Source organism: Ramlibacter sp. (assembly GCF_036676645.1).
In the GTDB taxonomy this organism is placed as follows: domain Bacteria; phylum Pseudomonadota; class Gammaproteobacteria; order Burkholderiales; family Burkholderiaceae_C; genus Ramlibacter.
The window spans coordinates 56,170-107,134 of the sequence record NZ_JAKFCM010000054.1; the positions used below are offsets into that span (position 1 = coordinate 56,170).

Sequence of the window (50,965 nt, forward strand, 5' to 3'; positions counted from 1 at the left end):
TTGATCTCGCTGGTGGAGATCATCTGGATGTTGATGCCTTCCTCGGACAGCGCGCGGAACATCTTGCTGGCCACGCCCACGTGGCTGCGCATGCCGATGCCCACGATGCTCACCTTGCAGATGCGCGTGTCCCCCTCCAGCCGGTCGGTGCCCAGCGTGGGCAGCACCTGGGTCTTGAGCAGGTCCATCGTGCGCGCATAGTCGTTGCGGTTCACGGTGAAGCTGAAGTCGGTCTTGCCGTCCTTGGAGATGTTCTGGATGATGACGTCGACCTCGATGTTGGCGCCGGCCACCGCGCCCAGGATGTTGTAGGCGATGCCCGGCTTGTCGGGCACGCCCAGGATCGACACCTTGGCTTCGTCGCGGTTGAAGGCGATGCCGGAAACGACGGCTTTTTCCATTTGTTCGTCTTCCTCGAATGTGATCAGGGTGCCGGACCTGGCCTCTTCCCCGATCGGGATGTCCCAGGGCGTGAAGCTCGACAGCACGCGCAGCGGGACCTTGTACTTGCCGGCGAACTCCACCGAGCGGATCTGCAGCACCTTGGAGCCGAGCGAGGCCATCTCCAGCATCTCCTCGAAGCTCACGCTGCGCAGCCGGCGCGCCTCGGGCACCACGCGCGGGTCGGTCGTGTAGACGCCGTCCACGTCGGTGTAGATCAGGCACTCGGCCGCCTTCAGCGAAGCCGCCACCGCCACCGCCGAGGTGTCGCTGCCGCCGCGGCCCAGCGTGGTGATGTTGCCGCCCGCGTCCACGCCCTGGAAACCGGTGATGATCACCACCTTGCCGGCGTCGAGGTCGGCGCGCACCCTCGTGTCGTCGATCGAATCGATGCGCGCCTTGGTGTACGCGCTGTCGGTGCGGATCGGCACCTGCCAGCCGGCGTAGCTCACGGCCTGCATGCCCTCGGCCTGCAGCGCGATCGACAGCAGGCCGACCGAGACCTGCTCGCCGGTGGAGCCGAGCATGTCCAGCTCGCGCCGGTACGCCTCGCCCGGCTGGGCCGGCGCCAGTTCCCTGGCCAGCCCGAGCAGCCGGTTGGTCTCGCCGCTCATGGCGCTGGGCACCACCACCATCTGGTGGCCGGCCCGGGCCCACTTGGCGACCCGCTTGGCGACGTTGCGGATGCGCTCGGTCGAGCCCATCGACGTGCCGCCGTACTTGTGAACGATCAATGCCATGGAAGGTGCGACGAAGAGGGGGCCGCGTCCGGATGCCTTGTGCGGTCGCCTCGGGGAAAACCGGGCATTCTAGCGGCCGCCGGGGTGCAGCCCAGCCGTGTCCGCGCCGGGCGCAGTGGCAAGGCTCACGCCGCGGCGAACCTCAGCACGGCGGCGTCGCGTACGACGAACCCCGGTCCCACCCTGAGGTGAAGCCGGTGCCCGCGCGTCCTGCAATCGGCCAGCTGGTCGAGCAGTTCCTCCATCTGCGCGGCGCTCGCCGCGGTGCCATGCGCGCTGCGCAGCCAATGGCGCAGCAGGTTGGCCTGGCGGCCGCGCGAGAGCGCCTGCACGCGGGCGATCACGGGCTCGCCGCCCATGGCCGCCAGGTCCGCTGCGGCCACTTCGTCGAGCAGCCGCTGCGCCTGCGCCGCATGGCGGGCCGATCGCGCGAAGGTGTCCCGGAACTGCGGAAAGGCCTGCTCCAGAGCCGGCAGCACCTGCAGGCGGATGCGGTTGCGCGTGTAGCCGGTGTCGGCATTGCTGGGATCCTCGATGAACCCCGCTCCCTGCCCGGCGAGCCAGTCGCGCAGGGCGGCACCCGGCACCTGCAGCCAGGGCCGCAGGAACGCCATGCCATGCCGCTCGAAGCGGGCGGCCATGGCCGACAGGCCGGGCAGTCCCGCTCCGCGCGACAGCGCCAGCAGCAGGGTCTCGGCCTGGTCGTCGGCGTGCTGGGCCAGCAGCACGCAGCCCAGCCCGCTTTCGCGTGCCGCGTCGGCCAGCGCCGCGTAGCGCGCACGCCTGGCCGCATCCTCGGGGCTTTCGCCGGCGCCATGGCGCGCATCGACCTGCCGCACGTGCAGGGGAATGCCGAGCGCGGCGCACGTGCACCGGCAGTGCTCGCTGAAGGCGTCGGCCGCCTGCTGCAATCCGTGGTGGACGTGAAGGGCCTGCACCTGCCCCGGCCAGCAGCGCGCGGCCGCCCGCAGCAAGGCCGACGAGTCGGCGCCGCCGCTGTAGGCCACGCCCAGCGGGAGCGGCGGATCCGCCGCCCGCAGCAGGGCCGTCAGGAAGTGATCCGCGCCCTCAGCGCGCTTCGGCCTTGGTGTCGGTGAAGCGGCCATAGCCTTGCAGCCGCTCGTAGCGCCGGTCCAGCAGCTCGCGCACCTTGAGGTCGGACACCTGCCGCCAGGCGTCGTTGAGCGCGCGCTTGAGGAAGGCCGCCATCTGCTTGTGGTCGCGGTGCGCGCCGCCGACCGGCTCGTTGACGATCTTGTCGATCAGGCCCATGGCCTTGAGCCGGTGGGCCGTGATGCCCATGGCGTCAGCGGCGTCCTGTGCCTTCTCGGACGTCTTCCACAGGATGGAGGCGCAGCCTTCCGGGCTGATCACGGAGTAGATCGAGTACTGCAGCATGAGCACCTGGTCGGCCACCGCGATGGCCAGCGCGCCGCCGGAGCCGCCCTCGCCGATCACGGTGCTGATGATCGGCACCTCCAGCTGGGCCATCTCGTAGATGTTGCGGCCGATCGCCTCGGACTGGCCGCGCTCCTCGGCGTCGATGCCGGGGAAGGCACCGGGCGTGTCGACGAAGGTGAACACCGGCAGGCCGAACTTCTGCGCCGTCTTCATCAGCCGCAGCGCCTTGCGGTAGCCCTCGGGCCGGCTCATGCCGAAGTTGCGCGCGGCGCGCTCCTTCGTGTCGCGGCCCTTCTGGTGCCCGATCACCATGCACGCGTGGCCGTTGAAGCGGGCCAGCCCGCCGACGATGGACTGGTCGTCGGCGAAGTGGCGGTCGCCGTGCAGCTCGATGAAGCCGGTGAAGATCTCGCCCACGTAATCGAGCGTGTAGGGCCGCTCGGGATGGCGGGCGATCTTGGTGATCTGCCAGGGCGTGAGCTGGCCGTAGATGTCCTTGGTCAGCTGCTGGCTCTTGCGCGAGAGCTGGTCGATCTCCGCGGAGATGTCGACTGCCGACTCGGTCTGCACGTAGCGCAGCTCGTCGATCTTGCTTTCCAGTTCGGCGATGGGTTGCTCGAAGTCCAGGAAGGTTCTCTTGGCCAAGGGCTGGCTCCTGTGTCTCTGCTGGTTGTGGCGCGTCAATAGGCGACGGGCAGCGGGTCGAGCGAGCGCCAAATATACCAAGTGGCCACGCTGCAATAGGGCTCCCAGGCCTGCGCCACCTCGCGCGCGTCGCTGCGGCTGACCGGGTCGCCGGAGAAGTAGTTGCGGCTGATGCCGTTGATCAGGCCGATGTCGTCCAGCGGCAGCACGTTGGGCCGCATCAGGTGGAAGATCAGGAACATCTCCGCCGTCCAGCGGCCGATGCCGCGGATGCCCACCAGCTCGGCGATGATGCCCTCGTCGTCCATCGCCCGCCAGGCGTCGACGTGGATGGCGCCGGAATCGAAATGCAGCGCCAGGTCGACCAGGTACTCGATCTTGCGCGCCGACAGGCCGGCCGCCTGCATGTCGTCGACCTTGAGCTTGAGCACGTTGGCCGCGCTCATGCGGCGCGGCAGCCGCGCGAAGCGGTCCCACACCGTCTGGGCGGCCTTCACCGAGATCTGCTGGCCGACGATGCTGCGCGCCAGGGTGGTGAAGGCGTCGCCGCGCGATTGCAGGCAGGCGTCGCCGAACTGCGGGATCAGCCGCTTCATCACCCGGTCCTTGCGCGACAGGTGCCGGCAGGCCTCGGCCCAGTAGGCCGGGCGCGCGGGTTCGACCGGGGAGCCGGTGGCATCGTTCAAGAGGCCGCCTCCCAGGTGGTGCCGGCCGGCGAGTCCTTCAGCACGATGCCCTGCTGCAGCAACTCGGCCCGGATGCGGTCGGCCTCGGCGAAGTCCTTCGCCTTCTTGGCGGCAGCGCGCTGCTCGATGCGCTGCCGGATCGTGGCTTCGTCCAGCGTCGCGCCGCTGCGCAGGAAGGCCTGCGGATCGCCCTGCAGCAGGCCGAGCGTGCCGCCCAGCGACCTGAGCAGCGCGGCGAGTCGCGCCGACTTGCCCCGGTTGACTTCGGCCGCCAGCTCGAACAGCACCGCCACCGCCTCCGGCGTGCCGAAGTCGTTGTCCATGGCCGCCTTGAAGCGCGCCGCATGCGGCTGCGACCAGTCGATGGCGGCCGCCGGGTCGGGCGTCACCGAGCCCAGCGCCGTGTACAGGCGCCTCAGCGCCCCGCGCGCGTCGTCCAGGTGCACGTCGCTGTAGTTCAGCGGGCTGCGGTAGTGCGCCCGCACGATGAAGAAGCGCACCGTCTCGGCGTCGAACTTCTTCAGCACGTCGCGGATGGTGAAGAAGTTGCCCAGCGACTTGGACATCTTCTCGTTGTCGATGTTGACGAAGCCGTTGTGCATCCAGACGCGGGCCAGCGGCTTGCCGTTGGCGCCCTCGCTCTGGGCGATCTCGTTCTCGTGGTGGGGGAAGGTCAGGTCGGCGCCGCCGCCGTGGATGTCGAACGTCTCGCCCAGCAGCGCGCACGACATGGCCGAGCACTCGATGTGCCAGCCGGGGCGGCCGGAGCCGTAGTCGCTGTCCCACTGCGCGTCGGGCGGCTCGCCGGGCTTGGCGGCCTTCCACAGCACGAAGTCCAGCGGATCCTCCTTGCCCTCGGCCACTGCCACGCGCTCGCCCGCATGCAGTTCGTCCAGCGACTTGCCCGACAGCTTGCCGTAGCCCGGGAAGCGCCGCACCGCGTAGTTGACGTCGCCGCCGCTGCGGTAGGCCAGCCCCTTGCCTTCCAGCGTGCGCACGATGCCCAGCATATGGGGCACGTAGTCGGTGGCGCGCGGATCGTGCGTGGGCCGCTCGATGCCCAGCGCGTCGAAGTCGCGGTACATCTCGTCGATCATGCGCGAGGTGAGCTGGCGCACCGGCTCGCCGTTGTCCAGCGCGCGGCGGATGATCTTGTCGTCGATGTCGGTGATGTTGCGCACGAAGGTCACGCGCAGGCCCGAGGCCCTGAGCCAGCGCTGCGCCACGTCGAAGGCCACGGCGGAACGCGCATGCCCCACGTGGCACAGGTCGTAGACGGTGATGCCGCAGACGTACATCCGCACATGGCCCGCCTCCAGGGGAGCGAAGTCCTCCAGGGCACGCGTGAGCGTGTTGTAGATGCGCAGGCTCATGGAATGTTCGGGAAACCTGCGCCGCGGGGCGCTGCGCGAGGTCGGTGTCGCTACTCGATCGGCCGGTTCCTGCCGTCGAGGTGGCCGGTACAATCGGCCCGCAGTATATAGGCCCTTGCGCGGGACCTCGGTCCGCGCCTCACCGAACGCTCCCATGCCGCATGCCCGCCTTTCCGTTCCGCGCTCGCTGCGCCTGCTGGCCCTGGTGGCCGCGCTCGCGGCGCCCGCGCTGGCGCTCGCCGACGACTACGCCGACGTCAACCAGCTGCTGCGCAACGGCCGGCATTCCGACGCCCTGGCCAGGGCCGACCAGTACCTCGCGGCCAAGCCGCGCGATCCGCAGATGCGCTTCCTGCGCGGCGTGATCCTCACCGAATCGGGCAAGGCACAGGACGCGATCGCCACCTTCGTCAAGCTGACCGAGGACTACCCCGAGCTGCCGGAGCCGTACAACAACCTGGCGGTGCTGTATGCGAGCCAGAGCCAGTTCGACAAGGCGCGCGCGGCGCTGGAAATGGCGATTCGCACCAATCCCAGCTATGCCACCGCGCACGAGAATCTCGGCGACGTGTACGCCAAGCTGGCCAGCCAGGCCTACAGCAAGGCGCTGCAGCTGGATGCCGGCAACACCGCGGTGCAGCCCAAGCTGGCGCTGATCCGCGAACTGTTCGCGCCGGGTGCGCGCGACGGCAAGCCCACCGCGCCAGCGGCGGCGACACCCGCCGCGGCTCCGACGGTGGTCGCCAAGGCCCCTGCCCCGGCGGTGGCGACCGCGCCGGCCCGGGCAGCTGCACCCGCCCCCGCAGGCGTGCCGGCGCCGGCGACCGCGGCAAAGGCACCGCCCGCACCGGCCGCACCGGCCGCCAGCGCCGCTGCACTCGAGGTGGAGGACGCTGTGCAAGCCTGGGCCAGGGCCTGGTCGGCCAAGGACATGGCCGCCTACCTGGCGGCCTACGGCCAGGATTTCGACCCGCCCGGCAACCGGTCGCGAAAGGCCTGGGAAGAAGAGCGCCGCAGCCGCATCGTGCCGCGCTCGCGCATCTCCGTTCGCCTGTCCGATCTCGACGTCGACGTCAACGGCAGCAAGGCCACCGCCCGGTTCCGCCAGGCCTACAGCGCCGACGGCCTGAACATCAACGGCCGCAAGACGCTGGAGCTGCACAAGGTCGGCGAACGCTGGCTGATCGTGCGCGAGAGCGTGGGCTGAACACCGGCTGGCCGCCGCTGCCGGGCGAAGGGAAGTTGCAGTCTTGAACCTCCGCTCTCCGAACCAGGGGCCCTTTCCTGCCGCGCGCGCGGCAGCGCTGTGTGCGGCGCTGGCGCTCGCGCTGGCCGCACCCGCGGATGCCACCACGCGGCACAAGTCCAAGCCCAGGAAGCCCCGCAGCGTCGCCGCGAAGCCGGCGCCGCGCGATGGCCAGGCCGAGGCGCGCCTGCTCGACGTCTACCGCCTCGTCGGCCAGGGCCAGGCCCGGTTGGCGCTGGCGCGCGCCGAGGCGCTGGTGCGCGAGCACCCCCACTTCCAGCTCGCGCAGCTGGTCTACGGCGACCTGCTGGCGTCGCGCACCCGGCCGGTGCGCACCCTCGGCGACGTGCCCGAAGGCGCCGGTCCGCTGGGGGCCCAGCCGCTGGCGGAGCTGCGCGAGGAGTCGCGATTGCGCGTGCGCGCGCTGCTGGAGCGCCCTCCCGCGGGCACGGTGCCCTCGCAGTTCGTGCAGCTGTCGCGGACCAGCCGGCACGCGATCGCCATCGACACCTCGCTCGCGCGCCTGTATTTCTTCGAGAACACCGCCGGCGGCCTGAAGCTGCTGGGCGACTACTACGTCTCGGTCGGCAAGCAGGGCATCGAGAAGGCGGTCGAGGGCGACCTGCGAACGCCCCTGGGCGTGTACTACATCACCAGCAACCTGGACCCGAAGACGCTCAAGGACTTCTACGGCGCCGGCGCGCTGCCGATCAACTACCCCAATCCGTACGACGCGCGCCGCGGCAAGACCGGCAGCGGCATCTGGCTGCACGGCACCCCGCCCGGCCAGTTCTCGCGCGCGCCCAGGGCCAGCGACGGCTGCGTGGTGCTGGCCAATCCCGACCTCGAGCGCCTGCTGCGCACCGTGGAGATCCGCAGCACGCCGGTGGTGATCGCACCCTCGCTGCAGTGGGTGGCGCCGGCCACGCTGCAGGCCGATGCCCGGCCCTTCGCCGACGCACTGGCAGCCTGGCGCGCGGCCCGCTCGAGCGGCGACACCGAGCGCCTGCTGCCGTTCTACGCGGCCGACTTCTCCGCCGAGGGCAAGGGCCTGGCCGAATGGATCCCGCAGCTGCGCGCCGAACTCGGCCGCGTGCGCGGCCGCGGGGTGCAGCTCAAGGACGTGTCCTACCTGCGCTGGACCGACTCGGCCGAAACCATGGTGGTAACCTTTGGCGAAGTGCCCGAAGGCGCCCGCAGCGGCACCGTCAAGCGCCAGTACTGGATGCGCATGGGCCCGCACTGGAAGATCTTCTACGAAGGAGTGATCGGTTGATTCCTGCCCTGACCCGCCGCGCCGCCGCCGGCCTCGCCCTGCTGTCTGCGCTCGCCCCCGCCGCCTGGGCCCAGGCGGCGCCGCGCGTGAAGTTCACCACCTCGGCCGGCGAATTCGTGCTCGAGCTCCATCCGGACAAGGCTCCGAAGACGGTCGAGAACTTCCTGCAGTACGTTCGCGACGGCCACTACAACGGCACGATCTTCCACCGCGTGATCGACGGCTTCATGATCCAGGGCGGCGGCTTCACGCCCGACATGCAGCAGAAGCCGACCCGCACCGCCATCCCGCTGGAGACCCGCCCGGAGCTGAAGAACGACCGCGGCACCATCGCGATGGCCCGCACCGCCAATCCGAACTCCGCCACGGCGCAGTTCTTCATCAACGTCGTCGACAACAAGGGCCTGAATGCCCCCATGCCGGACGGCCACGGTTATGCGGTGTTCGGCAAGGTCGTCTCCGGCATGGACGTGGTCGACAAGATCAAGGGCGTGGCCACGGGCAGCCGTGGCGGCCACCAGAACGTGCCGGCCACGCCCGTGGTCATCCAGTCGGCCGCCGTGCTGAAGTAGGAACAAGGAGAAAGATCCCATGCCCAACCCCAAGGTCGACCTGCACGTTGCCGGACACGGCGTCATCACCCTCGAACTCGACGAGGCCAAGGCACCGAAGACGGTGGAGAACTTCCTCGCCTACGTGAAGAAGGGCCACTACGACGGCACCATCTTCCACCGCGTGATCGACGGCTTCATGGTCCAGGGCGGCGGCTTCGCGCCCGGCATGAGCCAGAAGCCCACCGACGCGCCGATCCAGAACGAGGCCAGCAACGGGCTCAGGAACGACCGCTACACGGTGGCGATGGCGCGCACCAACGACCCGCATTCGGCCAGCGCGCAGTTCTTCATCAATGTCGCCGACAACGACTTCCTCAACCATCGCGCGCCCAATCCGCAGGGCTGGGGCTACGCGGTGTTCGGCAAGGTGGTCGGCGGCACCGACGTGGTCGACCGCATCAAGGGCGTGAAGACCGGCCGCAAGGGCTTCCACGACGACGTGCCGCAGCAGGACGTCGTGATCGAGAAGGCCGTCGTCGCCTGACGACGGGCGGCATTGGCGCTGCCGACCTTCGCCGAGCTCACCGCCGACCCCGGCTGGCGCTGCGTCGATTTCATCTCCGACCTGCACCTGCAGCAGGACGAACCCGGCACCTTCGACGCCTGGCGCCGCTACCTGGCGTCCGGGCCGGCCGACGCGGTGTTCATCCTGGGCGACCTGTTCGAGGCCTGGCCGGGGGACGACATTTTGGACGAGCCGGGATTCGAGGCCGACTGCGCGGCGGTCCTGCGCGCGGCTTGCGCCCGACAACCGGTGTTCTTCCTGCACGGCAACCGCGATTTCCTGGTCGGCCAGGCCCTCGCCGCGGCCACCGGCGTGCGCCTGCTGGCCGATCCCACCGTCCTGGGCTTCGGCGGCCGGCGCTGGCTGGTCAGCCATGGCGACCTGCTCTGCGTGGACGACACCGAGTACCTGCGCTTTCGCGAGCAGGTGCGGGCGCCCCGCTGGCAGCGCGATTTCCTCGCGCGGCCGCTGGGCGAACGGCAGGCGGTCGCCCGGCAGCTGCGTGCGCAAAGCGAAGAGCGCAAGCGGTCCGGCGCACCCCATGCCGACGTGGATGCCGGCGAGGCGCGAGCCTGGCTGCGTGCGGCGCGGGCCGGCACGCTGGTCCATGGCCACACGCACAAGCCCGCGGACCACGACCTGGGTGACGGCCTGCAAAGGATCGTGCTGACGGACTGGGACCTCGCCGCGGCGCCGCCGCGCGCCGAAGCGCTTCGCCTGTCCTGCGGCGGCGCCTGGCGGCGCCTGCCCCTGGCCTGATGTTCGGCTGGTGGCGGCGCCGCCGCGCGGCGCCTCCCATCCCGGATCCCCTGTGGCGGCAGGTGCTCTCCGCCTACCCGTTCCTGGCTGCCCGGTCCACCGACGAGCGCACGCAATTGCGCGACCTCGCGGCGCAGTTCCTGCAAGCCAAGGAGTTCCATGGCGCCCAGGGGCTGCTCATCACCGACGAACTGGCCGTCGCCGTGGCCGCCCAGGCGGTGCTGCCCGTGCTGCACCTGGGCCTGCGCTGGTACGACGACTTCGTCGGCATCGTCGTGCATCCCGACCAGGTGGTGGCGCGCCGCAGCGCACAGGACGAGGCCGGCGTGGTCCACGAATGGGAGGAAGTCCTGGCCGGCGAAGCCATGGAGCGCGGCCCGGTCATGCTCAGCTGGCGCGACGTGCAGGATGCCGGCGCCTCAGCGGACCAGGGCTACAACGTCGTGATCCACGAATTCATCCACAAGATCGACATGCGCGACGGCGCGCCGGACGGCTGCCCGCCGCTGCCCGCGCAACGGCGGCGGCAGTGGCGTGCGGTCTTCGACGGCGAATACGGGCGCTTCCGCGAGAAGGTCGTCATCGCGGAGCGCTTCGGCGGCGAGCCGCCCTGGCTGGACCCGTACGGCGCCGAGAACCCCGGCGAGTTCTTCGCGGTGGCGGGCGAGGCCTACTTCGTCAACCGGACCCGGTTCGGGCAGGAGTTCCCGGCGCTGCTGGCGCTGTTCGACAGGTTTTTCCTCGGCCGGCCGTAAGCGCGACGGGTCCTTTCCGGGGCCAGGTGCAAGCGCTTCGCCCCGCTTGCCATTCCGGGGCCGGGCCCAAGCGCTTCGCCCCGCTTGTCGTTCCGGGGCCGGGCCCAAGCGCTTCGCCCGCTTGTCATCCCGGCGCAAAGCCGGGATCCATCTCCCACCGCCTGGACACAACACTGCGCGCACGCAGGGCACGGGTGATGGATTGCGGCTCAAGGCCGCAATGACATGGCCTGCAGGCTTTGTGCCTGCTTACCCGCGCAGCAGCACCTTCAGCACGTTCTGCAGCCGCCGCGCCGCGCCAGCCTCATGCGAACTCGCGAGCACGCGCGCCGCGTCCTCGCCCCAGGTCTGGGCCGGCGAGGGATCGTTGCGCCGGGTCAGCAGCTGCAGTTGCAACTGCCGCCGTGCCGCGACCTGCTCGGCCGGGGTCGGCGCCTCGGCCGCGATCTCCAGGCGCAGCAGAGCCTCGCCCGCTTCGCCCGCCGGCGCGGCTTGCAGGGCCTTGACCCAGGCGCCGCGGATCGCCGGGGTGACCGCCCGGCCCAGCTCGCTCTGGCTGGGGACTTGCTCGGCCGAGCGCTGCTCCCAGGCGGCCAGCAGTTGGGTCAGGGCCTCGCCGTGCGCCTGCGCGGCCAGTTTCCGCAGGGCCTGCTGGGCGTGCTCCAGCGCATCGCGCTGGGCGCGGAACGCGACGTCGCCCAGGCGCGGGCCGCGGTCGTCCGCCTGGCGGTCGCCGAAGCGTCCGCCCCGACCGCCTTCGCGGCCCGGCCGCTCGCTGCCGCGATCGCCGAAGCGGGCTGCGCCCGGACTCCCCGGCCGCCGGTCGCCGAACTTGCCGCCGCGGCCGGCGGGCTGGGGCTCCGCGCGCTTCATGCCCGGGCGGTCGTCGCCCCGCATGGCGATCACCGGCTTGGGCGCCGGCTTCGCGGGCGCTGCCGGCGACTCGGCGGGAGCCGCGGGCTCCCCGGCCGGCACCGCTTCGCCGGAGGCCGATTCGGCCGCCGTCGCGCTCTCGCCGGGACCCTCCGGCACCGGCGCGCCTGCGCCCTCGCCTTGCGGCGCGGCGGCGGCCTGCGCCCGGGCCTGGTCGGCCCGTGCCTGCGCCTGTCCCTTCAGTGCCGCATCCAGCGCCGCCATCGCGGACCGGATGCGATTGGCGTCGCCGCTCGCATTGGCCGCCTCCAGCGCCTTCGAGGACTCGAGCACCGCACGGTCACGTTCGCTCAGCGCGGCGGCGGCGCGCTCGCGTTCCTCGCTCTTGCGGTTGAAGGCCTCGTCGATCGGCCGGCGGAAGGCATCCCAGAGTTTCTGCTCGTGCTTGCGGTCCAGCGGCACGGCCTGGGCCTCGGCCTGCCAGCGCTGCTGCAAGGCCTTGACCGCATCGATGCGCAGTGGCGCTCCGGCGCCCAGCACCCTGGCCTCTTCGATCATGGCGTGGCGCCGCTCCACGCTCTGCTTCTGCGCGGCCGCCAGCGGCGCCTCGGCCGCCTGGATGGCCTGCTTCCATTGCGGCTGCAGTTCGGCGAAGGCCTTCTCGCCCAGGTGGCCGGCCTCGCGCCAGCGCGATTCGAACTGGTGGATGGCGCGGTTGAAGCCCTTCCAGTCGTCGCCTGCCGCCGCGGTGTTCTGCGCGGCCCAGGCCTGCACCTCCTGGATCAGCGCCATCCGCTGGGCACGGTTCTCGGCGGCCTCGGCCTTGATCTTGTCCAGCCAGGCTTCGACCACCTTGTAGGCCTCGTTGCAAGCCTCGTCGAAACGCTTCCACAACGCATGGTTGGGTGGGCCGCCCTGGTCGACCTGCTTCCATTGCTCGCGCAGCGCACGCAGCTGCTCCTGCATCTTGCGGCCGCCGTAGCGGGGCTTGCGCTGCAGCGCTTCGGCTGGGGCCGGCGTCGTCTGCCCGGCACTGCCGGCGGCGGACGCGGCCACCGGCGCGGCAGCGCCCTCCTCCGGTGCGGGCGATCCTTCTTCGCTCGCCGCAGCGCTTGCATCGGTAGCGGGCGCTCCCGATCCGGCGACCGGCGCCGGCGCCTTTGCGGGCGCCACGGGCTCGAACAAAGCCTCGGCCTTGGCGACCAGTTCCTGGCGCAGCTGGTCGGCGCGCCAACGCTGCCAGCCTTCCAGTTCGCCGGCCGAGGCCAGCAGCGCATGCGCCTGGTTCTCCAGCTTGTCGTCGAGCAGCCTGGCATGCTCCTTCAGCGCGGCCCGCAGGGCGGCCGCGGCGCCCGCGCTGCCCTTGCCGTGCCCCTGGGCGATTTCCTGTTCCAGCCGGGCGATCGCTGCGCCGACCGCTTCGGCGGCCTTGGCCCGGAGCTCCGGATCGACCTTGGGCTTGGCCGCAGCCGGCGCGGCCTCCACCGGAAGGCCGCGGGCCGCGCGCAGTTCGTCGGCCCAGACCGGCACCGGCGGCAGCGGTGCGGCGGGATCGACGTCGGCGGCCACGGCCTGCGCCAGCGCGCCCTGGAACGCATCCCAGACCACCTGCAACTGGGTGCGCGAGGCTTCCAGCAGGGGCGGGAAGCGCGCGTCCACGCTGGGCCAGTTGGCGTCGGCGACCAGGGCTTCGGCCTGGCCCTGCCAGTCGGGCACGTCGGCACGCAAGGCGTCGGCGGCCGCCTGGGCTTCGCGCCAGGGCTTGGTGGACAGGACCTCGATGCGCTGGGCCAGCAGGACAGCCGCCTCGCGTTGCACCTGCACCCGGTGCTGCAGGTCCTCGATTCCCTTGACCCGCTCGGCCAGCCGGGCCTTCAGGCCAGCCAGCGGCTCGCGGCTCAGGGGCGCGCCGGCCTTGGCCGCGTCGCGCTGCCAGGCCATCGCGTCGGCGATGTTCAGGCGCGGCTGCCCCAGCAGCGCTTCGGCCTTCTGGGACCACTCGGCCGCGATCGCCTCCTGGCCACGGGCCCGCTTGATCTCGTCGAGGCGCTCGCGCAGCACGCGGGCCGCACCCTTGTCGCGGGCGCTCAGTTCACGGAACACCTCCTGCATCTGCTCGGCGCTCGGGTCGCCGGCGAGCCACTCGCGCAGGCGCGCGGCGCGCTCGCCCGAGGTGGGCGCGGTAAAGGCACCACCGGTCAGCGCATCGAGCGCCTGGGTGTCGGAGGATCGGAGGCTGGCTTGGGTCACTTCGGTCGGACTGGAAAAAAACACGCCCTCGCATGCGCGGGGGCCGGCGCGTATTCTCGCCGCGATTCGCCCCGGCCCCTTGCGGGCGCGCAAACGAGAAAGCCCGGCAGCGGCCTGAAGCCATCTGCCGGGCTTGACGGCGGCGCAAGTCCGGCCGTCGGGGCGTGCCGCGGGAGGTCAATGGTCCCAGTCGGCACCGGGAGCAAGAGATTGCTCCCAGGATTGACCGGAACCTGCGCACGAAGCGGGGAAGTCCCGGTACAAGGGCCCGATTGCTCGGGTGCCTTCAAGTTAGGGGCCCGGCCCTCCGAAAGCAAGACCGCTTTCTCAATGGTCCGCTGCCCGTCGATTGCGCCTGCCACATTGACAGGGCCGCCGGCCCTGTCCGGAGAATCCGACGCGGGACACCGTTCACGTCCGACAAGGCTCGGCAGGACGAAGCGCGTAAATCAAGGATTCATATTGCAAGAATCGGAATAAAGATTAACTTTATCATTCTTGACTAGTTATTTGGACGACTTCTAGAATTCGCCACCCCCCGCCGCTGAGCTAGGGGAGAACCCGAACCGCTGCCGAACCCGGCGAAGTCGGAACTGCCGCTGAGGCCCTGAAAGGAGCCCGTGCATTCCGATGGCGTACCAATCCAAACGAGGAGACCGACGGACCCTGCTGCCGAACCGGCAGCCCGGCCCCGGCCCGCGCGTAGAAAGGAGTGCTATGACAGCGTCAGGAAAAGTGGCCCGCGCCACGCAGGCAAAAGCAGCCCGTGCCCTGCGGACCTTCGCCGCAGATGTGGCGCAAGGCTTTTTCGAGATCACCCACAACGGCCTCGCGCTGGTGGGCGTGGCCGTGGTCGTCGCCCTGGCCGCACTGACCGCCCGCCCCGACCTGCGGCAGGCCGGCGAGTCGCAACTCATGAGCTGGCTGCAGGAGCGGCAGATCGCTGCGCTGGGCATGGTGCCCGACCTGGACGCCATCGACCGCGCCACCGCGGCCAACCCCAAGGATCTTCCCAAGCAGCAGGCGGCGGTGGCCTATTGGCTCTCGCGCAAGTACCGCGTCGCACCGGAGCCGATCAGCGCCCTGGTGGCCGAGGCCTGGCAAGCCGGCAGCCGCGCCAAGCTCGACCCCACCCTGATCCTGGCGGTCATGGCGGTGGAGTCCGGATTCAACCCCTTCGCCCAGAGCTCGGTCGGCGCGCAGGGCCTGATGCAGGTGATGACCCGGGTGCACACCGACAAGTACGAGGTGTTCGGCGGCAAGCTGGCGGCCTTCGACCCGGTCACCAACCTGCGGGTGGGGGTCAAGGTGCTGCAGGAGTGCATCCAGCGCGCCGGATCGCTGCAGGCGGGCCTGAAGTTCTACGTGGGCGCCGCCCACCTGCCCGACGATGGCGGCTATGCCGACAAGGTGATGGCTGAGCACCTGCGCCTGCAGCAGGTCGCCGCCGGCCGCGCCGTGCCGGTGTTCACGCCGCCGCCCATCACGCCCCTCCGCACGCTGGCGCCCGCATTGGGCGCCCGGCCGGACCCGGCCGAAGCCGAAAAGGTGGCGGCCCTGTCGGGCCCCTGAGCCGGCGCTCGGCTACACTTTCCCCCGCACGCGACTGGCGATAGGCGCGGCGCCCGCTCCGGGCCGCCCGCGCTGACGTGGGCCACCACCGGGGAGCGTGCCGCGGGAAGGACATCTTGCGCCATGCAGCGACCTGCCATGGCGCCACAACCCGCGATCCGCCGTTCGCCTGGGCAGCCCTCGTGCATCACAGGGACCATGTCTGTAAGGACTGCCGCATGTACCACCGCAACATCCTCATCGAGCAAACCGACCCCGAGCTCTGGGCCGCGATCGTCGCCGAGAACCGCCGCCAGGAAGAGCACATCGAGCTGATCGCCAGCGAGAACTACGCCTCCCCGGCGGTGATGGCCGCGCAGGGCACCCAGCTGACCAACAAGTACGCCGAGGGCTACCCCGGCAAGCGCTACTACGGCGGCTGCGAGTACGTCGACGTCGCCGAGCAGCTGGCGATCGACCGCGCCAGACAGCTGTTCGGGGCCGAGGCGGCCAACGTGCAGGCGCACTCCGGCGCGCAGGCCAACGAGGCGGTGTTCCTGGCCTTCCTGAAGCCGGGCGACACCATCATGGGGATGAGCCTGGCCGAAGGCGGCCACCTCACCCACGGCATGGCGCTGAACATGAGCGGCAAGTGGTTCAACGTGGTGAGCTACGGCCTCGACGCGCAGGAGGCGATCGACTACGAGGCGATGGAGCGCAAGGCGCGCGAGGCCCGGCCCAAGCTGATCATCGCCGGTGCCTCGGCCTACTCGCTGCGCATCGACTTCGAGCGCTTCGCCCGCATCGCCCGGGAGATCGGCGCCGTCTTCATGGTGGACATGGCCCACTACGCCGGGCTGATCGCCGCCGGCATCTACCCCAACCCGGTCCCGCATGCCGACGTGGTGACCACCACCACCCACAAGAGCCTGCGCGGGCCGCGCGGCGGGCTGATTTTGATGAAGGCCGAGCACGAGAAGGCGATCAACAGCGCCATCTTCCCCGGCCTGCAGGGCGGCCCCCTGATGCACGTGATCGCGGCCAAGGCGGTCGCGCTCAAGGAAGCCCTGCAGCCCGAGTTCAAGGCCTACCAGGAACAGGTGGCGAAGAACGCACGCGTGGTGGCCGAGACGCTGGTCGAGCGGGGCCTGCGCATCGTCAGCGGCCGCACCGAGAGCCATGTGATGCTGGTGGACCTGCGCGCCAAGGGCATCACCGGCAAGCAAGCCGAGGCGGTGCTGGGCCAGGCCCACATGACCATCAACAAGAACGCCATCCCGAACGACCCGGAAAAGCCCATGGTCACCAGCGGCGTGCGCATCGGCACGCCGGCCATGACGACCCGCGGGTTCAAGGAGGATGAGGCTCGGCTGACCGCGAACCTGATCGCCGACGTGCTGGACAACCCGCGCGACCCCGCCAACATCGCGGCCGTGCGGGAGAAGGTGAACGCCCTCACCGGCCGCTTCCCGGTCTACCGCTGATCCGCGATGAGGTGCCCCTTCTGCGGCAACGTCGACACCCAGGTGGTGGAAACGCGCGTCTCGGAGGAAGGGGACTTCATCCGCCGGCGACGCCAGTGCGCCCACTGCGAGAAGCGCTTCACCACCTACGAGCGGCCGGAGGTGAGCTTTCCGGCCGTGGTCAAGAAGGACGGCCGCCGCATCGAGTACGACAGCGGCAAGCTGCGGGCCTCCATGAACCTGGCGCTGCGCAAGCGCCCGGTCAGCACCGAGCAGGTGGACGCCGCCGTCGAGCGCATCGAGGAAAAGCTGCTCAACCTGGGGCAGCGCGAAGTGCCCAGCACCCGCATCGGCGAACTGGTGATGCGCGAGCTCAAGAAGCTGGACAAGGTCGGCTACGTGCGCTTCGCCAGCGTTTACCGCAGCTTCGAGGATATCGACGAGTTCAAGACTGTGGTCGACGAGATCCGGAAATAGCCAGGCATTCGGCCGGGCCGGCCCCGGCGCGGCCTCAGAGGCACGACTCGATGGCCACGCTCTGTATGCGGGGCCGGCCGTTGGCATTGATGACGATCTGCCGGCCAATCGACGCGTCCTGCGACGAGTCGCACACGGTGAGCGTGCCCGCCTGGAACCCACCTCCGACGAGCCGGGTGGCGCCGTCCGGTGCATACGACACGTAGCCGGCCACGGAGCCATTGCCCTTCAGTCGCACGGAAGTGCCAAGCCCCTGCCTGCGATGCAGCAACTCTTCCGCAGCCGAACGCAGTCCGTTTCCATCCGGGTCATCGAATATCATCCAGCCCTGCCGCCAATCACCGGTCGTGGCGCACCATTCGCCGTCCGCAGACTTGCAGAGCACGACCCGATGCCGCCGCTTCATCGCCTCGCTGCGCGTGAAGAGGATGGCTCCAAGCATCTCATTGGCGGCGGAGGTCACGCGAGCGGAGGCAGTCCAGGCGCTGAAGGCGGGTATACCCCACCCCGCCGCCACCGCGATCAGTGCGACCGCTACGAGCAGTTCGACCAGCGTGTACCCGGCCTCACCCGCGAGGACGGGTGAGGCCGTTCCGGCGGAATCGGCGAACTTGGGCATCCGCGCACTCTAGGCACGCGGGAGCAGAGGCCCCAGGCTACGGGTTCACATGTTGCCTGTGAACCCTTCACCCAAAAAGAGCCTATTTCTTGTACCAGTAGGTGCGGCGCAGATTCTTCGGAATGGACTTGCCCACGTTGCAGTTCTCCAGTGCGGAGTTGCACGGGGGCTCCTGGCTCGGATCCTTGCCAGGCAGGCCGCAGCCGATGCAGAACTTTTCCTGGCTGGTGGTCGTGGTGCCGTCCGCATTCCGGCTCACGATGTTGATGATGCCGGTCACGGCACTCGGAGGCATGCCGCCGCCGGCCAGGACATTGGAGGCCCTGGACCCGTCGAACGGGCTCACGGCATAGGCCTTGGCTTCACCGAGGTTTGCCGCGCAGGTCTTGCTGCGATCGACGGGCCGGTTCGTCGCAAAGAAGATCTGGCCGTTCACCGCAAGGGGAGCGTTGACGCCCTTCTCGCCGGTCGCGAACCCGACGTAGAAGCCCTTCTTGCTGCTGGCATCGACATAGAGCTCGCTGGCGATGTTCTCGAGGTCGTTCGGGACGACGTTCTGCGTGCTCGGTGCTCCAACCGGGGCGCCGACCGTGGTGCCCAGGTCCTTGACCATGAAGAAGCGGTCCTTGACGTTGTACGAGGATCCGGTCGCCAGGTTCCTCAACGGGTGCTCGCGGTCACCCGAACTGATCGACAGCATCTCGTAGGAGCCGACCTCGCCCGCCTTGTGGACGCTCAGCACAGAGGGTGGGTAGAAGAACTTGCGCGGCGTGGTTCCGCTGGCACAGACCCCGCTCTCGCAACCCAGTTGCGCGACGCGGGTCACCTTCCAGGTACTCACCGCACCGGCCACGTCGGCGCGCCACAGGTTGCCGCCCATGTCGCCGAAATAGAACTTGTCCGTCCGGCCATTGCCGTCCCGGTCGACGAAACCGATTTCCGAAGGAATCGACCAGTTCATCTCCGGGACGTTGCGGCAGGTCGCCAAGGCCGCACTGCAGCTTCGGCTGGCCGACCAGATCAGCGCGCCGGTCCGGGCATTGATCACGAACAGCCCGCGGCCCATCGTGTCGGCGGCCGGCGGCTCGCTATCCTGGGCCGTGTCGTAGCCGGCCCCGAACACCAGGACGGGCACCGGCCGGGGCGGATCGGAGGCATCGTTCAGGTCCTGCAGCACGGTCAGGCGCGGCCGCGACCAAGTCTGGCCGAGCTCCTCGAAGCCGACGTCATCGCTGCTGATCCGCCAGAGCACCTTGGGGTCGGTCGGCGTGCTGACGTCCACTGCGTACAGGAAGCGGCCGCCGCGGCGCATGGTCAGGTACAGGACCGCCTTGTCGATCGTCCCGTCGGCCTTGAGCGTCTGGTAGGCGCCGGTCGGCCCGTCGACGAAGTAGTTCTTCGGTCGAGCCGTGCTCAGGAAGGACTCCGGCAGCTTCAATTCCGGCGAGTTCACGCGCAACCGGTTCAGCAGGGTGTAGTGCTCCGGAAGGACCAGGCCCCAGAGCTCGCCGCCCGCGGGCACGGACCCGATCGCATCGGTCTCATTGCCGTTGATGGCCCGGAACACGCCGTCGTTCGAACCGTAGAAGACCACGATGCCGCGTGAATCGCCGTAGTTGACCACCAGGGGGCGCGAGTGCAGCACGTCGCCGTGGATCGACTGCCGGACGGTGACGGTCGAACCCGGCCCCTTCTCGTCCCCCTGGTTGTCCATTCCGCGCACCCACTTCACGACGGTGTCGCGGTCGGGCGGCGTCGAGCCGCTGTAGACCTGCATGTTGGTGCCGGTGGCCGGCGTGGCCGGCGTCAGCGCCACCGGCCCGAAGGTCGCGCTGGTGCAGGACGCGTTGGCACAGGTGATCGTCCACTTCCCGAGGTAATCCGACTCGCTGCTCAAGGCCGTGCCCACGGCCGAGATGCTGACCTCCTTCGTCGCCCCCACCGCGACACCGAACAGGTTGGCCGTCAGGTTGCCCACGGTCGCGGTCGTGCCGCTGCGCGTGATCGAGCCGGCCGGAACATTGACGCTGCCCACCCCTGCCGGTGAGACGGTCATGCCTGCGCCGGCTGCCGTGACGGCCGGCGAAATCACCACCTTGTAGCTGGCCGACGTGCAGCCCGTGTTCTTGCAGGTGATCGTGACGTCGCGGTTACCGTCCGTGAAGGCGTCCTCGTTCACGGCGGTGCCGCCCGACTTGGAGATCCGGACCACCTTGGTGTCGCCCGCTACGGCGCCGAACTTGCTCGAGGTGAGACCGGTGATCGTCGCCGTGCCGGTCGCAGCAGTCCCAGTGCGGGCAATGTTTCCGGCAACGATGGTCGTGGCCGTGGTGGTATCGGGTTCGATCGTGCCGAAGGCGCCGCCCAATTTGTCGACGGAATTGCCCAGCCCGGTGATGGTGAAGGTGGTCGGGGTCGGGACCGAGGCGATCGTGAAGGTGCCACCGTACTTGCTGCCGTTGGGCAGTCCGGAGATCTTGATCGTCTGTCCGGCGTGCAGGTTGTGGCTGCCGCCCTTGGTGTCACCGTTGATCTGACCGGCGGCGGGATTGGTCAGCTCCACGTAGGTCAGCGGAGGGTTGGCGGTCGGGCTGAGCGTGACATGGTAGCTGTTCGCGTTCGAGGCGGGCGGCTCGATGGCGATGCGGAAGGTCAGGGTGTCGCCAGAAGCGCTTTCGGGTCTGCCCGAGAAGTTGAACTGGGGCGGCGTGGCGCCCGTGATGACGATGTCGGATGCAGTGGTGAAGCCGTGCACTGCCGCGGTCCTGACCGTAACCAGCTCTTCGTTCGCCGTGCTGGTGTCGTTGCTGCTGCGGGACATGGACGCGATCGGCATGGACGTGCCGGAGACGGTCGCGATGGTGTACGTCCCCTGCGATGGCGTCGTCGGGTAATCGGGCAGCCCGGTGATGGTGAACGTCGTCGAGCCGTTGACCGTGGTCGCCGTCAGGGTCTGGGTCACGTTGTATTCGGTCTGCGTCGCGTTGCTGATCGTGATCGTGCTCCCGCTGGTGAACCCGTGATTCCCGCTGGTGGTCACCAAGGCGTTGGTGCCGGTACGGACGATCGAGGCGATCGGCACGGAAGTGGCCGAACCGAAGGCGTTGAACGCAATGGCGGCGTTGGCGGTGGAGAAGTCGTTGGCAGGGTCCGTCAACGACGAAACGCAGGAAGTGCCGGCCGGACAGTAGGTGTAGAGCCGCCGCGGGTTGCTGGAGGTATTCCCGGCACCCGAGAAGGTGGACGTCAGGCTGGCCAGGCGCAGCTGCTGGGCGACGCCGCCCTTTTCCACCACCTCGCCATCGGGCTTGTCGAACGGCCCCTTGGGCGTGCCCTTCGGGTCGTTCACGAAGAAGCCGCCGAGGTTGTCGGGCGCGGTCGTGGTGTCCTTGCTGGTCCACAGGCTCACGGCCGTCGGGCTGAGAAAGCCCGTTCCCGCCGAGCTGATCGCCGGGTTGCCGTCGGCATCGCCCATCACCAGGTTGCCCGCCGAGCTGCGCACCAGCTTGTACTGCTTGAGGTTGCCCATCCAGCGGGGCGCGGCGGTGGCGTCGGGACGGAACATGCCGAGGAAGATCTGGTTCAGGAAGCTGCCCTCGGCGTTGACGCTGACGGGAAGGCTGGCGGAAGAGAACACGCTGTTGACGGCCTGGACCTCGTTGAGGATGGTGGCCAGGGCAGTCAATAGCTCGGAGACGTTGCTCGATTTGAAATGCTTGCCCCGGCCGTACTTGGCCATGGTGGTCAACAGGGCCGAATACGCCGCCGTACAGGTCTGGTCGTTGGTGATGCCGACGGTGTAGGTGATGATGTTCTGGCTGCCCTCGGCATCACCGGCGCCGCCGTCCTGCTCGTACATCAGCCGCGCCCACTCGTCGGCCCAGTTCTTGTTCCAGGAGCTGGCGCTGGTGCCTGGCGCCATGCTCGTGACCTGGCAAGTCGCCGGGTTGAACGCCACGCTTTCGAAGATTTCGCGCCGCTGGTCCTCGGTCGCACCGACCTGGGCGGACGTGAGCCCGTTCGCACCGTCGAAGGGGGACGGGCTCTCGCCGGTCGCCGGCTCCTTTTCCGTGTTGGCGATGTAGATGATGAAGTTCTTCTGGCAACCGGTTCCCAGCAGGGAAGTCGGATAGCTCATGCCCGACATGCCGGTCTTGCCGTTGAAGTAGGCCCAGGCCTCCTGCATCATGGACCCGGGCAGCGCCGTATTGACCTTGACATTGAAGCGATTGGCGTCGTTCTGGCCGTTGTCCGTCCAGGACTTGATGAACCGCACCAGGCTGGCCTTGTCGGTGGCCGTCATCAGGGTGAGCTTGCGCACCAGGCAGCCGCCCAGGTCGCTCGGGCACGTCTCGTGGTAGGCACGGTCGCCCGGCGCGCGGACGTCGTTCGCGAAGTCGTTGCCGTTGGACACCAGGACACCGATGTTCATCGAGCCGTCCGGCAGCGAGCCGATCGCGTCGACCAGCGCGCATTGCAGGATGCCCGCGCCCGTGCTCGTGCCCAGCGAAGGCGGCTCCGTGGTGCCGCCGTAGGCGGCGCATCCGATCTTGGCATTCGCGCTGAAGTTGGCGCCGTTGTCGATGACGAACAGCACGTTCGGCACGCCGGCCGTGGAGGCGTTGTCGACGTAGATGTCGATGTCCTCGGCACGCAGCCCGGCCGAGAAGCCGGCCAGCGCCAGTGCGAGGGCGAACAGGAATCCCTGAATCTTCTTCATGCGAGAGCTCCATGGGGCGCAAGCCCCCGACAAATCACGGACAGGTGACGTGTGCGCCAACCCGCACCGCGACCCCTTGCAGCACCGTGACCTTGGCCCCCGTGGCGGCATCGGCCACCGAGGCGCTGACGTCCCATTGCTGGTCCTTGCAGGCGGTCGGGGCATTGGTCAGGTTCCCGCTCGCGTCCAGCAGCTTCTCCGTGTCGGCTCCCTCGAAGCACGCCTGGTCGGCCGCCTTGGTCGGGTCGAGGTCCGAGTTGTTGATGTTCTTGGTGAAGACGCAGCCCGGCTTCTCCACCGCGGCCTTGTAGGTCGCGCCGCCGGTGGACACGTTCACCGCTGCCACGGCCTCGATGGTGCTGAGGTTCTCCGAGTCGACCATCTCCTGCACCTTCGACTCCAGCGCCAGCTGGGCGGCTGCAGTCGCCTCCGTCTCGGACTGGACGTTGCCGACGATCTTCAGGTTGACCGTCGAGAAGCGGATGGCCGATATCACCAGCAAGCTCAGCACGATGAGCATGACCAGGGCGACGATGAGCGTCATGCCCGCCTGCCTGCGCGACGTCATGGCAACCTCCTGGCGCTGGGGTTGACCAGCCGCACCGACTGCACGAAGGCGTGGCGCCGGAAACCGTCGTTGGTGGCCGCGGTCGTGCCGGCGGTGCCCATCGCGTAAGTCTTGGCGTCCTGGTAGGACGGACTGGTTTCGGTGCTCCTCACCAGCAGCTGCAGCTTCACGGTCATGACGTTGGGCCAATCGGCCAGGGCAAAGGCCGCGCCATCCACGTCGGCGCCATTGGGCACGCCATCGCCGTCGGTATCCACGCCGTAGTCGACCTGCAGGTTCTCCACCCCCTCGGCGAGGGTGATCGCGGCGCCCAGCGCCGGCCCTTCCACCAGTTCGCGCATCTTGAGCGAGGGCGTGGTGTCGGCGTTGCTCCCGCTGCAGACGCTGCAGTCGGTGACGTAGAAGATCCTCACGACCATCTTGCGCACCGTCGCCATGGACGTCTTGTCCTTCTTCTTCAGCGTGAACGATGCGGCGTGGTTGCCGCCGACGTCCAGCTCGTGCGTGAAGGAGGATCCCGCCGCGGCCAGGCCCGTCTGGAGGAACACCCGGGTGGCATTGGCGCCGTTGGCGAGCTTCGTGATGTCGACGGCCCCGGCCGTCTCCACGTCGCTGCTGTCGGGATCCACCCGGCGCACCACCAGGATGTCGGTGCCCGGTCGCAGGTTGTTCAGGCATCCCGGCGCAGCGGGCGGCACCGGCGCAGCCACCGGGTTGTAGCCGGCCTTTGCCGCCGGGGGATTGGGGGTGTAGCCCTGGACGTGCAGTCCCATCGCCGATTTCAGGTCGGCTACCGCGACGCTGCAGGGGTCGGGCAAGGCACCGGGCACCGCCGGCGCCGCGCTCAGCTCGCCCCAGTAGCCGGCCATCTGGATTTCCTCGGCCATGACGCGGACCGCATAGCGGCCGTTCTCGATCAGGCGGCCGGAGCGGTCGACCTCGGCGCGGGCGCCGCTCTGGTCGGCGATCAGCGTCGCCATGGCCGCCACGATCAGCATGCCGATGGCGACCGAGACCATGAACTCGATCAGGGTCAGGCCCCGTTGCCGGGTCCGCGCGAAAGCCGGAGGACGATGCATGCTCAGGTCGATGTGGAAGGCAGGATGGTCACGCTGACGGCGCGCCGCTGGGCATCGTCGGCACCGTAGGAGCCCTGGCCGCAGGTGATGCCGGCCGGCGGCGCGCCGACCGTCTGGCTACCCTGCCAGACCACGGCGACCTGGAAGACGCCGGTCGCCGCATCCTTGGTGATGCAGCCGCGCGCCCCCAGCATGGCGCCGACGTTGCTGCCACCGGACACCTCGGCGCTGCCCAGCAGCAGGGACTTCCACTCGGTCAGGTCCTGGGTGGCACGGGTCTTCTGGTCCGCGGTGCCCACGCCGCAGGCGCTGGCGTCCGGGACGGCGTTGTTCCCGGTGCCCATGGCCGCGGCCTGCACGTAGCAGTCGGCCGCAACCCGATTGGTGTTGATGCGGGCCACCATGTCCTGGACCAGCAACAGCGCCTGAACGCGCTGGTAGGACTCCAGCTGCGCGCGCTGGCTCTGGACCATGACGCCGATCAGCCCGAGCAGGCCGAACATCAGGATCAGCAGGGAAACCAGGATCTCGATCAGGGTGGCGCCCCGCTGGCTGCGCCGGGGCGGAAGGCGGCGGGCGCGGACGACGCTCAGCATGCTGCGGACCTCGTGGAAGGTATTCCCGTGAGATCGATCGTCACGCAGCGCACGGCGGTGCTGCCGGTGAGCTCGAAAGTGGTAGTGGCCGCTACGCGTCCCACGGCGTTGAATTCGAGACTTGGCAACGGCCCCTCGATCGTCACGCCGACCGCATCCTGCTTGAGCAGGGTCGTGGCGCCGTCCTTGACGGTCCACCCGTTCTCCCACGCACCACCGACCGGCGCCAGGGTGATGGATTTGTTCCGCTTGATCGCCTCGCTGCGGGTCATCAGGAGCGCTGCCGCAACGTCGAAAGCCGCCGACTTGACCCGCTGGGTGTCCATGAACTGCCGGAAAGAGGGGACGCCCAGGCCCAGCAACGCGGCGATCAGGGTGACGGTGACCATCAGTTCGATCAGCGTGAAGCCCCGCTGATACCGCAACGGCTGGCTGCCGGTCCAGGACATGCGCCGCTTCACCAGCAACCCGTTCCGGATCCGGACTTGCCCTTCACGCCGGTGTTGTCGTACGTGAGGGTTCCGCAAGCGCTGTCGGCCGATGCCTGGCTGCCCTGGGGCGTGGCCGTGACGGTGTACGTCGGCGGCGTGGCGGCATTGTCTGCCGCGATCGTGACGATGTAGTTGCCGGGCACGTCCGATGGCAGGCTGATGCCCTTGGCGGTCCACTCGGCCGCCGTGCCGGTGGGGATGGCGAAGTAGCTGCGCGCGTTGAGCATGTGCTGCTCCTGCTTGCTGCTGACGCCGAGCATGAACGACTGCACTGCCGCCCGCTTGGCCTTGGCAACGTACCGGGTGTACGAGGGGTAGGCCACCGCCGCGAGGATCCCGATGATGGCCACGGTGATCATCAGTTCGATCAGGGTGAAACCCCGGCTCTTCCTCTTTCTCATGGACGGCTCTCCTCCTCCGGGCGCTGCTTTTCTTTTTTCGGGCAACCGGAACATAGCGCGGCGCCCCGCCCCTGCCACCGCCAGCCCGACAACCGGTCAATGGCACCAGCCAAGTGGCTGGGGCCGATGACACAACCGGTCAATGGCACCAGCCAAGTGGCTGGGGCCGGTGACACATTCCGTTCATGCAGCGGACAGGTGGCGCGCGCGCAATGGCGGACAATCCGCCGATGCCCCCGCAGGACCCCATGCAGCATGCGCTGGCCCTGGCACGCCGCTCGGTCGGCCTGTCCGAGCCCAACCCGCGCGTCGGCTGCGTGCTGGTGGCGCCGGACGGTTCGGTGGTTGGGCAGGGCCATACCCAGGAAGCCGGCGGTCCCCATGCCGAGATCGTCGCCTTGCGCGACGCCGCCGCCGCGGGCCGCAGCAGCCGGGGCGCCACCGCCTACGTGACGCTGGAGCCTTGCTCCCACCACGGACGCACCGGCCCCTGCTGCGACGCCTTGATCGCCGCCGGCATCGCCAGGGTGGTCGCGGCGACCGGCGACCCCAACCCGCGGGTCGGCGGCCGCGGCTTCGAGCGCCTGCGCGCGGCCGGCATCGAGGTGCAGGTGGGGCCGGGCGAGGCGCAGAGCCGCGAGTTGAACCCCGGCTTCTTCGCGCGCATGGAGCGCGGCACGCCCTGGGTGCGCCTGAAGGTGGCGGCCTCGCTGGACGGCCGCACGGCGCTGGAGGATGGCCGCAGCCAGTGGATCACGGCGCAGGCGGCGCGCGCCGACGGCCATGCGTGGCGCGCGCGGGCCGGCGCGGTGCTCACCGGCATCGGCACCGTGCTGCAGGACGACCCGCTGCTGGACGTGCGGCTGGCACCCACGACCCGCCAGCCCCCGCTCGCGCTGGTCGACAGCCGGCTGGAGGTGCCGCTTTCGGCACGCCTGTTCGGCCCGGCGCGGAAGGTCTGGATCTACACCGCGCAGCCGCCCTCCCCCCGTTGGCTGGAACTGCAGGAGCGCGGCGCCGAAGTGGTCTCCCTGCCCGGCGCGGGCGGCAAGGTCGACCTGGCCGCCCTGCTGCACCACCTGGCCGCGCGCGAGGTCAACGAGCTGCACGTCGAGGCCGGCCACAAGCTCAATGGCTCGCTGCTGCGCGAAGGCCTGGTCGACGAGTTGCTGGTGTACCTGGCTCCCAGGCTGATCGGACCGGGCCAGCCGATGGCGAACCTCGCGCCGCTGGCGGGCCTGGCGGACGCGCTGCCGCTGCAGTTCACCTCGGTGGAAAAGGTCGGCGACGACCTGCGGGTGCTGGCCCGGGTGGCCGGCCCCGGCAAGCGCGCCGCCGTCCCCGTGCAGTCCGGAGCAGGACTGACGGGGATGCGAAAATAGCGGGATGTTCACCGGAATCATCACCGGCGTGGGGCGCATCGTCGCCGTCCAGGACCTCGGCGCCAGCCGTCAGCACGGCAAGCGCATCACCGTCGAGGCACCCGCCGGCTACCTGGAGGACGTGGGCCTGGGCGACAGCATCGCCCTCAACGGCGCCTGCATGACCGTCACCACCCTGGCCGCCGACCGCTCCCGCTTCGCCGTGGACCTCTCGGCGGAATCGCTGGACAAGACCAGCGGCCTCGACCGGCCCGGCCCCGTCAACCTCGAAAAGGCCCTGCGCGCGCACGATCGCCTGGGCGGCCATATCGTGTCGGGGCACGTCGACGGCGTCGGCGCCGTCACCCGGTTCGAGCCGGTCGGCGAAAGCCATGAGCTGCGCATCCTCGCGCCGGCTTCGCTCGGCCGGTACCTGGCCTACAAGGGCTCGGTGGCCGTCAACGGCGTCAGCCTGACCGTCAACACCGTGCAGGACGGCGCAGACGGCTGCGAACTCAGCATCAACCTCATCCCCCACACCGTGCAGAACACCGCCTTGCATGCGCTGCGACCCGGCAGCCGCGTCAACCTCGAGATCGACCTGATCGCCCGCTACGTCGAGCGCATGCTGGGTGCCGGCGCCCAGGCGACGAAGGAGCCCGCATGAAGACCGACGCCGCCATCGCACCCGTCGAGGAGATCGTCGCCGAGCTGAAGGCCGGGCGCATCGTGATCCTGGTCGACGAGGAGGACCGCGAGAACGAGGGCGACCTGGTCCTGGCCGCCGAGCACGTCACGCCCGAGGCGATCAACTTCATGGCGCGCTTCGGCCGCGGGCTGGTCTGCCTGACGCTGACGCGCGAGCACTGCGAGCGGCTGCACCTGCCGCCCATGGTGGCGCGCAACGGCACCAAGATGGGCACCGCCTTCACCGTCTCCATCGAGGCGGCCGAGGGCGTGACCACCGGCATCTCCGCCGCCGACCGTGCGCGCACCGTGCAGGCGGCGGTCGCGCGCAACGCCAGCCCGCGCGACCTGGTCCAGCCCGGCCACATCTTCCCGCTGCAGGCGGTCGAGGGTGGCGTGCTCATGCGCGCCGGCCACACAGAGGCCGGCTGCGACCTCGCCGGCATGGCCGGCCTGACGCCCGCCGCCGTGATCTGCGAGATCATGAAGGACGACGGCACCATGGCGCGGCTGCCGGACCTGCAGGCCTTCGCCGCGGAGCACGGCCTGAAGATCGGCACCATCGCCGACCTGATCGAGTACCGCAGCCGCACCGAGTCGCTGGTGCGCAAGGTCGGCTCGCGGGTGCTGCAGACGCCCTGGGGCCGCTTCGTCGCCCATGCCTGGCAGGACCAGCCCAGCCAGGGCCTGCACCTGGCGCTGGTGCTGGGCGACTGGTCGCCGGACGAATCCGTTCCGGTGCGCGTGCACGAGCCCCTGTCGGTGCTGGACGCGCTGGAGACGGGCCGCTCCATGCACTCCTGGAGCCTGGACGCCAGCCTGCAGCACATCGCCCGCACCGGCAAGGGCGTGGCGGTGCTCCTCAATTGCGGCGAGTCGGCCGACCAGCTGCTGGCGCAGTTCGAAGGCACGGCGCGACCGGCGCAGGCGCCCGAGCGCGGCCGCATGGACCTGCGCACCTACGGCATCGGCGCGCAGATCCTGCGCGACTGCGGCGTGCAGCGCATGACGCTGCTGGGCAAGCCGCGCCGCCTGCCCAGCATGGCCGGCTACGGACTCGAAATCACCGGGCACCTGGCCCCGCAGCAATCCCGATAAGGACATCCATGTTTGGCGCTGAGAAAGGCAAGGCCGACCGGCTGGACGGCAAGGGCCTGTGCATAGGCATCGTGCAGGCGCGCTTCAACGAAGGCATCACCAACGCCCTGGCGCAGGCCTGCAAGGGCGAGCTGGCGCGGCTGGGCGTGGAAGCCGGCGACATCGACCACTTCTTCGTCCCCGGCGCGCTGGAAATCCCGGTGGCGCTGCAGGCGCTGGCCGAGAAGGGCCGCTACGACGCGCTGGTCGCCCTGGGCTGCGTGATCCGCGGCGAGACCTACCACTTCGAGCTGGTGGCCAACGAATCGGCCGCTGGCGTCAGCCGGGTGGCGCTGGACTACCAGTTGCCGGTCGCCAACGCCGTCCTCACCACCGAGAACCTGGACCAGGCGGTCGCCCGCCAGACGGAAAAAGGCGTGGACGCTGCCCGCGTGGTGGTGGAGATGGCCAACCTGCTGGACGCGATCTGATGACCGGGGAACGAAAGACGGCGACTGCGAAGGCGGTGCCCGGCCGAACGGCCACCGGCGCCCGCAAGGCCTCCGCCAAGTCGGCACGCAGCCGCGCGCGCGAGTTCGCGCTGCAGGCCCTGTACCAGCACCTGGTCGGGCGCAACGACGCCGCCTCCGTGGACCAGTTCACGCGCGGGCTGGCGGGCTTCCACAAGGCCGATTCGGTGCACTACGACGCGCTGCTGCACGGCTGCATCGAGCAGGCGCAGGAACTCGACGCGCTGATCGTGCCGCTGCTGGACCGCAAGCTGCCCGAGATCTCGCCGATCGAGCACGCGGTGATGTGGATCGGCGCCTGGGAATTCCGGCACGCGCTGGACGTGCCCTGGCGCGTGGTGATCAACGAGTGCATCGAGCTGGCCAGGGAGTTCGGCGGCACCGACGGCCACAAGTACGTCAACGGCGTGCTCAACGGGCTGGCGCCCCAGCTGCGCGCCGCCGAGGTCGAGAACGACCGCGCCGCCGGGAAGGCACGCCCGTGAGCCTGCGCATTTCCAGGCGCGCCGGGCGCATCGAACCCTTCTACGTGATGGAAGTGGCCAAGGCCGCCACGCAACTGGCGCGCGAGGTGTCGCGCAGCGACCGCCCGATGGTCTTCCTCAACATCGGCGAGCCGGATTTCACCGCGCCGCCGCTGGTGCAGGAGGCGGCCGAACGCGCCATCCGCGCCGGCGCCACCCAGTACACGCAGGCGACCGGCCTGGATGCCCTGCGCGAGCGCATCAGCGACTGGTATCGCCGGCGGTTCGAGCTGGAGGTGCCGGCCTCGCGCATCGTGGTCACCGCCGGCGCCTCGGCGGCGCTGCAACTGGCCTGCCTGGCCCTGATCGAGGCCGGCGACCAGGTGCTGATGCCGGACCCCAGCTACCCCTGCAACCGCCACTTCGTCAGCGCGGCCGAGGGCGAAGCCGTGCTGGTGCCGACCACCGCGGCCGAGCGCTTCCAGCTGTCGGCGGCCGCGGTCCAGGCGAACTGGAACGAACGCACCCGCGGCGTGCTGCTGGCGTCGCCTTCCAACCCCACGGGCACGTCCATCGAGCCCGATGAACTGCGCCGCATCCACGAGGTGGTGCGCTCGCGCGGCGGCATCACGCTGGTCGACGAGATCTACCTGGGCCTGAGCTACGAGGAGCGCTTCGGCCACTCGGCGCTGGCGCTGGGCGACGACGTGGTCAGCATCAACAGCTTCTCCAAGTACTTCAACATGACCGGCTGGCGCCTGGGCTGGCTGGTGGCGCCGCAGGAGCTGGTGCCGGTGCTGGAGCGGCTGGCGCAGAACCTGTTCATCTGCCCCAGCACCGTGGCGCAGTACGCGGCGCTGGCCTGCTTCGAGCCGGACAGCATCGCCGAATACGAACGGCGGCGGGCGGAATTCAGGGCCCGGCGCGACTGGTTCATCCCGGCGCTGGACGAACTCGGGCTGAGCGTGCCGGTGGTGCCGGATGGCGCCTTCTACGCGTGGGCCGATTGCTCGGCCTGGTGCCGGGCGCTGGGCGTTCCGGGCAGCTGGGAGCTGGCGTTCCGGATCATGGAGCAGGCCCACGTGGCAGTGACGCCCGGGCGCGATTTCGGCAGCGCCGATGCGCGGCGGTTCGTCCGCTTCTCCACGGCCAGCAGCATGGAGCACCTGCAGGAAGCGGCGCGGCGGCTGCGGGAGATGGCGCCCTGATGGCGGCCCCTTTCAGCTGGCCGATCCGGGTCTACTGGGAAGACACCGATGCCGGTGGCATCGTCTTCTACGCCAACTACCTGAAGTTCTTCGAGCGTGCCCGCACCGAGTGGCTGCGCTCGATGGGCATCGGGCAGGCGCACCTGGGCGAGCGCACCGGCGGCATGTTCGTGGTGTCGGAGACGGCGGTGCGCTACCTGCGACCGGCCCGGCTGGACGATGAACTTCGCGTCACGGCCGAGCTCACAGAAGCAGGCCGCGTTGCCATGACCCTGCGCCAGCAAGCTCTTCAACACGCCGGCGGCGAGCTGCTCGCCGAAGGAACCATCCGCATCGGCTGGGTCGACGCAGCCACGCTTCGGCCTGCCAGAATCCCGCCCGTGATCCTGCAGACACTGAACACACGATGAATCAAGACCTCTCGATCCTGCAACTGGTGCTGGGGGCCAGCTGGGTCGTCCAACTGGTGATGCTGCTGCTGGTGGTGGTGTCCGTCGCCAGCTGGGCGGCCATCTTCGGCAAGCTGTTCTCCCTGCGGCGCGTCAAGTCCCTCAACGAGGACTTCGAGCGCGACTTCTGGTCCGGCACCAGCCTGAACGAGCTGTTCGCCAATGCCGCCCAGAACGCCCGCAGCGCCGGCCCGATGGAGCGCATCTTCGCCAGCGGCATGCGCGAGTACCAGAAGCTGCGCGAGCGCCGCATCCAGGACCCCGGCACGGTGCTGGACGGCGCCCGCCGGGCCATGCGCGCCAGCTACCAGCGCGAAGTCGACGCCGTCGAATCGCACCTGTCCTTCCTGGCTTCGGTCGGTTCGGTGTCGCCGTACGTGGGCCTGTTCGGCACCGTGTGGGGCATCATGCACGCCTTCACCGGCCTGGCCAGCCTGACCCAGGTCACGCTGGCCACGGTGGCGCCCGGCATCGCCGAGGCCCTGGTGGCCACGGCCATCGGCCTGTTCGCCGCCATTCCCGCGGTGGTGGCCTACAACCGCTTCGCCCGCGACATCGACCGCGTCGCCATCCGGCTGGAGACCTTCATCGAGGAGTTCTCCAACATCCTGCAGCGCAACCTCAGCGCCGCGGCGGCCCACTGAGATGCCCAACGTAGCCAGCCGCGGCCGCGGCCGCCGCACGATCAACGAGATCAACATGGTCCCGTTCATCGACGTCATGCTGGTGCTGCTGATCATCTTCATGGTCACGGCGCCGCTGATCACCCCCAGCCTGATCGACCTCCCCACGGTGGGCAAGGCCAAGCGCTCACCCGACCGGAAGCTGGAAGTGGTGGTGGGCAAGGACGAAAAGCTGGTGCTCAAGTCGGGCGACCAGTCGCGCGCCCTGTCGCTGGCCGAACTGGCGGCCTCGGTGGTGGCGGCGCAGGCCGGGCAACCGCAGGACTCGGTGGCCGTCGTGATCAGCGCCGACCGCAGCGTGAAGTACGAAACCGTGGTCATGGTGATGGACACCCTGCAGCGCGCCGGCGTGCAGCGCGTCGGCCTGTCCGTGCAGATGGTGCCCTGAACGATGCAGACGACCGCCGAACGCCCCGAGTTCACGCCCCCGCCCGAAGGCGGCTGGTCGCGCTCCGTCGGCCTGGCCGTGCTGGCCCACCTGGTGCTGGTGCTCGCGCTCAGCTGGGGCCTGAAATGGAAGCACGACGACGAGTCCGTCGCCGTGGAAGCCGAGTTGTGGGCCAGCACGCCGCAGCAGGCCGCCCCCAAGCCGGTGGAGGCGCCGCCGGCGCCACCGCCGCCCCAGCCGGCACCGCCGCCGCCCGCGCCCGCACCCGCACCGGCGCAGCGCGATGCCGAGATCGCCCTGCAGCAGGAGAAGGAGCGGCAGGAACAGGAGAAGGCGAAGCAGGAAGCCGAAGCCGAGCGCCAGCGCCAGGCCGCGGCCGACAAGCGCAAGCGCGAGGAAGAAGCGCGCCGCAAGGAAGAGGCCCGCAAGCAGGAACAGGAGCGCGAGCAGGAACGCCAACTGGCGGAAAAGCGCAAGCGCGAGGCCGAGGAGAAGCGCAAGGAGGAGCAGCAGGCCAAGGCGCGCGCGAAGCAGGAAGAGCAGCGCCGGGAGAAGATCCGCGAAGAGCAAATGGCCCGCATCCAGGGCCTGGCGGGCGCCACGGGCCCGCGCGAAGCCACGGGCACGGCCATCCGCAGCGCCGGTCCGTCCAGCGGCTATGCCGGCCGCATCCGCGCCCGCGTGAAGCCCAACATCGTCTTCACCGACGACATCCCCGGCAACCCGACGGCGGTCGTCGAAGTCCGGCTGGCCCCGGACGGCACCATCGTGGGCAAGCGCATCGTCAAGTCCAGCGGCGTCAGGACCTGGGACGACGCCGTGCTGCGCGCACTGGATCGCACCGAGGTGCTCCCCCGCGACGTCGACGGGCGCGTGGTCACGCCCATGGAACTGGTGTTCCGGCCGAAGGATTGAGCGGCGCTGCCAGCTGTCATCCTGGCAAGGGTGTCATCCCGGCAAGGGTGCCATCCCGGCGGAAGCCGGGATCCATCTCCCGTCGCCCGAACCCGCGCGGGCGAAGTTCGGAGTTCCGGTGATGGATTGCGGGTCAAGCCTGCAATGACAGGCAGGGAGCCAAGCCCGCAATGACACGAGGCTGCGCACGCGTCAGTCGTACACCACCTGCGCCTGGCCCCCGTCCGCCTGCGCCACCAGGCTGGCCAGCGCGGCATCGCTGGGGAAGAACTTGCGGTCGTCCAGGCGCACCTTGTCCTCGGCGGTAAAGGCCGGGTAGACCAGCGACAGCCGCAGGCCCAGGCCACGGTGCAGCGTGTCGCCCTCCTCGGTCGTCACCTGCAGCGCCGGGAACTGCGACAGCAGGCGGTCCACCTGCGGCGGCGCGGCGCCGTTGCGGCGGTCCACCTGCACGCGCACGAACTTGCCGAAGCGGCAGCGCGCCGTCGGCAGGTCCCAGGCCTGCTGGACCGACAGGCGGAACCCCCCGGAAAAGCGGTCCGGCTGCAGTCGGGCCTGCACGATCACCAGCTCGTCGTCCTTGAGCAGCCCCCGGCTGGCGTTGATCACCGCCTCGTCGGCGGTGGCCTCGAGCGTGCCGGACTTGTCGTCGAGCTTGAACAGCGCCAGCTTGCCGCGCTGGCCGTTGATCACCCGCAGGTCGCTGACGATGCCGGCCAGCAGTTGCGGCTCGCGGCTGTCGATCAGGTCGCCGATGGGCGTGCGCGCGAAGCGCCGCACCTCCAGCGCCACTTCGTCGAACAGGTGGCCGGAGAAGTAGAAGCCGATGGCCGTCTTCTCGAGCGACAGGCGTTCGCGCACGCCCCAGGGCGTGGCCTCGACCAGGTCCGGCTCCTGCGTGCTGGCGCCGTAGGCATCGCCCGTGTCGAACAGCCCGCCCTGGTTGGCGTTGGCTTCGGCAGCGGCGGCGAACTCGAAGGCGCGGTCGATGGACGCGACCAGCGAGGCACGGTTGAGTTGCAATGAATCGAACGCACCGGCCTTGATCAGCGCTTCCACCGTGCGCTTGTTGATGCGGGTGCGGTCCACCCGCACGCAGAAGTCGTACAGGCTGGTGAAGGGCCCGCCCTCCTCGCGCGCCCGCACGATCGCCTCGATCGCGTGCTGGCCGGTGCCCTTGACGGCGCCCAGGCCGTAGCGGATCACCTTGTCCGAGATCGGCTCGAAACGGTAGACGCCGCGGTTCACGTCGGGCGGCTCGAACGCCAGCCCGAAGTTCTTCACCGCGTCCTCGAACAGCACCTTGAGCTTGTCGGTGTTGTCCATTTCCACGGTCATGTTGGCGCAGAAGAACTCCGCCGTGTAGTGCACCTTCAGCCAGCCGGTGTGGTAGGCCAGCAGCGAGTAGGCGGCCGCGTGCGACTTGTTGAAGCCGTAGCCGGCGAACTTCTCCATCAGGTCGAAGATCTCGTCGGCCTTGTCCTGCGCGATGCCGTTCTTCGCCGCGCCGGCACGGAAGATTTCGCGGTGCTGCGCCATCTCCTCGGCCTTCTTCTTGCCCATCGCCCGGCGCAGCAGGTCGGCGCCGCCCAGCGTGTAGCCGCCCAGGATCTGCGCGGTCTGCATCACCTGCTCCTGGTAGACCATGATCCCGTAGGTCTCGGAGAGCATGTCGGCCACCAGCGGGTGCGGGTACTGGACCTCCTCGCGCCCGTGCTTGCGGGCGACGAAGCTGGGGATCAGGTCCATGGGCCCGGGGCGGTACAGCGCGTTCAGCGCGATCAGGTCCTCCAGCCGGGTCGGCCGCGCGTCGCGCAGCATGCCCTGCATGCCGCGCGATTCGAACTGGAACACCGCCTCGGTCCTGCCGTCGGCGAACAGCTTGTACGTCTCGGCGTCCTCCAGCGGGACCTTCTCGAAGGCGAAGTCCTCCTGCCCCTTGTGGCGCGCACGGATGAACTCCTTGGCGATCTCCAGGATGGTGAGCGTGGCCAGCCCCAGGAAGTCGAACTTCACCAGCCCGGCAGCCTCGACGTCGTCCTTGTCGTACTGGCTCACCGCCGATTCACTGCCCGGCTGCTGGTACAGCGGCGTGAAGTCGGTCAGCTTGCCCGGCGCGATCAGCACGCCGCCGGCGTGCATGCCGATGTTGCGGGTCATGCCCTCGAGCTTCTGCGCCAGCTCCACCAGCGTGCGCACGTCCTCCTCCTTGCGGATGCGCTCGGCCAGGACGGGCTCCATCTCGATGGCGTAGTTGTTCTTGTCGCCCTCCCGTTTGGGCTCCGGCGGGTACTGCAGCGTCACCGACATGCCCGGCTTGTTGGGGATGAGCTTGCTGATGCCGTCGCAGAAGGTGTAGCTCATGTCCAGCACCCGGCCGACGTCGCGGATCGCCGCGCGCGCGGCCATGGTGCCGAAGGTGGCGATCTGGCTGACCGCCTCGCGGCCGTACTTGCCCTTCACGTACTCGATCACCCGGTCGCGGTTGCTCTGGCAGAAGTCGATGTCGAAGTCGGGCATCGACACCCGCTCGGGGTTGAGGAAGCGCTCGAACAGCAGGTTGTATTGCAGCGGATCCAGGTCGGTGATCTTCAGCGCATAGGCCACCAGCGAGCCGGCACCGGAGCCGCGGCCCGGCCCCACCGGGCAGCCGTTTTTCTTGGCCCAGTTGATGAAGTCGCCCACGATCAGGAAGTAGCCGGGGAACCCCATCTTGAGGATGGTTCCGATCTCGAACTCCAGCCGCTCGACGTAGCGCGGCGTCTCCTTCTGCCGCTTTGCCGGGTCCGGGTACAACTGCTGCAGCCGCTCCTCCAGTCCCTGGCGCGACGCGATGCGGAAGTACTCCTCGATCGGCATGCCGTCGGGCGTCGGGAAGTCGGGCAGCCGCGGCTTGCCCAGTTCCAGCACCAGGTTGCAGCGCCGCGCGATTTCCAGCGTGTTGGCCAAGGCCGAAGGCACGTCGGCGAACAGCGCCTCCATTTCCGCCGACGGCTTGAAATACTGCTCGCGCGTGAACCTGCGCACCCGGCGCGGATTGCCGAGGATCTCGCCTTCGGCAATGCACACGCGCGCCTCGTGCGCCTCGTAGTCGTCGCGCGTGGTGAACTGCACCGGGTGCGAAGCCACCACCGGCAGGTGCAGGTTGGCGGCCAGTTGCACGGCCGCGGCCACGTGCGCTTCGTCGTCGGCCCGGCCGGCGCGCTGCAGTTCCAGGTAGAAGCGGTGGGGAAAGATCGAGGCCAGTTCCAGCGCCGCCTGGCTGGCGCGGGCGGTGTCGCCCTGCACCAGCGCCTGGCCGACCGGCCCGGCCTGGGCGCCCGACAGCACGATCAGGCCCTCGCCCAGCTCGCGCAGCCACTCGAGCTTGCACACGCCCTGGGCCCGCACCACGTTCTGCGTCCAGGCGCGGGCCAGCAGCTCGCACAGGTTCAGGTAGCCGGCGCGGTTCTGCACCAGCACCAGCAGCCGCGACAATGCCTGGGCATCGCTGCCCAGGCCCTGCAGCAGCAGCTCGGCGCCCACCAGCGGCTTGACGCCGGCACCCCGCGCGGCCTTGTAGAACTTGATCGCCCCGAACAGGTTGTTCAGGTCGGTGATCGCCAGCGCCGGCTGCCCGTCGGCAGCCGCTGCCTTCACGATGTCGTCGACCCGGTTGGTGCCGTCGACGACGGAGAATTCGGTGTGCAGGCGCAGGTGGACGAACATGCGCCCGATTGTAGGAAGCCGCGCTAGGACATCGGCTCCGCCGGCGTGAATTTCGTCGGTGGCAGGGGAATGAAATCGGTCTCGCCCGGCACCGATCCGAACCGCTGGGCGGCCCAGTCCTCGCTGGCCTGCAGGATCCGCTCGCGGCGGCTGGACACGAAGTTCCAGAACATGAAGCGGTGCCCCAGCGGCTCGCCGCCGATCACGACGAAGCGCGCCGGGCCCGGGGCCTCGACGAGCGCGCGACGCCCGGGCGCCAGCACCAGCATGCGGTGCGGGGCCATCGCCTCGCCGGCCAGCCGCAGCTCGCCGCCAATCGGGTACACGGCCAGCTCCGCGGCCAGCGGCGGCAACTCGAAAGCACCCGCGGCTGCGAAAGCCACGTCCAGGTACAGCGTCGGCGACAGGGCCGCCACCGGCGAGCGCTGCCCGAAGGCCTCGCCCACCAGCACGCGAACGCGCGCGTCGCCTGCCGCGGCTTCCGGGATGTCCGCAGCCGGCGTGTGCGCGAACGAGGGCGCCGCCTCCTCCTGCTCCGCCGGCAGGCCCACCCACAGCTGCAGGCCGTGGTTGACATGGGCCTGCTCCCGCAGGTGTCCGGGCTTGCGCTCGGAATGCACGATGCCGCGCCCCGCGGTCATCCAGTTGATGGCGCCCGGCTCGATCAGCTGCACGCTGCCGAGGCTGTCGCGATGCATCATCGCGCCCTCAAACAGGTAGGTGACCGTGGCCAGCCCGATGTGCGGATGCGGCCGGACGTCGTGGTTCTCGCCGGGATGCTCGGTGACCGGGCCGAAGTGGTCGAAGAAGACGAACGGCCCGACGCTGCGCCGGCGGAAGGCCGGCAACACGCGGCGCACGATGAAACCGCCGCCAATGTCCTTCTCGCGCCCCGCGATCGCTTCGGCTTCCATCGCTCACTCCTTGCGGCACCAGCGCGCCGCCGCCTGGGCCACGCGCCGGCCGAACTCGAACGCGAATCCCAGGTCGCCCTGGGCCATCTCGGCCGCCGAGGCGTCGATCGGCGTGGTGGCCGCGGCACCGCTCCACACGCCGGCCCAGTTGAGGTCGTTGCGCGTCGCGGCCTTGGCATTGGCCGGCAGCATCCCCGTGCCGACCCACACACCGCCATGCTGCATGGCCAGCGTGAAGAAGTAGTTCAGCGTCGCGGTCTTGTCGCCGATGACGCTGGCGCTGCTGGTGAAGCCGGCGAACAGCTTGTCGCGCCAGGCCCCGGCGAACCAGGCCTTCGAAGTCGCGTCGGCAAACTTCTTGAACTGCCAGCTCGGCCCGCCCATGTAGGTGGGCGAGCCGAACACGATGGCATCGGCGGCCTGCAGTTCCTCCCACGTGCCTTCGGGCAGGTTGCCGTCGGCATCGATCGCGACCAGCCGCGCCCCGGCGCCGTCGGCCACCGCCTGCGCCTGGCGCTGCGTGTGGCCGTAGCCGGAGTGGTAGATGACCACGATGGGCATGGGAAGGCCGGGCCGACGGCAGCCCGGGGGCCGTCAGTCGCGGCGGCGCCCGTCGAGGCTGAAGCGTCCCGCGCCGAAAGCGAAGAACGCCAGCAGGCCGCCGGTGATCGCCATGTTCTTGCCGAACATGAGCTGCTGCACCATCTGCTGGTCCGCCGGCAACGCCCAGTAATTGTGGAAGAAGAAGGCGGCGACGGCGGTGAAGATCGCCAGCGCGAGCGCGGCCCAGCGGGTGCCGAAGCCCACCAGCAGCATCAGACCGCCGATCAGTTCGATGACCAGGGCGATGGCAACGCCGACTTCCGGCAGGGGCAGGCCCGCCGAGGTGGCGTAGCCCACCGTTCCGCCGAAGCCGCCGATCTTGCCCCAGCCGGCCGGCACGAACATCCAGGCGAGCAGGATGCGCCCGAGCAGCGCGGCGCTGTCGTAGACGGGGTTCTGGACGAGGGCGGCGCTGCGCCCGTCGTGGGTGAGGGTGGCCATGGCTGATTTCCTTTCTTGCAGGTTGAACTTGTGGGCAACCCGCCCACGACAGGCCGGCAGCGGGCCTTGCGACCCGCCGTCCGGTGTTGCTTACGGCGCCAGGTCGAAGACCAGTACCTCGGCCTGGCGGCCCTGGCGAACCTGGACGAGCGGTTCCCGGTCCAGCATCAGCGCGTCGCCCGCATGCAGCAGCTGGCCGTTGGCTTCGACGTCGCCGCGCACCACGTGCACGTAGGCCTTGCGGCCAGTCGCCAGGACGAGCTGGGCAGCTTCATCGCCGTCGAACAGGCCGGCGTAGACGCGGGCGTCGGCATGGATCTTCACGGAGCCCTCGGCCGCATCGGGCGAGGCGACCAGCCGCAGCCGCCCGCGCTTGTCCTCGTCCGGAAAGCTCTTCTGCTCGTAGCCGGGCGCGATGCCGGTCACGTCGGGCTCGATCCAGATCTGCAGGAAATGCGTGACCTGCTGCGGCGCATGGTTGAACTCGCTGTGCATCACGCCGGTGCCGGCGCTCATGCGCTGCACGTCGCCGGGCGGGATGCCCTTGACGTTGCCCATGCTGTCCTTGTGCGCGAGGTTGCCCTGCAGCACGTAGCTGATGATCTCCATGTCGCGGTGCCCGTGCGTGCCGAAGCCGGTGCCGGGGGCGATGCGGTCCTCGTTGATGACGCGCAGGTTGCCCCAGCCCATGTGCTCGGGGTCGTAGTAGTTCGCGAACGAGAAGCTGTGGCGCGAGTCCAGCCAGCCATGGTCGGCATGGCCGCGGTCCTGCGATCGGCGAACGGTCTGCATGGCTTGCTCCTTTAGCTTGCGATTCCTCGGTTCCCGTCAATGTAGGTGCCGGTCGCGCCGCCATGCAGGAGGCGGCTTTGATGGCATCATTCAAAAAAACTGAACGCAAGCCATGGCCACCCCCCGCGAAGTCCTCACGCCCGATGCGCTGGCGCTGGTGCAGGCGGTGGCACGGGCCGGCAGCTTCGCCGGCGCCGCGCGTGAACTCGGCCTGGTGCCCAGCGCCGTGACCTACCGGATCCGGCAGGTCGAGGACGCACTCGACGCGTTGCTGTTCGACCGTGCCTCCCGGCAGGCGCGGCTGACCGACGCAGGGGCCGAACTGCTGCGCGAGGGCGAGCGGCTGCTGGGCGAAGTCGATGCCGTGGCCAACCGGGTGCGGCGCGTCGCGACCGGCTGGGAGTCGCAGCTCACCGTGGCCGTCGATGCGGTGATCGCCTGCGGAACCGTCATGGAACTGGCACAGGCCTTCTTCGAAGTCGCGCCGCACACCCGCTTGCGGCTGCTGGACGAGGCGCTGTCGGGCACGCTGGACGCGCTGGTCACGGGCGGCGCCGACCTGGCCCTGGGCGTGCCGCTGGATCCCGGCACCATGACCGGTCTCATGAGCCGCAGCCTGGGCGAGCTGCCCTTTGTATTTGCCGTGGCCCCGCACCATCCGGTCGCGTCGTTGCCGGAGCCGGTCACCGACGACGTGCTGGTCCGGCATCGCGCCGTGGCCGTCGCGGATTCGGTGCGCCGCGGCGACGGGCTGACGCTCGGCCTGCTGGCCGGACAGGACGTCCTGACGGTCCCCACCATGTCCAGCAAGCTCGAAGCCCAGGTGCGCGGCCTGGGCGTGGGTTTCCTGCCCGAGCCGATGGCGCGGCCCCTGATCGAGACCGGCCGGCTGGTGATCAAGCAGGTGCGCCGGCCGGCCCGGCTGGTGCGCCTCAGCTACGCTTGGCGCGAAAGTGGCCCGCTCGGCGCCGGCCGCGGCTTGCAGTGGTGGCTGAAGCAACTCGAAAGCGCCGCCACCCGCATGGCCCTGCTGGAGCGGCACAGCGGGCTGCGGGTGGGGTGATCGTGTCATGGCGGCGTTCGAGCCGCGAGCCATCGCCCGCGTGCCGAACACGCGCCGCGGCATTCAGGCGCCAGGAGATGGATCCCCGGCTTGCGCCGGAATGGCAAGACCGGTGTCATTGCGGCCTCGAGCCGCAATCCATCTCCCGCGCGCCGAACACGCGCCGCGGCGTTCAGGCGCCAGGAGATGGTTCCCGGCTTCCGCCCAGCAGGCAGGATCCGCCGGCTCTGCCGCCGAGCGACAATCGGGGCAATGCCCGCCGCCCGCCCGCCGACATCACGCAAGTCTGCCCCCTCCCACTTCGCCGTGATCGGCGCCGGCCTGGCCGGCATCGCGTGCGCTCGCACGCTGCTGCAGGCCGGCCACCGGGTCACCGTCATCGAGCAGTCCGGCAGCGTCGGTGGGCGGATCGGAACGCGCCACACGCCCTTCGGCAGCTTCGACTGCGGCGCACAGTTCTTCACCGTCCGCGACCCGCGCTTCCAGCAGGCGCTGGACACCACCCCGCAGGCGCGCCGGCGCTGGAGCGCGACGGCGGTGCGCGTGCTCGATCCGCTCGGGCGGGTGATCGAAGCGCCCCGGCCCGAGCTGGAGCCGCACTGGGTGGGCGCGCCCGACATGGAAGCGCTGCCGCGCGCCTGGGCGCAACCGCTGGTGGACGCGCAAGCCCTGCTGCTGCTCACGCGCGTGGACCGCATCGAGCCCGATGCGCTGGACGCGAACCGCTGGCAGTTGCGCACCAGCGGGCCGCACGAGACGGCCCACGTCTACCCCGGTTTCGACGCCGTGCTGCTGGCCATGCCCGCGCCGCATGCGGCCACGCTGCTGGAGCGCTCGCGCCTGGCGCCGGTGTTCGTCGAGCGGCTGGCGTCGGTCGAGATGGCGCCCTGCTGGACCCTGATGCTGGCCTTCCCGCAGGCGCTGCAGCCCGGGCTGGCCCACCTGGGCCCGCAGTGGAACGCTGCGCGCAGCACGCACCACCGCGTGGCCTGGCTGGCGCGCGAGTCGTCCAAGCCGGGCCGGGGGCCGGTCGAGCGCTGGACCGTGCAGGCCAGCGCGAACTGGTCCACCGAGCACCTGGCCGACGACGAGCCGCGCGTCCAGGCCAAGCTGCTCAAGGCCTTTGCCGAGGTGACCGGCATCCGGGCGCAGCCGGCCCACGCCGAGGTGCGGCGCTGGCGCTACTCCCGCACGCTGCGGCCGCTCGGCCGCCCGCACCTGTGGGACCCGCAGGTGCGGCTGGGGCTGTGCGGCGACTGGTGCCTGGGCCAGCGCGTCGAGCACGCGTTCGTGTCGGGACTGGAACTCGCGCTGGCCGCCACCCTGGCCTGATCCCGCCATGGACGCGCCGTACCGCGGCCGTTTCGCGCCCTCGCCCACCGGCCCGCTGCATGCCGGCTCGCTGGTGGCCGCGCTGGCCAGCTGGCTGGACGCGCGCCGGCACCGGGGGCGCTGGCTGGTGCGCATCGAGGACGTGGACACGCCACGCTGCGTGCCGGGCGCCGACCACGAAATCCTGCGCCAGCTCGCCGCCTGCGGGCTGTTGCCCGATGAAGCGCCGGTGTGGCAGTCCGCGCGCGGCGGCCACTACCAGGCGGCGCTCGACCGGCTGGTGGCCGGCGGCCAGGCCTACCCGTGCGGCTGCTCGCGCAAGGACATCGAGCAAGCCCTGGCTGCGCAGGGGCGCCCGCGCCGGCGCGGACGGGAAGCGCCGTACCCCGGCACCTGCCGCGACGGCCTGCATGGGCGCAGCGCGCGCGCGTGGCGCCTGCGCGTACCGGACGGCATCGTCGACTGGACCGATCGCCGGCTCGGCCAGCAACAGCAGGACGTCGCTCACGAGGTGGGTGACTTCATCCTGAAGCGCGCCGACGGCCCGTGGGCCTACCAGCTCGCGGTGGTGGTGGACGACGCCGCACAGGGCATCACGCAGGTCGTGCGCGGCGAAGACCTGGCGGACAACACCGCGCGCCAGATCGTGCTGCAGCGCGCGCTCGGCCTGCCCACCCCGGGCTACCTGCACACCCCGCTGGTGCTGGGCGCCAACGGCGAGAAGCTGTCCAAGCAGAACGGGGCGCAGGCGCTGGACCTGCGCGATCCGATGCGGGCACTCAACGAGGCCGCACAGCGGCTGGGCCTGGGCGCGCGTGACGGCCGGCCGGCCGATGCGCTGCAGGCCTGGGCGGCCGAGTGGCCGTTCCTACAATCCGCGGGTGACTGAACCCGGCAACCCCGAACGCCCCGCCAGCCGACCGCCCGAAGGCGTGGCCCATCCCCGCGCCATCCGCAGTTTCGTGCGCCGCACCGGCCGCCTCACGACGGGGCAGGCGCGCGCCCTGGAAGCCCTGGGGCCGCGCTTCCTGGTGCCATACCGGCCCGGGCGGCTGGACCTGCGCATGGCTTTCGGGCGCGAGGGCCCGACGGTGCTCGAGATCGGCTTCGGCATGGGCGAGGCCACGGCCCACATCGCCGCACTGATGCCGGACACCGATTTCCTGTGCTGCGAGGTGCACGACCCCGGCGTGGGAGCGCTGCTCAAGCGGATCGCCGAGCAGGGCCTGCAGAACATCCGCATCGTGCAGCACGACGCAGTGGAAGTGCTGGAGCACATGCTGGCACCGCAGTCGCTGGCGGGCGTGCACGTGTTCTTCCCCGATCCCTGGCACAAGGCCCGGCACAACAAGCGCCGCCTGATCCAGCCGGCGCTGGTGGCCCGGCTCGCCTCGCGCCTGCAGCCGGGCGGCTACATCCACTGCGCGACGGACTGGGAGCCGTATGCCCAGCAGATGCTGGAGGTGCTGTCCGCCGAGCCGCTGCTGCGCAACACCGCCGAAGGATTCGCACCCCGGCCCGACTACCGGCCACTGACCAAGTTCGAGCAGCGCGGGATGCGGCTGGGGCACGGGGTGTGGGACGTGGTGTTCCGTCGGGTGTGAGGCTGGGGCCGGCTTGCCGACGCATGTCATTGCGGGGATCTATCCCAGCTTGCGGTCCTCCCGCTTCGCCTCCTCCATGGCTTCGGGCTCCAGTTCCTCGGCGGCCCGGTTCAGACGGATGAACACGCCCCAGGCCGCCAGCACGGCGGCGGTGGACAGCAGCAGCGCCGCCGCATAGCGCAGCTCGGCCATTTCCTCGTGGATGGCCTTGAAGGCCGCCACCAGGCCTTCGATGGCCAGGGCGACCACCACGACCACCAGGAAGCGCGACAGGAAGCGCCGCACCCGGGTGGGGGCGCTGATCTGCGCGTCGCGGATGATCTCCTCTTCGAACACGGTCTGGGAGATCTGCAGCGCCACCACCGCGGCCGCCAGCAGGCCCAGGGCTTCGATGACGATCAGGGCCGATCCCGGATTCAGCCCGTCGCCCAGCGCCGCCCAGGCAATGCGCACGGCGATCAGGACCAGCACGATGGCCGCGACCGCGAACAGCACCGCAATCACGCCGTGAACCGCCGAGAAGATGTGGGACAGTATCTTCACGGCGCCATCATCGGGCTTTCGGCTCAGGCTCGCTCGGCCACCCAGCCCTGGACCGACTGCAGCGCGGCCGGCAGCTTGTCGGCATCGGTGCCGCCCGCCATCGCCATGTCGGGCTTGCCCCCGCCCTTGCCGCCCACCTGCCGGGCGACGAAATTGACCAGCTCGCCGGCCTTGACCCGGGCGGTGCGGTCCGCCGTGACCCCCGCGGCCAGCTGGACCTTGCCGCCGTCCACCGCCGCCAGCACGATGGCCGCGCTCTTGAGCTTGTCCTTGAGCTTGTCCAGGGTCTCGCGCAGCGTCCGGGCATCGGCCCCGTCGAGCGTGGCGGCCAGCACCTTGATGCCCTTGACGTCGACCGCCTGGCTGGCGAGTTCGTCGCCCTGCGAGGAAGCCAGCCTGCCCTTGAGCTGGGCGACTTCCTTCTCCAGCGCCCTGACCTGCTCGAGCACCTGGCCGATGCGCGAGGGCAGCTCCGGAACCGGCGACTTCAGCGCCGCCGCCGCGCCCTGCACCGTGGCCTCGACTTCCTGCACGTAGCCCAGCGCGTTGGCCCCGGTCACCGCCTCCACCCGGCGGATGCCGGCGGCCACGCCGCCTTCGCCGACGATCTTGAACAGGCCGATGTCGCCGGTGCGCTGCACGTGGGTGCCGCCGCACAGCTCGCGGCTGGAGCCGATGTCCAGCACGCGCACCGTGTCGCCGTACTTTTCGCCGAACAGCATCACGGCGCCGGTGGCCTTGGCGGCCTCGATCTCCATGACCCGCGCCAGGGTCGGCCGGTTCTCCAGGATCTCGGCGTTGACGCGGCGCTCGATCTCGCTCACCTGGTCTTGCGTGACCGGCTGGTTGTGGGTGAAGTCGAAGCGGGTCTTGTCGGCATCGACCAGCGAACCCTTCTGCTGCACGTGCGCGCCCAGCACTTCGCGCAGGGCCTTGTGCATCAGGTGGGTCACGCTGTGGTTGCGCATGGTGGCGCGGCGGCGCGCCACGTCGACCCGCGCGGTGACGGCGTCGCCGACCTTCAGCGTGCCCTGGGTCTGGGTGCCGTGGTGGCCGTAGACATCGGCCTTGATCTTCTGGGTGTCCTCCACCCCGAACTGCAGGCCCTCGGCGGTGAGCACGCCACAGTCGCCCACCTGGCCGCCGGACTCGGCATAGAAGGGCGTGGTGTCGAGCACGACCACGCCCGCCTGGCCCTCGGCCAACTGCTGCACCGGCGTGCCGTCCTGGTACAGCGCGACCACCCGGGCCGGCTCCTCCAGCTTCTCGTAGCCGGTGAAGGGATGGCCGGCGCCGGTGTACTCCAGCGCCCGGTCCATCCGGAACTTGCCGGCGGCGCGGCCGGCTGCCTTCTGCTTGTCCATGGCGGCATCGAAGCCGGCCACGTCGACGCTCACGCCGCGTTCGCGGCACACGTCCTGCGTCAGGTCGAGCGGGAAGCCGTAGGTGTCGTGCAGCTTGAAGGCGACCTCGCCCGGCAGCACCTGCTGGCCGCCGGCCAGTGCGGCGTCCAGGATCTCCATGCCGTTTTCCAGCGTCTCGAAGAAGCGCTCCTCCTCGGCCTGGAGCACCTCGCCGATGCGCCCGGCCTCCGCCTTCAGGCGCGGGTAGGCCGCGCCCATCAGCGCCACCAGGTCGGGCACCAGCTTGTGGAAGAAGGGCTGCTTGCAGCCGAGCTTGTAGCCATGGCGGATGCCGCGGCGCACGATGCGGCGCTGCACGTAGCCGCGGCCCTCGTTGCCCGGGATCACGCCGTCGCTGACCAGGAACGCGGTGGCGCGGATGTGGTCGGCGATCACGCGCAGCGACGGGTTCTCCAGGTCGGGGCAGCCGGTCTCGCGCGCCGCTGCCTTGATCAGCGTGTCGAACAGGTCGATCTCGTAGTTGCTGTGCACGTGCTGCAGCACGGCGGCCAGCCGCTCCAGGCCCATGCCGGTGTCCACGCACGGGGCCGGCAGGGGTTTGACGCTGCCGTCGGGCTGCATGTCGAACTGCATGAACACGTGGTTCCAGATCTCGATGTAGCGGTCGCCGTCCTCGTCCGGGCTGCCGGGCGGGCCGCCCGCGATCCCCGGGCCGTGGTCGTAGAAGATCTCCGAACAGGGGCCGCAGGGGCCGGTGTCGGCCATCATCCAGAAGTTGTCGCTGGCGTAGCGCGCGCCCTTGTTGTCGCCGATGCGCACCACCCGCTCGGGCGGCAGGCCGATCACCCTCGTCCAGATGTCGTAGGCCTCGTCGTCCTCCTGGTAGACCGTGGCCCACAGCCGCTCCCGGGGCAGCTTGTAGACCTCGGTCAGCAGTTCCCAGCCCCACACCAGCGACTCGCGCTTGAAATAGTCGCCGAAGCTCCAGTTGCCCAGCATCTCGAAGAAGGTGTGGTGCCGCGCCGTGTAGCCCACGTTCTCCAGGTCGTTGTGCTTGCCGCCGGCGCGCAGGCAGGCCTGCACCGACGCGGCGCGCACGTAGGGGCGCTTGTCCGTGCCCAGGAACACGTCCTTGAACTGCACCATGCCCGAGTTGGTGAACATGAGCGTCGGGTCGTTGCCCGGCACCAGCGGGCTGGACTCGACCACCGTGTGGCCCTTGCTGGCGAAGAAGTCCAGGAAGGTCTTGCGGATGTCGGCAACGGTGAATCGGGGGGTCATACGGGCGGGCGGAGGGGCAAACCGGTGATTTTATGAGTTGGGGGCGCCCGGCCCGGGCCTGTCGCGGCGGCCACCGGGCCTGCCCCACCCGGCCGTGCGCCTTTGCCCGGCGGCGCACAATGCCGCCAGCAAGTACGGAGACCCCCATGGACATGAAGACCTCGCCGCTGGCGCAACTGAAAGACCCCTCCCTGCTCAAGACCGACGGGCTGATCGGCGGCCAGTGGATCAAGGGAGCCGCCCGCTTCGATGTGAACGACCCCGCCACCGGCGCCCGCCTCGCCGACGTGGCCAACCTGGGTGCGGCCGAAGCCGAACAGGCGATCGCCGCGGCCAACACCGCCTGGCCGGCCTGGCGCGGCAAGACCGCCAAGGAGCGCAGCGCGCTGATGCGCAAGTGGTTCGACCTGCTGATGGCGAACCAGGAGGACCTGGCGCGTCTGATGACGGCCGAGAACGGCAAGCCCCTGGCCGAGTCGCGCGGCGAAGTGGCCTACGGCGCCAGCTTCGTCGAGTGGTTTGCGGAGGAAGCCAAGCGCGTCAACGGCGAAACCCTGCCCTCCTACGACAACAGCAAGCGGCTGACGGTGCTGCGCCAGCCCATCGGCGTGTGCGCCGCCATCACGCCCTGGAACTTCCCGCTCGCCATGATCACGCGCAAGGTGGCGCCGGCGATGGCGGCCGGCTGCACGGTGGTGATCAAGCCGGCCGAGCTCACCCCGCTGACGGCGCTGGCGGCGGCGGAGCTGGCCATCCGCGCCGGCATCCCGGCCGGCGTGCTCAACCTGGTGACGGCCGACAGCGCCAACAGCATCGCGGTCGGCCAGGCGCTGTGCGCCAGCGACGTGGTGCGGCACCTGAGCTTCACCGGCTCGACCGAGGTCGGCCGCATCCTGATGGCGCAGAGCGCGCCCACCATCAAGAAGCTGAGCCTGGAACTGGGCGGCAACGCGCCCTTCATCGTGTTCGACGATGCCGACCTCGACTCGGCCGTGGAAGGCGCCGTCGCCAGCAAGTACCGCAATGCCGGCCAGACCTGCGTGTGCGCCAACCGGCTGTACGTGCAGGAGGGCGTCTACGACGCCTTCGTCGAGAAGCTGGCAGCCCGGGTCAAGGGCTTCAAGGTCGGCAACGGCTTCGAGGACGGCGTGGTGCAGGGGCCGCTGATCGAACCGGCCGCGCTGGACAAGGTGCAGCAGCACGTGGACGACGCCCGGGCCAAGGGCGGCAAGGTGGTGGTGGGCGGGCAGCGCCTGCAGGGCCAGTTCTTCCAGCCGACCGTCATTGCCGAGGCCAGCGGCGACATGCTGTGCGCCCGGGAAGAGACCTTCGGCCCGGTGGCGCCGGTGTTCCGCTTCAAGACCGAGCAGGAAGCGATAGCCGCCGCCAACAACACCGAGTTCGGCCTGGCCAGCTACTTCTACAGCCGCGACATGGGCCGCATCGTGCGCGTCAGCGAAGGCCTGGAGTACGGCATGGTGGGCATCAACACCGGGATCATCTCGACCGAACACGTGCCCTTCGGCGGCGTCAAGCAGTCCGGCCTGGGACGGGAAGGCTCGAGCCACGGCATCGAGGAGTACGTGGAGATGAAGTACCTCTGCCTGGGGGACGTGCTGAGATAGGGGCTACGGGCTAGGGGCCAGGGGCTGGGCGCCTCCACCGCCGAGTCGGGGAAGACCCGCTCAGCCACCGGGGGGAGTGCTTCCTACAGCAGGCACTGACCTGCGCTGACCCGGGCGCGCATGGGGCCGCCGGAGAGTCTGGAGCATTCCGTTCCAACAACTCACCGGAGGCCTCCATGCCCACTGCCATCACTGACTGGGGCGACGCGATGATGACGTCGCTGGCCGCTGCCATGGCCATGTTCCTCTCGGCCATCCCCAAGATCATCGGCTTCGCGGTCATCCTCATCGTCGGCTGGTTCCTCGCTTCGCTGGCGGAGAAGGGCGTCGCCGCCCTCCTGCGTGCGGTGAAGTTCAACGACCTGTCGCAGCGGTCCGGGCTGGCGGACTTCGTCCGCAAGATGGGCACCGGCACCGATTCGTCCGGATTGATCGGCCTGGTGGTCAAGTGGTTCATCCGCTTGATCGCACTGGTGGTGGCCTTCGACGCACTCGGCCTGCCGGCGGTCTCCGAGGTCCTGCAGGACCTGCTGTTGTGGCTGCCGAACGTGGTGGTGGCGCTGGTGGTGCTGGTGATCGGCGGGCTGGCGGCGCGGGCGCTGAGCAACCTGGTCCGCGGCGCCGCCGGTGAAGCCGGGCTGACCAACGCCCACCTGCTGTCCAAGGTCGCGTCGGCGCTGGTGTGGGCCTTCGCCATCGTGGTGGCCGTCAACCAGATCGGCATCGCGACCGCACTGGTGAACACGCTGTTCATGGCCTTCGTCGGCGCGATCGCGCTGGGCCTCGGCCTGGCGTTCGGCCTGGGCGGGCGCGAGACCGCCGGACAGATCCTTAGCAAGTGGTACGCCAAGGGCCAGGAGAAGGGGCCGCAACTGGCCCATGCGGCCGAGGCCGGCGGACAGATGGCGCGCGAGCGGATGCAGGGCGGTGGCGGCACGCCTGGGGGCGGCTACGGCGGCGGATCGCCGGGCGGCGGCTATGGCGGCGGTTCGCCGGGTGGCAGCTACGGGGGTGGATCGCCGGGCGACTACGGAGGCGGCTCGCAAGGCGGCGGCAGCTATGGCTCGGGCGGGGGCGGCGCCGAAGGCAGCCGCACCGGCCAGGGCGGCCCGCAATACCCGACCGACGGCGGCCCGCGCAGCGGCGCAGGCGCTCCACAGCCGGAGGGACGCGACCAGATGTACCCGACGCCGTCGTCGCCGCGGCACCCGTCGGAGGGCTGACGCCCTTCTTCGCCAGGACAGGGGGCACCGGCGGTGCCCCCTGCTATTTCCAGGGCCAGTGACGCCGCCGGCCCCTGGCCCTCTTCAGGCCGCTTGCTGCACCGGCGCTTCGATCGGCGGCGTGCCGGCCTTGATCGCTCCCGCGATCATCTGCCGCAACTCCGGCGTATCGGTGTGTCCGTGCACGGCGACGGCATGCTGCACGGCCGCCTCGAGCAATTCCTTTTCCGAATCGGCTGCGATCGCCACCGTGCAGTTGGAATCGCTCGGGACCTCGCGGCAATCGACGTACTGTCTGGCCATGGCGCTCTCCTTTCGCCCGCTCCGGGGCGTGCCTAGAAAATCGGGTTGAACGGCGTCTGCGACGTGCGGCCGAAGGAACCGAAGCCCCTCTGCATCGCCACTTCGCGCCCCTGCAGCTGGTCGCCCGCCACCGTCGTGGCATGCATCACGGCGCCCGCATCGCGGACGACGTCCCCCATGCACACATTCGGTTTCGACTCGTCGACGGCCATGTCCTGCTCCTGGGTGCGGCTGCCTATACTGGTTTCTCGGCCGCGCATCGTGGCGCGGCCCGGCGCGCGGCTCCATACGACGGAATGCGTACAAGCCGTCCGGAGGCCCACCTTGAGCCATCTCAGCCGCAACGACTACGCATCGGCGCTCGCGCTGCTCGTCGAGCTGGAGCAGGCCGCCGTCGATGTGCCGCGCCTGCTGCAGGCCACGGTCGAGCGCCTGGCTGCATTCATTCCCTGCGACGCAGCCGCGCTGGTCACCGGCGACGAGGACCCCGGCGCACCCTCGGCCGCTTCCATGCTGCTTCCGGCCGGCGGGCCGAAGCGCCTCTGGCTCGTCCTGCGGCGCCGCTGCCCGGCCTTCAGCGAGCGCGACCACGAGCGGCTCGCCTTGCTGCGTCCCCACCTGGGCTACCTCTACGGGCAGGCCCGGCGCAACGGGGGTATGGCGCTGACCGCCTCGGCCTGCCCGCAAGCGCCGTCGCCGATCCGCACCCGGCAACTCACGCGGCGCGAGGACGACGTGATGCGCTGGCTGTCGTGCGGCAAGACCGACGCCGACATCGCAGCCCTGCTGGCGATCAGCCCGCGCACGGTGCACAAGCACCTGGAGCACATCTACGAGAAGCTGGGGGTGGAGACGAGGACGGCGGCCGTGATGGCGGT

Annotated in this window: 47 protein-coding genes and 1 pseudogene (1 of these 48 cut by a window edge); 26 read left to right on the plus strand and 22 right to left on the minus strand. The window is 70.0% G+C overall.

Annotated features, from left to right (window positions below; all coding sequences use genetic code 11):
• From V6M57_RS08970 to cysS, 5 genes are all read right to left on the minus strand, one after another.
• Positions 1–1,181 carry the 5' portion of an aspartate kinase gene (locus V6M57_RS08970; protein WP_332814639.1) on the minus strand. 88 nt of this gene lie to the left of the window's left edge, so 1,181 of the gene's 1,269 nt are visible here — the first part of the coding sequence; it begins with the start codon at positions 1,179–1,181; its stop codon lies off the left edge, out of view.
• Between the two features lie 125 nt (positions 1,182–1,306).
• Positions 1,307–2,287: a tRNA lysidine(34) synthetase TilS gene (tilS, locus tag V6M57_RS08975; protein ID WP_332814640.1), complete on the minus strand. Its 981-nt coding sequence runs from the start codon at positions 2,285–2,287 to the stop codon at positions 1,307–1,309.
• Positions 2,250–3,227, minus strand: coding sequence for an acetyl-CoA carboxylase carboxyltransferase subunit alpha (locus V6M57_RS08980; protein ID WP_332814641.1), 978 nt, complete (start codon positions 3,225–3,227; stop codon positions 2,250–2,252). The genes tilS and V6M57_RS08980 overlap by 38 nt, the downstream gene beginning before the upstream one ends.
• 35 nt (positions 3,228–3,262) lie before the next feature.
• On the minus strand, positions 3,263–3,913 hold the full coding sequence (locus V6M57_RS08985) for a DNA-3-methyladenine glycosylase family protein (protein ID WP_332814642.1): 651 nt from the start codon (positions 3,911–3,913) through the stop codon (positions 3,263–3,265).
• A complete protein-coding gene (gene cysS / locus V6M57_RS08990) occupies positions 3,910–5,286 on the minus strand; it encodes a cysteine--tRNA ligase (protein WP_332814643.1) in 1,377 nt (458 codons plus the stop codon). The genes V6M57_RS08985 and cysS overlap by 4 nt, the downstream gene beginning before the upstream one ends.
• A 154-nt stretch (positions 5,287–5,440) precedes the next feature.
• Between cysS and V6M57_RS08995 the strand changes: the two genes are divergently transcribed.
• Genes V6M57_RS08995 through V6M57_RS09020 form a run of 6 tightly spaced genes read left to right on the plus strand, consistent with a single transcriptional unit; the run spans position 5,441 to position 10,441 of the window.
• Positions 5,441–6,493 (plus strand): nuclear transport factor 2 family protein, encoded by a 1,053-nt coding sequence (locus V6M57_RS08995; protein ID WP_332814644.1) that lies wholly within the window; start codon positions 5,441–5,443, stop codon positions 6,491–6,493.
• Positions 6,494–6,536: 43 nt separating this feature from the next.
• Entirely contained in the window at positions 6,537–7,808 is a 1,272-nt protein-coding gene (locus tag V6M57_RS09000; protein ID WP_332814645.1) for a L,D-transpeptidase family protein, read from the plus strand.
• Positions 7,805–8,380, plus strand: coding sequence for a peptidylprolyl isomerase (locus V6M57_RS09005; RefSeq protein ID WP_332814646.1), 576 nt, complete (start codon positions 7,805–7,807; stop codon positions 8,378–8,380). The genes V6M57_RS09000 and V6M57_RS09005 overlap by 4 nt, the downstream gene beginning before the upstream one ends.
• A gap of 19 nt (positions 8,381–8,399) precedes the next feature.
• Positions 8,400–8,906, plus strand: a complete 507-nt coding sequence (locus V6M57_RS09010; protein WP_332814647.1) for a peptidylprolyl isomerase — start codon at positions 8,400–8,402, stop codon at positions 8,904–8,906.
• 12 nt (positions 8,907–8,918) lie between these two features.
• A complete protein-coding gene (locus V6M57_RS09015; RefSeq protein WP_332814648.1) occupies positions 8,919–9,686 on the plus strand; it encodes a UDP-2,3-diacylglucosamine diphosphatase in 768 nt (255 codons plus the stop codon).
• Positions 9,686–10,441, plus strand: coding sequence for a zinc-dependent peptidase (locus tag V6M57_RS09020; protein ID WP_332814649.1), 756 nt, complete (start codon positions 9,686–9,688; stop codon positions 10,439–10,441). The genes V6M57_RS09015 and V6M57_RS09020 overlap by 1 nt, the downstream gene beginning before the upstream one ends.
• 249 nt (positions 10,442–10,690) lie before the next feature.
• On the opposite strand, the gene V6M57_RS09025 is transcribed toward V6M57_RS09020, so the two are convergent.
• A complete protein-coding gene (locus V6M57_RS09025; RefSeq protein WP_332814650.1) occupies positions 10,691–13,564 on the minus strand; it encodes a DUF349 domain-containing protein in 2,874 nt (957 codons plus the stop codon).
• Between the two features lie 717 nt (positions 13,565–14,281).
• Between V6M57_RS09025 and V6M57_RS09030 the strand changes: the two genes are divergently transcribed.
• The 3 genes from V6M57_RS09030 (at position 14,282) to nrdR (ending at position 17,055) form a co-directional block, all read left to right on the plus strand.
• On the plus strand, positions 14,282–15,136 hold the full coding sequence (locus V6M57_RS09030; RefSeq protein ID WP_332814651.1) for a lytic transglycosylase domain-containing protein: 855 nt from the start codon (positions 14,282–14,284) through the stop codon (positions 15,134–15,136).
• Between the two features lie 218 nt (positions 15,137–15,354).
• Positions 15,355–16,599: a serine hydroxymethyltransferase gene (gene glyA, locus V6M57_RS09035; RefSeq protein WP_332814652.1), complete on the plus strand. Its 1,245-nt coding sequence runs from the start codon at positions 15,355–15,357 to the stop codon at positions 16,597–16,599.
• A gap of 6 nt (positions 16,600–16,605) precedes the next feature.
• Entirely contained in the window at positions 16,606–17,055 is a 450-nt protein-coding gene (gene nrdR / locus V6M57_RS09040) for a transcriptional regulator NrdR (protein WP_332814653.1), read from the plus strand.
• A 34-nt stretch (positions 17,056–17,089) separates the two neighbouring features.
• Here nrdR and V6M57_RS09045 read toward each other — a convergent pair whose 3' ends face one another.
• The 7 genes from V6M57_RS09045 to V6M57_RS09075 all read right to left on the minus strand — a co-directional run bounded on the left by V6M57_RS09045 (position 17,090) and on the right by V6M57_RS09075 (position 25,529).
• Positions 17,090–17,674, minus strand: coding sequence for a GspH/FimT family pseudopilin (locus tag V6M57_RS09045; RefSeq protein ID WP_332814654.1), 585 nt, complete (start codon positions 17,672–17,674; stop codon positions 17,090–17,092).
• Positions 17,675–17,756: 82 nt separating this feature from the next.
• A complete protein-coding gene (locus V6M57_RS09050; protein WP_332814655.1) occupies positions 17,757–22,454 on the minus strand; it encodes a PilC/PilY family type IV pilus protein in 4,698 nt (1,565 codons plus the stop codon).
• Positions 22,429–22,962, minus strand: coding sequence for a pilus assembly PilX family protein (locus tag V6M57_RS09055; protein WP_332814656.1), 534 nt, complete (start codon positions 22,960–22,962; stop codon positions 22,429–22,431). The genes V6M57_RS09050 and V6M57_RS09055 overlap by 26 nt, the downstream gene beginning before the upstream one ends.
• Positions 22,959–24,041: a PilW family protein gene (locus V6M57_RS09060; protein WP_332814657.1), complete on the minus strand. Its 1,083-nt coding sequence runs from the start codon at positions 24,039–24,041 to the stop codon at positions 22,959–22,961. Before V6M57_RS09060 ends, V6M57_RS09055 begins: the two co-directional genes overlap by 4 nt.
• A gap of 2 nt (positions 24,042–24,043) precedes the next feature.
• Positions 24,044–24,637 (minus strand): type IV pilus modification protein PilV, encoded by a 594-nt coding sequence (gene pilV / locus V6M57_RS09065; protein ID WP_332814658.1) that lies wholly within the window; start codon positions 24,635–24,637, stop codon positions 24,044–24,046.
• On the minus strand, positions 24,631–25,086 hold the full coding sequence (locus tag V6M57_RS09070) for a GspH/FimT family pseudopilin (RefSeq protein ID WP_332814659.1): 456 nt from the start codon (positions 25,084–25,086) through the stop codon (positions 24,631–24,633). Before V6M57_RS09070 ends, pilV begins: the two co-directional genes overlap by 7 nt.
• Positions 25,087–25,094: 8 nt before the next feature.
• Positions 25,095–25,529, minus strand: coding sequence for a type IV pilin protein (locus V6M57_RS09075; protein WP_332814660.1), 435 nt, complete (start codon positions 25,527–25,529; stop codon positions 25,095–25,097).
• 230 nt (positions 25,530–25,759) lie between these two features.
• Between V6M57_RS09075 and ribD the strand changes: the two genes are divergently transcribed.
• The 10 genes from ribD to tolA are packed head-to-tail and all read left to right on the plus strand — an operon-like array spanning position 25,760 to position 33,291.
• On the plus strand, positions 25,760–26,911 hold the full coding sequence (gene ribD / locus V6M57_RS09080) for a bifunctional diaminohydroxyphosphoribosylaminopyrimidine deaminase/5-amino-6-(5-phosphoribosylamino)uracil reductase RibD (protein ID WP_332814661.1): 1,152 nt from the start codon (positions 25,760–25,762) through the stop codon (positions 26,909–26,911).
• A 4-nt stretch (positions 26,912–26,915) separates the two neighbouring features.
• Positions 26,916–27,557, plus strand: a complete 642-nt coding sequence (locus V6M57_RS09085; protein WP_332814662.1) for a riboflavin synthase — start codon at positions 26,916–26,918, stop codon at positions 27,555–27,557.
• The gene (ribBA, locus tag V6M57_RS09090; RefSeq protein ID WP_332814663.1) at positions 27,554–28,675 is read left to right on the plus strand and encodes a bifunctional 3,4-dihydroxy-2-butanone-4-phosphate synthase/GTP cyclohydrolase II; all 1,122 of its coding nucleotides are present in this window, start codon (positions 27,554–27,556) and stop codon (positions 28,673–28,675) included. The genes V6M57_RS09085 and ribBA overlap by 4 nt, the downstream gene beginning before the upstream one ends.
• Positions 28,676–28,683: 8 nt before the next feature.
• The gene (gene ribH, locus V6M57_RS09095) at positions 28,684–29,145 is read left to right on the plus strand and encodes a 6,7-dimethyl-8-ribityllumazine synthase (protein WP_332814664.1); all 462 of its coding nucleotides are present in this window, start codon (positions 28,684–28,686) and stop codon (positions 29,143–29,145) included.
• Positions 29,145–29,669 carry a transcription antitermination factor NusB gene (gene nusB / locus V6M57_RS09100; RefSeq protein ID WP_332814665.1) on the plus strand — a complete coding sequence of 175 codons (525 nt, stop codon included), beginning with the start codon at positions 29,145–29,147 and terminating at the stop codon, positions 29,667–29,669. Before ribH ends, nusB begins: the two co-directional genes overlap by 1 nt.
• Positions 29,670–29,671: 2 nt before the next feature.
• A complete protein-coding gene (locus tag V6M57_RS09105; RefSeq protein ID WP_332814687.1) occupies positions 29,672–30,856 on the plus strand; it encodes a pyridoxal phosphate-dependent aminotransferase in 1,185 nt (394 codons plus the stop codon).
• Positions 30,856–31,266 carry a tol-pal system-associated acyl-CoA thioesterase gene (gene ybgC, locus V6M57_RS09110; RefSeq protein WP_332814666.1) on the plus strand — a complete coding sequence of 137 codons (411 nt, stop codon included), beginning with the start codon at positions 30,856–30,858 and terminating at the stop codon, positions 31,264–31,266. Before V6M57_RS09105 ends, ybgC begins: the two co-directional genes overlap by 1 nt.
• Positions 31,263–31,949 carry a protein TolQ gene (gene tolQ, locus V6M57_RS09115; protein WP_332814667.1) on the plus strand — a complete coding sequence of 229 codons (687 nt, stop codon included), beginning with the start codon at positions 31,263–31,265 and terminating at the stop codon, positions 31,947–31,949. Before ybgC ends, tolQ begins: the two co-directional genes overlap by 4 nt.
• A gap of 1 nt (position 31,950) precedes the next feature.
• The gene (locus tag V6M57_RS09120; RefSeq protein WP_332814668.1) at positions 31,951–32,376 is read left to right on the plus strand and encodes a biopolymer transporter ExbD; all 426 of its coding nucleotides are present in this window, start codon (positions 31,951–31,953) and stop codon (positions 32,374–32,376) included.
• A gap of 3 nt (positions 32,377–32,379) precedes the next feature.
• Entirely contained in the window at positions 32,380–33,291 is a 912-nt protein-coding gene (tolA, locus tag V6M57_RS09125; protein ID WP_332814669.1) for a cell envelope integrity protein TolA, read from the plus strand.
• A gap of 192 nt (positions 33,292–33,483) precedes the next feature.
• Here the strand turns inward: tolA and dnaE are convergent, their stop codons facing one another.
• From dnaE to V6M57_RS09150, 5 genes are all read right to left on the minus strand, one after another.
• The gene (gene dnaE, locus V6M57_RS09130) at positions 33,484–36,999 is read right to left on the minus strand and encodes a DNA polymerase III subunit alpha (protein WP_332814670.1); all 3,516 of its coding nucleotides are present in this window, start codon (positions 36,997–36,999) and stop codon (positions 33,484–33,486) included.
• A gap of 23 nt (positions 37,000–37,022) precedes the next feature.
• Positions 37,023–37,913 carry a pirin family protein gene (locus V6M57_RS09135; protein WP_332814671.1) on the minus strand — a complete coding sequence of 297 codons (891 nt, stop codon included), beginning with the start codon at positions 37,911–37,913 and terminating at the stop codon, positions 37,023–37,025.
• A 3-nt stretch (positions 37,914–37,916) separates the two neighbouring features.
• A complete protein-coding gene (locus V6M57_RS09140) occupies positions 37,917–38,474 on the minus strand; it encodes a flavodoxin family protein (protein WP_332814672.1) in 558 nt (185 codons plus the stop codon).
• A gap of 33 nt (positions 38,475–38,507) precedes the next feature.
• Positions 38,508–38,957, minus strand: coding sequence for a DoxX family protein (locus V6M57_RS09145; RefSeq protein WP_332814673.1), 450 nt, complete (start codon positions 38,955–38,957; stop codon positions 38,508–38,510).
• Between the two features lie 90 nt (positions 38,958–39,047).
• Entirely contained in the window at positions 39,048–39,749 is a 702-nt protein-coding gene (locus tag V6M57_RS09150; RefSeq protein WP_332814674.1) for a pirin family protein, read from the minus strand.
• Between the two features lie 112 nt (positions 39,750–39,861).
• Between V6M57_RS09150 and V6M57_RS09155 the strand changes: the two genes are divergently transcribed.
• The 4 genes from V6M57_RS09155 (at position 39,862) to trmB (ending at position 43,748) form a co-directional block, all read left to right on the plus strand.
• On the plus strand, positions 39,862–40,812 hold the full coding sequence (locus tag V6M57_RS09155) for a LysR family transcriptional regulator (RefSeq protein WP_332814675.1): 951 nt from the start codon (positions 39,862–39,864) through the stop codon (positions 40,810–40,812).
• Between the two features lie 252 nt (positions 40,813–41,064).
• Positions 41,065–42,144: an NAD(P)/FAD-dependent oxidoreductase gene (locus V6M57_RS09160; RefSeq protein WP_332814676.1), complete on the plus strand. Its 1,080-nt coding sequence runs from the start codon at positions 41,065–41,067 to the stop codon at positions 42,142–42,144.
• Positions 42,145–42,151: 7 nt separating this feature from the next.
• Positions 42,152–43,033 (plus strand): tRNA glutamyl-Q(34) synthetase GluQRS, encoded by an 882-nt coding sequence (gluQRS, locus tag V6M57_RS09165; RefSeq protein WP_332814677.1) that lies wholly within the window; start codon positions 42,152–42,154, stop codon positions 43,031–43,033.
• Positions 42,978–43,748 (plus strand): tRNA (guanosine(46)-N7)-methyltransferase TrmB, encoded by a 771-nt coding sequence (trmB, locus tag V6M57_RS09170; RefSeq protein ID WP_442968800.1) that lies wholly within the window; start codon positions 42,978–42,980, stop codon positions 43,746–43,748. The genes gluQRS and trmB overlap by 56 nt, the downstream gene beginning before the upstream one ends.
• Positions 43,749–43,787: 39 nt before the next feature.
• On the opposite strand, the gene V6M57_RS09175 is transcribed toward trmB, so the two are convergent.
• Both V6M57_RS09175 and alaS read right to left on the minus strand, forming a co-directional pair.
• A complete protein-coding gene (locus V6M57_RS09175) occupies positions 43,788–44,291 on the minus strand; it encodes a hypothetical protein (RefSeq protein WP_332814679.1) in 504 nt (167 codons plus the stop codon).
• A 23-nt stretch (positions 44,292–44,314) separates the two neighbouring features.
• Positions 44,315–46,936 (minus strand): alanine--tRNA ligase, encoded by a 2,622-nt coding sequence (gene alaS / locus V6M57_RS09180; RefSeq protein ID WP_332814680.1) that lies wholly within the window; start codon positions 46,934–46,936, stop codon positions 44,315–44,317.
• Positions 46,937–47,082: 146 nt separating this feature from the next.
• On the opposite strand from alaS, the gene V6M57_RS09185 reads away from it, so the two are divergent.
• Positions 47,083–48,561, plus strand: a complete 1,479-nt coding sequence (locus tag V6M57_RS09185; RefSeq protein ID WP_332814681.1) for an NAD-dependent succinate-semialdehyde dehydrogenase — start codon at positions 47,083–47,085, stop codon at positions 48,559–48,561.
• Between the two features lie 176 nt (positions 48,562–48,737).
• Positions 48,738–49,784: a mechanosensitive ion channel family protein gene (locus V6M57_RS09190; RefSeq protein WP_332814682.1), complete on the plus strand. Its 1,047-nt coding sequence runs from the start codon at positions 48,738–48,740 to the stop codon at positions 49,782–49,784.
• Positions 49,785–49,868: 84 nt separating this feature from the next.
• Here the strand turns inward: V6M57_RS09190 and V6M57_RS09195 are convergent, their stop codons facing one another.
• The gene (locus tag V6M57_RS09195; RefSeq protein ID WP_332814683.1) at positions 49,869–50,087 is read right to left on the minus strand and encodes a DUF1059 domain-containing protein; all 219 of its coding nucleotides are present in this window, start codon (positions 50,085–50,087) and stop codon (positions 49,869–49,871) included.
• 32 nt (positions 50,088–50,119) lie between these two features.
• Positions 50,120–50,299, minus strand: coding sequence for a hypothetical protein (locus V6M57_RS09200; RefSeq protein ID WP_332814684.1), 180 nt, complete (start codon positions 50,297–50,299; stop codon positions 50,120–50,122).
• A gap of 499 nt (positions 50,300–50,798) precedes the next feature.
• Here V6M57_RS09200 and V6M57_RS09205 point away from each other — a divergent pair.
• A pseudogene (locus tag V6M57_RS09205) lies at positions 50,799–50,965 on the plus strand (helix-turn-helix domain-containing protein); the annotation flags it as partial.

Bases quoted from the DNA above. Each gene is read 5' to 3' on its own strand.
- tilS (WP_332814640.1), bottom strand. From the start codon at position 2,287: ATGGCCGCTTCACCGACACCAAGGCCGAAGCGCGCTGAGGGCGCGGAT.
- cysS (WP_332814643.1), bottom strand. From the start codon at position 5,286: ATGAGCCTGCGCATCTACAACACGCTCACGCGTGCCCTGGAGGACTTC.
- V6M57_RS08995 (WP_332814644.1), top strand. From the start codon at position 5,441: ATGCCGCATGCCCGCCTTTCCGTTCCGCGCTCGCTGCGCCTGCTGGCC.
- V6M57_RS09010 (WP_332814647.1), top strand. From the start codon at position 8,400: ATGCCCAACCCCAAGGTCGACCTGCACGTTGCCGGACACGGCGTCATC.
- V6M57_RS09020 (WP_332814649.1), top strand. From the start codon at position 9,686: ATGTTCGGCTGGTGGCGGCGCCGCCGCGCGGCGCCTCCCATCCCGGAT.
- V6M57_RS09030 (WP_332814651.1), top strand. From the start codon at position 14,282: ATGACAGCGTCAGGAAAAGTGGCCCGCGCCACGCAGGCAAAAGCAGCC.
- glyA (WP_332814652.1), top strand. From the start codon at position 15,355: ATGTACCACCGCAACATCCTCATCGAGCAAACCGACCCCGAGCTCTGG.
- nrdR (WP_332814653.1), top strand. From the start codon at position 16,606: ATGAGGTGCCCCTTCTGCGGCAACGTCGACACCCAGGTGGTGGAAACG.
- V6M57_RS09045 (WP_332814654.1), bottom strand. From the start codon at position 17,674: ATGCCCAAGTTCGCCGATTCCGCCGGAACGGCCTCACCCGTCCTCGCG.
- V6M57_RS09055 (WP_332814656.1), bottom strand. From the start codon at position 22,962: ATGACGTCGCGCAGGCAGGCGGGCATGACGCTCATCGTCGCCCTGGTC.
- V6M57_RS09060 (WP_332814657.1), bottom strand. From the start codon at position 24,041: ATGCATCGTCCTCCGGCTTTCGCGCGGACCCGGCAACGGGGCCTGACC.
- pilV (WP_332814658.1), bottom strand. From the start codon at position 24,637: ATGCTGAGCGTCGTCCGCGCCCGCCGCCTTCCGCCCCGGCGCAGCCAG.
- V6M57_RS09070 (WP_332814659.1), bottom strand. From the start codon at position 25,086: ATGTCCTGGACCGGCAGCCAGCCGTTGCGGTATCAGCGGGGCTTCACG.
- V6M57_RS09075 (WP_332814660.1), bottom strand. From the start codon at position 25,529: ATGAGAAAGAGGAAGAGCCGGGGTTTCACCCTGATCGAACTGATGATC.
- ribD (WP_332814661.1), top strand. From the start codon at position 25,760: ATGCCCCCGCAGGACCCCATGCAGCATGCGCTGGCCCTGGCACGCCGC.
- V6M57_RS09085 (WP_332814662.1), top strand. From the start codon at position 26,916: ATGTTCACCGGAATCATCACCGGCGTGGGGCGCATCGTCGCCGTCCAG.
- ribBA (WP_332814663.1), top strand. From the start codon at position 27,554: ATGAAGACCGACGCCGCCATCGCACCCGTCGAGGAGATCGTCGCCGAG.
- ribH (WP_332814664.1), top strand. From the start codon at position 28,684: ATGTTTGGCGCTGAGAAAGGCAAGGCCGACCGGCTGGACGGCAAGGGC.
- nusB (WP_332814665.1), top strand. From the start codon at position 29,145: ATGACCGGGGAACGAAAGACGGCGACTGCGAAGGCGGTGCCCGGCCGA.
- ybgC (WP_332814666.1), top strand. From the start codon at position 30,856: ATGGCGGCCCCTTTCAGCTGGCCGATCCGGGTCTACTGGGAAGACACC.
- tolQ (WP_332814667.1), top strand. From the start codon at position 31,263: ATGAATCAAGACCTCTCGATCCTGCAACTGGTGCTGGGGGCCAGCTGG.
- V6M57_RS09120 (WP_332814668.1), top strand. From the start codon at position 31,951: ATGCCCAACGTAGCCAGCCGCGGCCGCGGCCGCCGCACGATCAACGAG.
- tolA (WP_332814669.1), top strand. From the start codon at position 32,380: ATGCAGACGACCGCCGAACGCCCCGAGTTCACGCCCCCGCCCGAAGGC.
- dnaE (WP_332814670.1), bottom strand. From the start codon at position 36,999: ATGTTCGTCCACCTGCGCCTGCACACCGAATTCTCCGTCGTCGACGGC.
- V6M57_RS09135 (WP_332814671.1), bottom strand. From the start codon at position 37,913: ATGGAAGCCGAAGCGATCGCGGGGCGCGAGAAGGACATTGGCGGCGGT.
- V6M57_RS09140 (WP_332814672.1), bottom strand. From the start codon at position 38,474: ATGCCCATCGTGGTCATCTACCACTCCGGCTACGGCCACACGCAGCGC.
- V6M57_RS09145 (WP_332814673.1), bottom strand. From the start codon at position 38,957: ATGGCCACCCTCACCCACGACGGGCGCAGCGCCGCCCTCGTCCAGAAC.
- V6M57_RS09150 (WP_332814674.1), bottom strand. From the start codon at position 39,749: ATGCAGACCGTTCGCCGATCGCAGGACCGCGGCCATGCCGACCATGGC.
- V6M57_RS09155 (WP_332814675.1), top strand. From the start codon at position 39,862: ATGGCCACCCCCCGCGAAGTCCTCACGCCCGATGCGCTGGCGCTGGTG.
- V6M57_RS09160 (WP_332814676.1), top strand. From the start codon at position 41,065: ATGCCCGCCGCCCGCCCGCCGACATCACGCAAGTCTGCCCCCTCCCAC.
- gluQRS (WP_332814677.1), top strand. From the start codon at position 42,152: ATGGACGCGCCGTACCGCGGCCGTTTCGCGCCCTCGCCCACCGGCCCG.
- trmB (WP_442968800.1), top strand. From the start codon at position 42,978: ATGCGCTGCAGGCCTGGGCGGCCGAGTGGCCGTTCCTACAATCCGCGG.
- alaS (WP_332814680.1), bottom strand. From the start codon at position 46,936: ATGACCCCCCGATTCACCGTTGCCGACATCCGCAAGACCTTCCTGGAC.
- V6M57_RS09185 (WP_332814681.1), top strand. From the start codon at position 47,083: ATGGACATGAAGACCTCGCCGCTGGCGCAACTGAAAGACCCCTCCCTG.
- V6M57_RS09190 (WP_332814682.1), top strand. From the start codon at position 48,738: ATGCCCACTGCCATCACTGACTGGGGCGACGCGATGATGACGTCGCTG.
- V6M57_RS09195 (WP_332814683.1), bottom strand. From the start codon at position 50,087: ATGGCCAGACAGTACGTCGATTGCCGCGAGGTCCCGAGCGATTCCAAC.
- V6M57_RS09200 (WP_332814684.1), bottom strand. From the start codon at position 50,299: ATGGCCGTCGACGAGTCGAAACCGAATGTGTGCATGGGGGACGTCGTC.